The following is a 56565-nucleotide window of genomic DNA, read 5'->3' as shown; positions in this document are numbered from 1 at the left end:
GCGACGTACCGGTCGAGGCCGGTTCGGCGGATCATCGCGTCCTGCTGGCGCGCGGCACCGTTGCTGACCACCACCGGCATCCAGCCTGCCCCGTCGGCGATGCGCAGTGCACAGGCCACCAGCGGGTCCAGCCGGCTGTTGGCCAGCACCCCGTCGTGCAGCTGCTCGACCAGGTCGACCGAGGGGATGAGCAGCCCGTACCGGTCCCGGATCGCGTCCGCGACGTCCCAACGGTCGCTCAGCCCGTCGGCGTCGACGGACAGCAGCCAGTCGATGTCGGAGGCCGGGGCGCCGACACCGTCGAGAAAGCGCTCGCCCCACGCACGGAACGGGCCGGCCCGGTCGAGCAGGGTGTTGTCCAGATCCAACAGGAGCAACGGCACTCGGGCACCTTAAGGCAGCGGAGCCGCCGGCCGACAGGGTGAAGCCTGCGGCCACCTCGGTCGGCTCAGCCGCGCAGCACCGCGCGGGCCGCCCCGGCGTCGGCGGGAAGGTCGGCCAGCATGGAGTGCGCCGCCCGGGTCTCCGCGAGCACCGCCGGGTCTAGGACGGCCACCAGCACGTCCTCGCCGGTGTCCGCGCCCCGGGCCAGCGCTCGGCCCTCCGGGTCGTAGACCGCCGCGCCGCCGTTGAACCGCCACGGGTCAGCGCCGTCGACGGCGTTGGCGAACACGACGAACATGGTGTTGTCCAGGGCCCGCGCCGCGTAGTAGAGGTCCCTACGGTGCGCGGAGCCGGCGAGATAGCCGCTCGGGCAGAGGTAGCCGTGCGCGCCGTCGGCCGCGGCGGCGCGGCCGTGCTCGGGGAAGCAGCCGTCGTAGCAGATGCCCAGGCCGAACCGCCAGTCGTCGACGAGCAGGGTCGCCCCACGCCCGCCGGGCTGGAACAGCTCGCGCTCGTCGCCCCAGAGCTGCTGCTTGTCGTACGCCACGCAGGCGACGCCGCCGCGGTCGACGACCAGGGCGGAGACGGTCCGCCGGCCGTCCGGGTGCCGGGCCGCCGCGCCGACCACCACGACCGCGGCGCCGTCGCGGGCGGCGGCCCGCAGCGGGTCGAGCCGGGCGTCGTCCACCGTGCCGTCCTCGGCGACCGCGAGGTCGGTGCCGGCCGGGTCGGCGGCCAGCGTCGGCGGGTGGTACGCGGGCAGGAACAGCTCCGGCAGCACCACCACCCGCGCGCCCTCGGCAACGGCCCGGCCGGTGAGCCGGGCGGCGGTGACGGCGTTGCCGGCGACGTCCCCGGGCACCGGGTCGGCTTGGACGGCCGCCACGGTCAGCGGCGCGGCGGGGGCGGCGGGGGGCGTCATCACCGGGCGATCGTAGCCGGCAGCGTGCGGTCGATCATCGCGTGCGGCCCACCGGCACCCGGCGCCGCTGCGGTCGTCCTCCCGCCACCGCCTCCAAGCCGTACGTACGGTTTGCAGAGCGTCCGGGCACCTGACACGATCGTGTCGTGCCCAGAGTAAGTCAGGACCAGCTCGACGCCCGCCGCCAGGAGATCCTCACCGCGGCCCGGGCGTGTTTCGCCCGGCACGGGTACGAGGGCGCCACGGTGCGGCGGCTCGAGGAGGCCACCGGGCTCTCCCGCGGCGCCATCTTCCACCACTTCCGGGACAAGGACTCGCTCTTCCTGGCGGTGGCCGAGGACGACGCGGCGGTCATGGTGGAGACGGTCGCCCGCAACGGCCTGGTCCAGGTGATGCGGGACCTGCTGGCCCGGGCCGTCTCGCCCGACACCACCGGCTGGCTCGGCAGCCAGCTGGAGGTGTCCCGGCGGTTGCGCACCGACCCCGCGTTCGCCCGGCGCTGGGCCGAGCGCTCCGCCGCCATCGCCGAGGCCACCCGGGAGCGGCTGGTCCGCCAGCGGGAGGCCGGCGTGCTCCGCGAGGACGTGTCGATCGATGTCCTGGCCCAGTTCCTCGAACTCGCCTACGACGGCCTGGTGCTGCACCTGGCGATGGGGCGCCCGGCCGGCGACCTGGGCCCGGTGCTCGACCTGGTCGAGGAGGCCGTCCGTCGCCGCTGACCGGCACCCGCCCGGCCCGGTCTCGGTCCGGTAACTGCGCTCCCCGGCCGAGGCCCGACGTGGCGGGCCTGTTCCACAATGGGGCCGCGTTCCCTCGCGCGACAGGAGAGCAGCATGACCGTCATCGCGGCGCCCGGCGACACCTGGGGCATCTCCGGTCCTACCTTCCTCCGGGTCTACCTGCTGGCGGCCCTCGTAGTCGTCGTCGGCTCGATCGTGCACCGGCGTCGGATCCTCGCCGGCCCCCCGGCCGCCGACGTCAGCCAGCTCGGTCCCCAGCAGGCGGCCTTCCTCAACGGCGGCAACCAGCTCGCGATCTGGGCCTCGCTCGGCGGCCTGCGCGGCGCCGGGATCGTCGGCGTCCAACCCAACCGGCGGCTGGCGGTCGGCGGCCAACTGCCGCCCGGGTCCACCCCGCTGGACCGGGCGATCCATTACGCCGCCGGCCGCAACCTGTACGCCAGCGAGCTGGGCCGCGACAGGTCGGTGCTGCGGGCGCTCGAACAGCTGCGTGACGGCCTGCAGCGGCAGGGCCTGGCGCTGACGCAGGCGCAGCGGCTCTCCGCCCGGCGCGGGTCGTTCCTGCTGCTCTCGCTCGTGCTGCTCGGCGTTGCCCGGGTCGTCGCCGGGCTGGCCAACGACCACCCGGTCGGCTTCCTGCTCCTCGTCCTGATCCCGCTGGCCGTCGCCGCCGCGCTGATCGCCCGGGTGCCCTGGCGGACCCGGGCCGCCGACGTGGCCCTGCGCGAGCTGCGCCGGCGCAACCTGCACCTCGCCCCCGCGTCCGCCCCGGCCTACGCCACCTACGGAGCGGCCGGCGCGGCGCTGGGCGTCGCCCTGTTCGGCACCGCCTCGCTCTGGGCGATGGACCCGGGCTTCGCCGAGCAGGCCGAGATCCAGCGGCAGGCGCTCTCCTCCGGTGGCGCCTCCAGCGGCGGCACCTCGTGCAGCGGCGGGGGAAGCTCGTGCAGCGGTGGCAGTTCCTGCGGCGGCGGGGGCGGTTGCGGAGGCGGGTGCGGCGGATGACCGGTCCGGCAACCGCCACGACCGACCCGGGTGCCCGGGCGGGCCGGGACGCGGGCGGGGCGGCCGGGGGCAGCCCGGGTCCCGCCGGGGTCGGCATCGGTTGGCGGCCGGAGATCGCCGGCTTCGTCGCCGAGCTGCCGGGGCTGCGGTTCGTCGAGGTGGTGGCGGAGGCCATCGCTCCGCAGGGGCCGCCGCCGGCCGGGCTCGCCGAGCTGGTCGAGCGCGGCGTCACCGTCGTACCGCACGGGGTAAGGCTCTCCCTCGGCGGCGCGGAGCCGGTCGACCCGGCCCGGGTCGCCCACCTGGCGCGGGTGGCCGAACTGGTCGGGGCGCCGCTGGTCAGCGAGCACATCGCCTTCGTCCGGGCCGGCGGGCTGGAGGCCGGCCACCTGCTGCCGCTGCCGCGCAGCCGGGAGGCCGTCGCCGCGGTGGTGACAAACGTCCGCAGGGCGCAGGCCGAGCTGCCGGTGCCGCTGGCGCTGGAGCCGATCGCGGCGCTGTTCGACTGGCCGGACGACGAGCTGGACGAGGCGGACTTCCTCACCGAGATCCTGGACGCCACCGGCGCGATGCTGCTGCTGGACATCGCCAACGTGCACGCCAACGCCCGCAACCGGGGCACGGACCCGCTCGCCCTGCTGGACCGGTTGCCGCTGGACCGGGTCGCGTACGTGCACGTCGCCGGCGGCGCCGAGCAGGGCGGCTTCTACCACGACACGCACACCGACCCGGTGCCGCCGGTCGTGCTCGACCTGGTCGGCGCGCTGTGCGCCCGGCACCGCCCACCTGCGCTGTTGCTGGAGCGCGACGGCCACTGGCCGCCCGCGCCGGAGCTGCGCGCCGAGCTGGACGCGATCGCCGCCGCGTCCGGGTACCCGGTGGTGACGTGAGCGACGACCGGGGTCACCCCGCCTCGTCCCACCGGCCCGGCACCCTGGCCGCCCGGCAGGCCGAGCTGGTGGCGGCCCTGGTCGCGGGCGGGCCGCTGCCGCCCGGGTTCGCCCCGGGGCCGGTCGACGCCGCCCGCCGGGCCCTGCTGCGCAAGCGGGCCGGCGACGTGGCCCGGCACTGGCCACTGCTCGCCGCCGGCCTCGGCGCGGCCTGGCCGGCGGCGTTCGCCGGATGGGCCGCCGGCCGGCCCACCAACGGCTCGCTGCGCGACGGCTGGGACCTGGCCCGGGAGCTGCGCGAACGGGGGGAGCTGCCGCCGCTGGGCGCGGAGGAGCTGGCCGCCCGGGAAGCGGCCGGCCGTTACGACGGCGCGGGCGAGCCGCGCCGCCGCCGGCTGCCGGCCGTGGCCCGCACCGGCGGCGCCGTCGCGGTGCAGCTCGCCGGGCGGGTACGTCTGCTTCGCCCGGCCCGACGCTGACCTCCTCCCACCTCGTACGGCAGGATCGGTCCCATGGATCTGGGACTCACCGACCGGGTGTACGTGCTGACCGGGGCCTCGCGCGGGCTGGGCTTCGCCACCGCCGAGTGTCTCGTCGCCGACGGGGCGCGGGTGGTCGTCTCCGCCCGGGCCCCCGAGCAGGTGGCCGAGGCGGTGCGGCGGCTCGGCGGCCCGGAGCGGGCCATCGGCCTGGCCGCCGACCTGGCCGACCCGGCCACCCCCGAGCGGCTGGTCGCCGCCGCCCGGGAACACTTCGGCCGGCTCGACGGCGCGCTGGTGTCGGTCGGGGGCCCACCCACGGGCACCGCGGCCGGGGCGACCGACGCGCAGTGGCGCGAGTCCTTCGAGACCGTCTTCCTCGGCACCGTCCGCACCGCCCGGACGGTCGCCGCCGGGCTGTCCGACGGCGGCGCGATCGGGCTGGTCCTGTCCAGCTCGGTGCGCGGCCCACTGGCCGGGCTGGGCATCTCCAACGGGCTGCGGCCGGGCCTGGCCGGGGTGGCCAAGGACATGGCCGACGAGTACGGCCCCCGGGGCGTGCGGGTCGTCGGCCTGCTCCCTGGGCGGATCATGACCGACCGGAACCGGGAGCTGCTCGCCGCCTCCGGGGATCCGGGGCGGGCCCGGGCCGAGGCCGAGGCCGGCATCCCACTGCGCCGCATCGGTGAACCGGCGGAGTTCGGCCGGGTCGCCGCGTTCGTCCTCTCCCCCGCCGCCGGCTACCTGACCGGGATCACCCTCCCGGTCGACGGCGGCGCGCTGCGCGGCCTCTGATGCCCGCCCGCGCGCCCAGGCCCAGCCGGGAGCCGACGCCGACCTCCCCGGCACCGACCGGACCGAAGCCGACCGGACCGAAGCCGACCGGGGCGGCGCCAAGCGGAGCGAAGCCGACCGGGGCGAAGCCCGCCGGAGCGGTCCCGGCAAGGTACGGCGGGGCGGACCGGGGCCGGCGGCCCACGCGGGAGGATTTGGCCGCCGCGGCGGACCGGATCATCCCCGACGTCATCGCGCCGGGGCTGGCCGTGCTCTTCGTCGGGATCAACCCCGGGCTCTGGTCGGCGGCGACCGGCTGGCACTTCGCCCGGCCCGGCAACCGGTTCTGGCCGGCCCTGCACCGGGGCGGCTTCACGCCCCGGCAGTTGCACCCGAGCGAACAGGACGCGCTGCCCGGGTACGGGCTGGGCATCACCAACATGGTGGCCCGGGCCAGCGCCCGGGCCGACGAGCTGACCGCCACCGAACTGGTCGACGGGGCGGAGATCCTGGCCGACAAGGTGCGGCGGCACCGGCCTGCCTGGGTGGCGGTGGTCGGGGTGACCGCGTACCGGATCGGGTTCGGTCGACCGAAGGCGGCCTTCGGGCCGCAGCCGGAACTGCTCGGCGACGCCCGGCTGTGGGTACTGCCCAACCCGAGCGGGCTGAACGCCCACTTCACGGCGGAGACGCTGGGCGTGGCCTTCGGCGAGCTACGCGCCGCGACCGCCGCCCCGGCCTGACCCGGCCGGCAGGATAGGCCGGTCAGTTGGCGGTGGCCGGGGGCATCGCCTCGTCGGCGACGTAGTTGGCCATCGGCATGGTGATCACGGTCTCCCGCCCGGTCGCGTCGGCGTACGGCGCGGACGACTCGGCCAACGCGAACTGGGTGCGGTACAGCTCGGCGTAGAGCCCGCCGACGGCGACCAGTTCCTCGTGCCGGCCCCGCTCGATGATCCGGCCCTCGTCGAGGACCAGGATCTGGTCGGCGTCCCGGACGGTGGAGAACCGGTGCGCGATCACCAACGCGGTACGCCCGGTCAGCGCCACCGACAGGGCCCGCTGCACCGCCGCCTCGCTCTCCGAGTCCAGGTGCGCGGTCGCCTCGTCGAGGATCACGATCGACGGGGCCTTGAGCAGCAGCCGGGCGATCGCGATGCGCTGCTTCTCGCCGCCGGAGAAGCGGTACCCCCGCTCGCCGACGGTGGTCTCCAGCCCGTCGGGCAACGACCGGACCAGGTCGGCGACCTGTGCCCCCGCGAGGGCCGCCCAGATCTCGTCGTCGGTGGCGCCCGGTTTGGCGTAACGCAGGTTCTCGGCGATCGTCTCGTGGAAGAGGTGGGAGTCCTGGGTGACCACGCCGATCTCGTCGCGCAGCGAGGCGAGCGTGGCGTCCCGGACGTCGACCCCGCCGACCAGCACCTGGCCGTCGCTGACGTCGTAGATCCGGGAGATCAGCATGGACAGGGTGGACTTGCCGGCGCCGGACGGGCCGACCAGGGCCACCATCTGGCCCGGCTCGACGGCGAACGAGACGCCCTTGAGCACCGGCTCGTTGACGGTGCGGTCCAGCGTGGTGACCTCCTCGAGGGAAGCCAGCGACACCTCGGCGGCGCTCGGGTAGCGGAACCGGACGTCGTGGAACTCGACCCGGCCGTTGCCGCGCGGCACGGCCACGGCGTCCGGCTTCTCCTCGATGCCGGGGCGCAGGTCGAGCACCTCGAAGACCCGGTCGAAGGAGACCAGCGCGCTCATCACGTCCACCCGGACGTTGGACAGCGCGGTCAACGGGCCGTAGAGGCGGGTGAGCAGCAGCGCCAGTGTCACCACCGTGCCGGCGCTGACACTGCCGGTGACGGCGAGCCAGCCGCCGAGGCCGTAGGTGAGCGCCTGGGCCAGCGAGGCGACCAGCAGCATCGCCACGAAGAAGGTCCGGGAGTACATGGCGGACTGGATGCCGATGTCGCGGACCCGCTCGGCCCGGCCGGCGAACCGGCGCGCCTCCACGTCGGGCGAGCCGAACAGCTTGACCAGCAGCGCCCCGGCCACCCCGAACCGCTCGGTCATCGTGGCGCTCATCTTGGCGTTGAGGTCGTACGACTCGCGGGTGATGTCGGCCAGCCGTCGGCCGACCCGGCGGGCCGGGATGATGAAGAGCGGCAGCAGGATCAGCGACAGCACGGTGATCTGCCAGGAGAGGGTCAGCATCACCACGGCGGTGAGCACCAGCTGGATGACGTTGCTGACCACCCCGGAGAGGGTGGAGGTGAACGCCCGCTGCGCCCCCATCACGTCGTTGTTGAGCCGACTGACCAACGCGCCGGTCTGGGTGCGGGTGAAGAACTGAAGCGGCATCCGCTGGACGTGGTCGTAGACCCGGGTCCGCAGGTCGAGGATGATTCCCTCGCCGATCCGGGCCGAGTACCACCGCTGGGCCAGCGAGAAGAGCGCGTCGGCGACCGCCAGGGCGGCGATGACCAGGGCCAGCCGGACCACGGTCGACCCGGCGTCCGGGCCACTGCGGCTGATCGCGTTGATCACGTCACCGGCGAGCACCGGGGTGGCGACGCCGATCACCGCGGCGATCACCACGGTGACCAGGAAGACGACCATGTCCCGCCGGTAGGGCCGGGCGAACTCGACGATCCGCCGGGCGGTGCCGCGCTTGAGCCGGTGGGCGGAGATCTCGTCCTGGTTGCGCATCGACCGGATCATGTTCCAGCCGCCCATGCCGCCGTCGGACATCGCGCGTCACCTCCGGGTCGTGGGCGGACTCGTGCCGTCAGGTCGATTCTCCCGACGCCTACGACAACCTTGGCCGTAACCCGATTCTTCCCGGACAGTCCTTACTGTCCGGGCCCGCCCGGCGAGACCGTTCCGGCCCACCCGACAAGGCCGTTTCGCCTCGCCCGGCGAGACCGTTCCGGCCCACCCGCGCGGCTATTCGCCCCGGCCGGCGAGGTCTCGGAGGCGACGGGTCTGGGCCTCCCGCTCGGCCCGCTGCTGCTCGGCGTGGGACCGACCGTCGGCGCCCGCGAGCAGCGCCTTGATCTCCACCACGGCGTTCCGGTCGTTGGCGAGCAGACCGGCGGTGAGGTCACGCACGGCGGCATCCAGCTCGGCGTTCGGCACCACCAGGGTGGCCAGCCCGAGCCGGTCGGCCTCGGCGGCGTCCATCCGCCGGCCGGTGGCGCAGATCTCCAGGGCGCGGGCGTAGCCGACCAGCTCGACCAGCCGCTTGGTGCCGGCCAGGTCGGGGACGAGGCCCAGGGTCACCTCGGCCATGGAGACCTTGGCGTCGGTGGCCAGCACCCGCAGGTCGCAGGCGAGCGCGAGCTGGAAGCCGGCGCCGATGGCGTGCCCCTGCACGGCCGCCACCGAGATCACGTCCGGCCGGTACAGCCAGGTGAAGCCCCCCTGGAACTCCGCGATCCGGTCGGCGCACTCCTGCTCGGGCAGGGTGGCCAGCTCGGCGAAGGAGCCCGGGCCGGAGGAACCGGCCACCGACAGGTCGAGACCGGCGGAGAACGCCCGCCCCTCGCCGCGCACGACGACGATCCGCACGTCACCGGGCAGGTCGCGGGAGAAGTCGCTCATCGCGCGCCACATCGCCGGGGTCTGGGCGTTGAGCACGTCGGGCCGGCACAACGTGACCGTCGCGACCGGCCCGTCGCAGTCGAGTCGTACCCCGACCGCGCCGGGGGTCACCGGGCGGCCCGGGGGACGGTGCTGGTGGACGACGTCGGTGGGCGGGTCACGCCTTCTTGCGACGCCGGGCGCCGCCGCGCTGACGCAGCTGGACGCCGGACTCGGTGAGCACCCGGTGGATGAACCCGTAGGAACGCCCGGTGGAGGCCGCGAGCGCGCGGATGCTCTCCCCCGAGGTGTACCGCTTTACCAGGTCCTTGGCGAGCGTCTGACGCTCGGCTCCGACGATCCGGCGACCCTTCTCAGTGCTGGTGGCTGTGCCAGTGGCTGCCATGCTGATTCCTCACGTCCCAGACTGTGCGGTTCGGATACGGTCCCACCTATTAGACCGCCTCGAACGATCATGCGCCAGATATCAACTATTCGCCAACCGACACGCTATGCAGTGTCGGTTAACCGATAGGGTGACGGTGGCGGACGGCTGACTGCGTCCCCGCGGGCGTCAAACTGCGTCCCCGCGGGCGTCAAAGCGGTGGGCACGGCCGGGGCGGGCACGGCGGCCGTACCCTGCCTGGCGTGACCGACCTGATCGCGACCGCGGCCGCCGCGGCGCTGGTGTTCGCCGCCACCAACGTCGACGACGTCATCGTGCTGACCGTGCTCTTCGTGGCAGCCCGGAGCACCGGCCGGCCCCGGCCGTGGCACATCGTCGGCGGCCAGTACCTGGGCATCGGCGCGCTGGCCGCCGCCGCCGTGGTGGTCGCCGCCGGACTGCTCGTGGTGCCCGACCCGTGGACCGGCCTGCTCGGCCTGCTGCCGATCGCGCTCGGCGTGCGCGCCCTGCTGGCCCGGCGCGACGACGCCGAGCCGCCGGCCGTGGTCGGCGGGCTGCTCGGCGTGACCGGGGTGACGATCGCCAACGGCGCCGACAACATCGCCGTGTACGTGCCGGTGTTCCGCGCCCTCGACCCGGTCGACGGACTGGTCTGGCTGGTGGTGTTCGCCGCGCTGGTCGGGCTGTGGTGCGCGGTCGCCGCCGGCCTCGGCGGCCACCCGGCGGTGGTCCGGCTGGTCGGCCGGGCCGGCCACTGGCTGGTCCCGGCCGTCTTCGTCGCCATCGGCGTGGTGATCCTGGTCAGCTCCGGCGTGCTGACCCACCTGGCCGCCTGACCACCGCCCCGCCGGGGAGACCATGAAGTGCGGCGCTTCGCGAAAGGTGCGTGAAGTCGCTTTCCGCCCATCGCGGCTCCGCGATCGGCGCGGCGGGGCGGGGCGGCTCAGGCCAGCTCGACCAGTTCGAGCAGGTCGTCGCTCCAGGCGTCCTCGTCGCCGTCGGGGAGCAGGATCGCCCGGTCCGGCTTGAGCGCCAGCACCGCGCCGGGGTCGTGGGTGACCAGCACGATCGCGCCCGGGTAGTTGGCGATGGCGTCGAGCACCTGCTCCCGGCTGACCGGGTCGAGGTTGTTCGTCGGCTCGTCGAGCAGCAGCACGTTGGCGCCGGAGCAGACGAGGGTGGACAGGGCCAGCCGGGTCTTCTCCCCACCGGAGAGCACCCCGGCCGGCTTGTCCACGTCCTCGCCGGAGAACAGGAACGCGCCGAGGATCTTCCGCAGCTCGGTGTCGGTCTGCTCGATGGCGGCGGCGCGCATGTTCTCCAGCACCGTCCGGTTCACGTCCAGGGTCTCGTGCTCCTGGGCGTAGTAGCCCAGCCGCAGCCCGTGTCCGGCGTGCACCTCGCCGGTGTCCGGCTTGAGCAGGCCGCCGAGCATCCGCAGCAGGGTGGTCTTGCCGGCGCCGTTGAGGCCGAGGATGGCCACCCGGGAGCCCCGGTCAACCGCCACGTTGACGTCGGTGAAGATCTCCAGCGAGCCGTACGACTTGGACAGCCCGGACGCGGTGAGCGGCGTCTTGCCGCACGACGCGGGGTTCGGGAAGCGGACCTTGGCCACCCTGTCGGAGACCCGGACCTCCTCCAGCCCGGAGATCAGCTTCTCGGCCCGGCGTGCCATGTTCTGCGCGGCGACGGTCTTGGTGGCCTTGGCCCGCATCTTGTCGGCCTGGGCCATCAACGCGCCGGCCTTCTTCTCGGCGTTGGCCCGCTCCCGGCGGCGGCGCCGCTCGTCGGTCTCCCGCGCCTCCAGGTACGCCTTCCAGCCCAGGTTGTAGACGTCGACCACGGAACGCGTGGCGTCGAGGAACCAGACCTTGTTGACCACCGACTCCAGCAACGCGCCGTCGTGGGAGATCACGATCAGCCCGCCCTTGTGGTTGGCGAGGAAGCCGCGCAGCCAGGTGATCGAGTCGGCGTCGAGGTGGTTGGTCGGTTCGTCGAGCAGCAGGATGCCGCCGCCGTTCTCCCCGGCGTCGCGGAACAGGATCCGGGCCAGCTCGATGCGGCGGCGCTGACCGCCGGAGAGGGTGCCGATGGTCTGGGCGAGGGCCCGGTCGGGCAGGCCGAGGTTGGCGCAGATCCGGGCGGCCTCGGCCTCGGCCGCGTACCCGCCGAGGGCGGCGAACTGGTCCTCCAGGGCGCCGTAGCGGCGGACCAGCTTGTCTTCGACGCTGTCGGCGAGCCTGGCCTCGACCTCCTGCATCTGGGCCATCAACACGTCCAGGCCCCGGGCGGAGAGCACCCGGTCCCGGCCGGTGACCTCAAGGTCACCGGTGCGTGGGTCCTGCGGGAGGTAGCCGACGGCGCTGCGCCGATCGATCTGGCCGGCGTACGGCTGCCCCTCCCCCGCGAGCACCTTCAGGGTGGTGGTCTTGCCGGCACCGTTGCGGCCGACCAGGCCGATGCGGTCGCCCGGCTGCACCCGAAGGGTGGTGTCGGACAGCAGGATCCGGGCGCCGGCGCGCAGCTCCAGGCCGGTGGCAGTGATCATGTAAGGGGCTCGCTCTCGAATTCTGGAAGGGCTGACTCAGGGCACGCGAAAGCGCCGGCGGGTCGATGGTTCCCGTCGGCGCGGGGCGGTTCAGCCTTCGCAGAGCAGCACGCCGCAATTGTACCGGGCGTCCCCGGGGACGCCGCCACGGTTACCGATCAAGATCATCGGGTACCAGAAACGCCGTCCGGACCCGGTCCGGTACCGCAACCGCCAAACGTGATGAATCGGTGATCGGGGTCAACATGGAGCTGAACGAGAACGCGCGGGTCGACACCAGTCAGGTGGACGATCGGCGGGGGTCCGGGGGAGGCGGCGGCCTGGGTGGCATCCCCATCGGCGGTGGGCGCGGCGGCATCGTCGGCATCATCGTCGCGGTGCTGGTCGCCCTGGTCGGCGGCGGCTTCGGGCTCAACGCGATGACCGGGGGCGACGGCGGGGCCGGCCAGGGCGACAACACCGCGCTGGAGCAGAAGTGCTCGGCCGACGACGCGCTGAAGCAGCTCGACTGCCGCAACAACCTGTACGTCAACTCGATCCAGGCGTACTGGCGCACCGCGCTGCCGGAGGCCTTCGGCGAGCAGTACAAGGCCTCGAAGACCGTCTTCTTCAGCCAGGGCGTCAACACCGGCTGCGGCCAGGCCGACTCCGGCGTCGGGCCGTTCTACTGCCCCGCCGACGACCTGGTCTACATCGACCTGACCTTCTACCAGCAGCTCGCCGACCAGCTCGGCGCGAAGGGCGAGTTCGCCCAGCCGTACGTGCTGGCCCACGAGTACGGCCACCACGTGCAGGACCTGCTCGGCACCGAGGCGCAGATGCGCCGCCAGCAGCAGCGCGACCCGAACAACGCCAACGCGCTGTCGGTGAAGCTGGAACTCCAGGCCGACTGCTACGCCGGCGCGTGGGCCAAGAACGCCACCGGCACCGCCGACGAGAAGGGTCAGAAGATCTTCAAGAGCATCACCGAGCAGGACATCCAGGAGGCCATCGACACCGCCGAGAAGATCGGCGACGACGCCATCCAGCAGCGCTCGGGCCGCCCGGTGAACCCGGACGAGTTCACCCACGGCACGTCCGAGCAGCGCAGGCAGTGGTTCACCAAGGGGTACGACACCGGCGACCCGAAGTCCTGCGACACCTTCGGCGGCAGCCTCTGACCCGCCGCCCCGGTACACGCGGGTCGGGCCCGGTCGCCGTGGTGGCGACCGGGCCCGACCCGTTTCTCGAGAGGGCTCAGATCTGCTGCCACAGGGCGGGGACGTTCGGCGGATCCCAGCCCACCTGGGCCGTGTGCCCCTGCAGGCACCGGTACGACTGGCCGGCGTAGATCACCGTCGCCCCGGCGGCGTACGAGGTGCCCACCTGCCAGGTCGTGTCGCCCGGCGGGGTGCCGGTCGCGGTGGGCGTCGGCGTCGGGCCACCGGAGGTGATCAGGCTCAGCCCGTACGCGGCCAGGATCGGGTTCACCGGCTGGAAGTACATGGTCCCGCCGCTGGTGCAGTTGCCCGAGCCACCGGAGGTGACTCCCTGGGCCTGGCTGCCGGCCAGCCAGGAGCCGCCGGAGTCACCCGGCTCGGCGCAGGCGTTGCTGCGGGTCAACCCGGAGACGGTGCCCTCGGGGTAGGTGACGGAGGCGTTCTTCTGCTGGATGGTGCCGCAGCGCCAGCCGGTGGTGGACCCGGACCGGCAGACCGCCGCGCCGACGGCGGCCTCGGTGCTGCCGGCCACGGCGACCGTGCCGCCGGTGTAGTTGTTCACCAGCCCGCGCGGGGTGTTGCCGGCGTCCACCTGCACCCAGGCGTAGTCCCGGCCGGGGAAGGTGGAGCCCCGGAACGTGCCGCCCGGCTGGGAGGTGCGGGCGCCCGTGCTACCGCAGTGCCCGGCGGTGACGAAGCCGCCCTGCACGGAGAAGCCGATCGAGCAGCGGCTGCTGCCGATGTAGTACGCGTTGCCGCCGATCACGTCGGCGTACGGCCGGGGGTCCTCCGTGGTGGCCTGGACCCGGACCGTGCCGGCCGGCGCGCCGGCGGCGAACGCCTCGGCCTCGGCGCCGCCGCCGGGGCGGGCCAGCACCACGACGCTGTTCGTGGGCAGGTCGGCGTACCAGCCGACCACCCCGTCGGGCGCGTCGCCGGCCCGCCGGTCCAGCCGGTCCACCACCGCCGCCAGGGCCTGCTCGCCGTGGCGCACCCGCACCGGGACCGCGCCGAGGCCACGCACCGTCGCCGCGTCGGCGGCGGTGGTGATTCCGACGGTCACGGCGGCGCCGTCGGGCGTCACCCAGGCACCCCCGTAGCGACTGCCGAGGGTGGCCGTCAGCACCTGCTGGACCCGGCCGGCCCGGGCATCGGTGTCGAGCCGGGCTCGGGCCTGCGTCGGGGTCAGCCGCAGGTCCCGCTGGAGTGCGGCGAACATATCCGGCGCGATGCCGGCGGGGGCCGCCACGCCGGCCGGGCCGCCGGCGGCCGGACCGGCACCGGGGTCGGCCTGCGCGGTCAGGGTGAAGGTGAGCACCGTGGCGGCGGCACCCAGAAGGGCGACGGCCATGGTGGCGGGTCGTCGGCGCATGGGGATCTCCTCGGGGACGGGGGAGGGAGCGGGTGGGCGGTGGGCGCGGTTGACCGCCCGCCCGCCGCGCTACCGGCGAGCCAACTTTTGTTGTTAACTCTGTTGCCAGTACGGTAAGTGAGGTATCCGGATGCGTCAATACGCACCCCGATCGGCCGCATCCGGCTGCCATGACCGCCTGGAGTGGCCGTTGTCCACCTCGCCCCACCCCGCCCCGGCCCGCCGCCGGGCAGACCCCGGCCCGCCACCGGCTCTGCCCCGCCACGAGCTGGACGTCCCCGCGTCCGACGAACTCCCGCTCGCCGTCGGCTCCTTCGCCGAGCTCGGGCCGCTGTCGCGCGCCGACTTCCCGCACCGGCACACCTTCTACGAGCTGGTGTACGTGACCCACGGGCACGCCACCCACGTCGTCGACCTCGTCGCGTACGCCGTCCGGCCGCCCCAGCTCTTCCTCGTCACCCCCGGCCAGGTGCACCACTGGCGCGACGCGGACGACCTGCGGGGGGACGTCGTGCTGTGCACCCCCGAGTTCCTGCTGGCCGACCCGGGCGACCGGGACGCGCTGCACCGCTCGGGCCACCGCTCGTGGCACCCGCGCGACGCCGCACACGCGGTCCGGATCCGGTCGGTGCTGGAACGGATGGCCGGGGAGCGACGCCGGGCCGAGCCGGGCTGCCGCAGCGTGCTACGGGCGTACCTGCACATCCTCGTCGTCGAGGTGGGCCGCTCGACGCCGGCCGGACCGGCGGTTCATCCTTGCGGCGACGGCCCGGCGCACGCAGGCCGGGCCGCAGCGGTGGCCCGCCGCTTCGACGAGCTGCTCGCCGAGCCGGCCCTGCTCGGCGAACCGACCCATGCCTACGCGCGCCGCCTCGGCGTCTCGGTGCGGCACCTCAACGAGGCGGTCCCCCGGGCCACCGGCGCCACCCCGGCCCAGCTCATCCGCCAGGCCCGGGTGCTGGAGGCGAAGCGGCTGCTGGTCCAGACCGACCTCACCGTGGCCCGGATCGCCGCCCGGCTGGGCTTCGCCGACGCCGCCTACTTCTGCCGGTTCTTCCGCCGTGAGGTCGGCGACACCCCCGGCGGCTTCCGCCGGCACGGTGGAAAACACCACGACCCGGGCATCGATTACATCGACGTAGACGGATAGGCCTCCCTAGGGTCGGTGGCAGCGGCCGGCCCGACCGGGTCGGCTCGGAAGGTCACCACCGAGCGACAAGGAGCTGCCATGACCGGCGCATCCACCGGCGCGGACGAGCCCCGCGACACCACCGGTGTCACCCGCAAGACCGTGCTGAGGGCCGTGGCCCTCACCCTGCCCGCCCCGCTGCTCCTCGGCGGCGCGGCGCGGGCGCTGGCGACGGGCGGCAGCCCCGCCGGGCCGGCGCTGACGCCCACCCCGATGTGCGACGACGGCGACGACCCGACGCCGGCGCAGATGGAGGGCCCCTACTTCAAGCCCAACTCGCCGCGCCGCACCTCCCTGATCGAGGCCGGCACGGTCGGCACCCGGCTGACCGTCAGCGGCTACGTCTTCGGCCTGGGCTGCCAGGCGATCCCCAACGTGCTGCTCGACTTCTGGCAGGCCGACGCCAACGGCGGCTACGACAACGCCGGCTACCGGTTTCGCGGGCACCAGTTCACCGACGCCTCCGGCGCGTACCGGCTGACCACGATCGTGCCGGGCCTCTACCCCGGCCGGACCCGGCACATCCACGTCAAGGTCCAGGCCCCGGGTCGACCGGTGCTCACCACCCAGCTCTACTTCCCCGGCGAGCCCCGCAACAGCACCGACTCGCTGTTCGACCCGGCCCTGCTGATGACCGTGCGCGCGGTGGACGGCGGCCGGGAGGCCACCTTCGACTTCGTGCTCAACGTGGCGCAGAACCCCTCCCCCTCCCCCTCCCCCACCGCCACCCCCACCGGCACCCCGCCGCCGTCGGGTACCTGGGCGACGGGGACCACGTACCGGGCCGGCGACCGGGTGACGTTCGGCGGCGCCGGCTACCGCTGCCTCCAGGCACACACCGCCCAGGCTGGCTGGGAACCGCCGAACACCCCGGCGCTCTGGGCCCGCGACTGAGCGGCTGACCAGGCTGCCGTGCCGGGGCGGTGCCCGGCGGGCGGCCCGCCGCACCCGGCAGGGTGGCGACCGAGGACGGCTGGCGGGCGTCAGGTGGCCGGGCGCACCGCCGAGGGCGGGCGCTCGCCGAGCCGCTCCACCGCGCGCAACCCTTCACGCATCAGGTCCAACGCCTCGGCGGGCCGGCCGGCGGAGGCGAGGTGATCGGCCAGCGCCAGCACGGTGCCCGCCAGCTCGCGCCGCCGGCCGGCGGCGCGGAACCCCTCGGCCGCCGCCCGCAGGTAGCGCTCCGCCCCGGGCCGGTCGCCGGCGTCCGCGCGGAGCAGTCCGCGCACCCGCGCCGCCCGGGCGGTGCCGGGACCCTCGCCGCCCCGGTCCAGCACCTCCCCCACCAGGGCGTCCGCCGTCGCCGGCCGGCCGAGCGCCCGGTACGCCTCGGCCAGCTCGACCGCGGCGTCCCCGGCCAGCTCCGGCTGGCCGGCGGCGCGCAGCGCGTCGTACGCGGTGGTGAGATCCGCCAGCGCGCCCGGGACGTCCCCGGCGGCCCACCGGCCGCGCCCACGGGCCCGGTGGCACGACGCCAACTGCACGTCCAGCGTGGCCTGCCGGGCGGCCTGCCGGGCCTGTTCCACCGCCGTGGCAGCCTCCGCCGTGCGGCCCCCGGCCAGCAGGCTGCCCGCCACCGTCAGGTGCAGCCCGGCCACCCGGGCCGGCTCGGCCAGCACCGCCAGGGCCAGGGCCTCCGCCGCAGCCTCCGCCGCAGCCGGCTCGTCGTCGAGCTGGAGGTGGCAGACCGCGAGCTCCGCGTGCAGGGTCAGCAGCGCAGCGGGATCCGGAAAGCCGTCCCGCACCAGCCCGTCCCGGGCAGACGCCAGCAGGTACGTCGCGTACCGGAGGTCGCCACCGCGGCCCACCAGCACCGCGCGGACGACGGTCGCCTCGGCGCGCACGTGCGGCGCCGCCTCCGCCAGCAACTCCTCGGCCCGTTCGAGCTGCGCCGCCGCCTCGCCGGCGTCCCCTCGCCGCAGGGCGAGGCCGGCGAGGCCCAGCCGGGCCCGGGCGACCAGGACCGGGGCGTCCAGCGACGCGGCGGCCGAGATCACCTCCCGGTAGCCCGTGCCCGCCCCGGCGGGATCGGCCGGCCCGGCGCAGTCGGCCTCGACCAGCCGCAGGTGCAGGCACACCACCTCGGCCGGGGAGCGGCCGGTGGTCAGATCGACCGGGGTGACTCCGAGCCGCTCGGCGAAGTGGGCGACGGCGTCTGCCGAGGGGATGCGCCGGCCGCCCTCCACCGCGGAGACGTAGGCCGCGGTGTAGCGCGGCTCGGCCAGGGCTCGCTGAGTGAGCCCCCGCGCGGCGCGCAGCCGCTGGAGGCGGGCACCCACCTGGTCCCGTTTCTGCGTCACCGACGCCGCCCCGCCGCGCGACGGCCGCCCGCGTCAGCCCTCCCACCGCACCCCGCCGCGTGTCGGGCGCTCACGTCAGTCGCTCCGCCGCGCGCAGGCCCCGGCGCAGCACCTCGGCCGCCCCCGGGCGGTCCCCCTCGGCGAGCAGCGACTCGCCGAGGTGCCGGCAGGCGACGACGACCTCCCCCATCAGCCCGGCCTGCTCGTACCGGTCGGCCGCCCGGGACAGCAACCGGCGGGCGTCCGCGCCGACGCCCCGGCCCGCGTGCACCAGGCCGAGCACGAGGTCGGCCTCCGCCATCAGCTCCCGGTGCCGGCACTCGGCCGCCGTCCGGGCGGCCTCCCCGGCCAGTTCCTCCGCCTCGTCCAGCGCGCCCTCCCGGCGGCGGGACTCGGCCAGTTCCAGGGTCGCCCCCGCGTGGTCGAGCACGGCACCGACCGCGCCGAGCATCTCCCGGGCCCGGCGCAGCTCCGGACCGGCCTCGCCGGGCCGCCCGGCCCGGCGCAGCACGTACCCCCGGGCCCAGTGACACAGCGCGATCTCCCGGGTGAGTCCCAGCTCGGCGTAGCGGCGGACCGCCTCGCGCAGGTAGCGGTCGGCCTCGTCCAGCTCGCCGTCGCGCCGGAGCTGGCCCGCGACGGCGTAGAACTGGGCCACCCACTCTCCCCTGGTGGCCCGGCTCAGCAGCGGCAGCACGTCCCGCTCCAGCCGGCGGGCCCGATGCCGCCAGCTCAGCTCCAGGAACGTGTACATCAAAGCGTTGGTCAGCCGCAGCTCGGCGTCGGGGTCCACCGGCGGCGACGCCCGCAGCTCCCGCAGCCCCTCCTCCAGCACGGCCACCGCGCGGGGGGCGTCCCCGTCGACGAGCAGGCAGTAGGACTGTCGGGCGAGCACTGCCGCGCGCAGCGCGGAACAGTCCGCCGGCAGCTGCGCCGCCAGCCACGCGTAGCCCGCCGCGGCTGCCGGTGCCCTGCCCCGGTGCAGGTCCGCCTCCGCCGCGTAGTACCGCGCCCAGCCGCCCAACTCAGGCAGGTGGTAGTCGTCGGCCCGGCGACCGATGTCGGCGAGCGCGCGGTCCGCGGCGTCGAGGTCGCCGGCCGACAGTGCTCGCCGGGCCGCCGCCAACTCCCCGGACAGCCGGGCCGCCGCGTCTGCCGGCCGCCCGTAGCGCAGGTCGTCGACCGGCAGCCCGAGCCTGTCCGCGACGTGAGTCAGCGCCTCCGGGCTGGGGGTACGGGTGCCGGACTCGATCGCGCCGAGGAACGCCCGGGTGTACCGGGGCGCGGCGACCTGCTGCTGGGTCAGCCCCCGGGCGGTGCGCAGGCGGCGGATCCGGTCGCCGAGACGCTCCCCGCCCGGGCCGGCGCCACCGGAGACGCCGTCCGTCGCCTCCATCCCGACCCCCTTCGCGCGCTGCCGCCAGCCTAGTGGCCCGTACACGCGCGTCGATCGGTCAGGGGGCGGCCGGTCCGGGATCCCGGACCAGGACCCGCACGGCGCGGGCCGCGTCCACCGCGGAGACCAGCACCGCGCGCCGGGGCTCCGGCACGTCGAGCAGCCGGTCGGCGCGCAGCGCGGCCAGCGCGGCCAGCCGCCGGTCCGCCAGCACGGTGTCCACCGCCCGCCGATCGCCCCCGCCGACCAGGGCGGTGAGCGTGGCGGCCTCGGGCAGCAGCAGCCGGACGGCCAGCTCGACCGCGTCGCCCAGCGCCGCCTTCGCCTGGTTGTCCCGGCGTCGGGCGAAGCGCTGCTGGGACCAGCCGCCCGCGGCGGTGCGCCCCTGCACGTACCGGGTGTCGACCTTGGACACCACGATGTCGCCCCCCTCGGCGATCCCGACCGCCACCGCGCCCTTACGGGCGAGCAGCAGCCCGATCCGGCGCGGCGCGACGACGGCGGCCACGAACCCGGCGACGTCGAGGGTCGGGGGTACGCCCGGCGGGGCGTGCAGCTCGGCCGTCGCCCCGTCCGGGGCGGCGAGCAGCAGGCCGTACTCCTGAGGGCTGGTGGTCGGCGGGCCGTGCCGGTCGGCGAAGCCCTCGATCCAGCGGGCGACACGGGCCGGGTCGACCTCGACCCACCGGCCGCCCCCTGCGGCGGGTCGACTGGTCACCGCCCGACCGTACGGCACGACCGGGCCGCGCAGGGAGCAGCATCCGGTTCCGGTCGAGACACCCGTTCGGCCAGGGCGGCCCGTCAGCGCGTGAGCAGCATGACGACCGCGAGCGCCCCGATGATCGCGCTGGAGACCAGGGCGGTCACCAGCCTTCCCCTGGGCCCGGTCAGCGCCCGGCCGACCAGGGTGCCACCGCCGGCGATCAGCAACTGCCAGCTCGCCGAGGCGAGGAACGCTCCGGCCACGAAGAGGGCGGCGGATGGGCGGTCCGGGCCGACCGCCTCGCCGCGCCCGAGCACGAGCGCCACGAAGTAGACCACCGTCGCCGGGTTGAGCAGGGTCAGCGCCAACACCCCGGCGAAGGCCCGCCCCGGGGTGCCGAGGCCCCGGCCGCCGCCCGCACCGGCAGACGTGGGGCGCGGGCGCAGCGCCCGCCACGCGGTGTGCCCGGCGAGGGCGAACAGCACGACTGCCGCCACCAGCCGCAGCGGCCCGGCGATCGGGGTCACCAGGCCGGCGACCGCCACCCCACCGAGCACGGCGACGGCGGCGTAGAGACCGTCGGCGGTCGCCACGCCGAGCGCGGCGGCGGCGCCGACCCGGAACGACGTCCGCGCGCTGAGCCCCAGGATCAGCACGGCGATCGCGCCGACGGGCACGGCGACGCCGTAGCCGGCCACCAGGCCGGCGAGGAACGCCGCCGTCATGACGAGGTGCGGCGGGTCGAGACGCCGCCGGGCGAGGTCCGCTGTCGGGACGCGGTGTCGGCCGCGCGGACAGGGGCCTGCGTCAAGTACGCCTCGATCATGGCCTCATCGTCGGCCCTGGCCCTTCGGCTCGCGAGCGATTTCCTGGCCCTGGCGCCCCAGGCGGCACCACCCCATGCGCATGGTCACGCTGCGTCATCCCGCCGCCTCGGAACGCCGAACGACCTCGCCCCCTTTGCTCTGCTGCCGTCAGAGCAACACCGGCAGCGAGCAGCCGCTTCACGACGCAGGCCAGTACGGACGGACGGCGGGGATCGTCACGCTCCGCGAGCGTTGCATGGAGGGCAGTAGTGCAAAGGTGGCCTTGGCGGGTGTCGCCCACGGGCGGCGACGGTGGGGCGAGGTGGCGCGATCTGCGCCCCGACATGTCAGGAGCCGGCGGGCCAGGCGGCCAGGCGGGCGGCAGACCGGGAACCCCGGCGGGCGGCAAGTGGGTGTGGGGCCGCCGGGACGGCGACGCGGAGCAGGCGCTCCGGACGAAGAAAACGCCGCGAGCGTCCCCCTGGGCGGGGACACGCTCGCGGCGCGATGTGGTGCGGGCCTACTTCAGACGTTGAAACCGAGGGAACGGAGCTGGTCGCGTCCCTCGTCGGTGATCTTGTCGGGGCCCCACGGGGGCAGCCAGACCCAGTTGATCCGGATGTCGTCGACCAGCCCACCGCCGGGGCCGGTGGTCAGCGCCTGCCGGGTCTGGTCCTCGATCACGTCGGTCAGCGGGCAGGCCGCCGAGGTCAGCGTCATGTCCAGGGTCGCGACGTTGTCGTCGTCGACGTGGACGCCGTACAGCAGGCCGAGGTCGACCACGTTGATGCCCAACTCCGGGTCGACGACGTCCTTCATCGCCTCCTCGACGTCAGCGACGGCGGCCTTGCCGCCGGCCGCCGCACCGTTGGCCGCCGCACCGTTGGCCGCCGACGTGGCCGGGCCCTCGGTGGCCGGAGCCGAACCGTCGGTCGCCACGGCGCCGGCGCCCGGCGTGGTGGCAGTTTCCTCGCTGCTCATGCCGTCCCCTCGTTTCGCTCGGCACCGGCATGAGCTGTGCCGGCACTGTGCCGATGATTCGCTCGCTGACGCTCGCTCATGCCTTCACCTCCGGGCTCGCGCCCACCCCGGCGCGTGCCGCGGCGTCCTTGAACGCCATCCACGGCAGCAGCGCGCACTTGACCCGGGCGGGGTAGCGCGCGACACCCGCGAACGCCACCCCGTCACCGAGCACGTCCTCGTCCGGCGTGACCTGGCCACGGCCGGACATCAACTCGACGAACGCCTCATGCACCGCGAACGCCTCACCCGCGCCCCGACCGCGCAGCAGCTCGTGCAGCACGCTCGCCGACGCCTGGCTGATCGAGCAGCCCAGGCCGTCGTACGAGATGTCGTGCAGCACGTCGCCGTCGGTGGCGACCCGGACGGTCACCTCGTCGCCGCAGGTCGGGTTGACGTGGTGCGCCTCGGCGACCTGGTCGGCCGGGTCCTCGGCGTCGCGCAGGCCACGACCGTGCGGGCGCTTGTAGTGGTCCAGGATGATCTCCTGGTAGAGCTGGTCGAGCTGCATCAGTCGAACACCTTCCGCACCTGCTCCAGACCGCCCACCAGGGCGTCGATCTCCTCGGTGGTGGTGTACAGGTAGAACGAGGCCCGCGTCATGGCCGGCACGCCGAACCGGGTGCACACCGGCTTGGCGCAGTGATGGCCGACGCGCACCTGCACGCCGAGCGAGTCGAGCACCTGGCCCACGTCGTGCGGGTGGATGTCGCCGAGCGCGAACGAGATCGTCCCGCCCCGGCCCACCGGCACGGTCGGCCCGAATATCCGCAGGTCGGGCACGGCGGCGAGGGCGTCCAACGCGTACGCCGTCAGCTCCTTCTCGTGCCACTGGATCGCCCGCATGCCGATCCCGGTGAGGTAGTCCACCGCCGCGCCGAGCGCCACGGCCTCGGCGATCGGCGGGGTGCCCGCCTCGAACCGGGCCGGCGGGGCGGCGAACGTCGACCGGGCCATGGTGACCGTCTCGATCATCGAGCCGCCGCCGAACACCGGGGGCATCGCCGCGAGCAGCTCGCCCCGGCCCCAGAGCACGCCGATGCCGGTGGGGCCGCACATCTTGTGCCCGGTGAAGACGATGAAGTCGGCGTCGAGGTCGACCACGTCGATCGGCTGGTGCGGCACCGACTGCGAGCAGTCGAGCAGCAGCAGCGCCCCCACCTCGCGGACCCGCGCGGTGATCCGGGAGGTGGCGTTGACCGTGCCGAGGATGTTCGACATGTGCACCAGCGAAACGATCTTCGTCCGCTCGGTGACCAGGTCGTCCAGCCCCGACTCGTCCAGTCGCCCCTGGTCGGTGACCGGGAACCAGCGCAGGGTCGCGCCGGTGCGCTCGGCCAGCAACTGCCACGGGACGATGTTCGAGTGGTGCTCCATCTCGGAGATCACGATCTCGTCGCCGGGGCCGAGCCGGAAGCGTGGGTCGGCGTCGGGCCGCGGCGAGGCGTTGGAGAACGCGTACGCCACGATGTTGATCGCCTCGGTGGAGTTCTTGGTGAACACCACCTCGTCCACGCTCGGCGCGTTGACGAACGCGGCGATCTTCGCCCGCGCGCCGTCGTACGCCTCGGTCGCCTCGGTGCCCAGCGTGTGCACCGAGCGGGACACGTTGGCGTTGTGCAGCGCGTAGTGCTCGGCGAGCGCGGCGAGCACCTGGCGCGGCTTGTGCGAGGTGTTCGCGCTGTCGAGGTAGACCAGCGGGTGCCCGTTGACCTCCCGGTCGAGAATCGGGAAGTCCGCGCGCACCGCCGCCACGTCGAAGCGCGGCACGTCGTCGAACTGCGGCATCCCCTCGGGGATCGTGATGGTGGTCATCTGCGTGACCGGCCCCTTCCTCAGGCCCGCGCCGAGCCGGCCCCGGCGGCGTACCGCTCGTAGCCCTCGGCCTCGAGCTTGTCGGCCAGCTCCGGGCCGCCCTGCTCGACGATCCGACCGGCGACGAAGACGTGCACGAAGTCCGGCTTGATGTAGCGCAGGATGCGCGTGTAGTGGGTGATCAGCAGCAGGCCGGTGTCGCCGGTGTCGCGGACCCGGTTCACGCCCTCGCTGACCACCCGCAGCGCGTCGACGTCGAGGCCGGAGTCGGTCTCGTCGAGGATGGCGATCTTCGGCTTGAGCAGCTCCAGCTGCACGATCTCGTGCCGCTTCTTCTCGCCACCGGAGAAGCCCTCGTTGACGTTGCGCTGGGCGAACGCCGGGTCCATCTGGAGGCGCTCCATCGCGCCGCGCAGCTCGCCGCCCCAGGTGCGCAGCTTCGGCGCCGTGCCGTCGATCGCGGTCTTGGCGGTACGCAGGAAGTTGGCCACCGAGACGCCGGGCACCTCGACCGGGTACTGCATGGCGAGGAAGAGCCCGGCGCGGGCCCGCTCGTCGACGGACATGGCGAGCACGTCCTCGCCGTCCAGGGTCACCGAGCCGCCGGTGATCTCGTACTTCGGGTGACCGGCGATGGAGTACGCCAGGGTGGACTTGCCGGAGCCGTTCGGGCCCATGATGGCGTGGGTCTCGCCCGACCTCACGGTCAGGTCGACGCCGGCCAGGATCGGCTTGAGCTCACCCTCGGGCAGCTTGACCGACACCTTCAGGTCGCGGATCTCCAGGGTGCTCATTATCGGGTCACTCCATTACTCGGCATCGGGCGGCCGTCGGCGCCCACGGGAAGGTAGATGTCGCCGTCGCGGATCTCGACGGCGTAGACGGGAACGGGTTCGGTGGCGGGGAGCCCGGTCGGCTCACCGGTACGCAGGTCGAAGCGGGAGCCGTGCAGCCAGCATTCCAGCGTGCAGCCCTCGACCTCGCCCTCGGAGAGGGCGACCGCGGCGTGCGAGCACTCGTCGTGCACGGCGTAGAACCGGTCGTCCTCGCCGTGCACGAGGGCGACCTGTGTGCCGTCGACGTCGGCGCTGATCACCGTGCCCTTCGGCACGTCCTCGGTGGCACAGATCCGGATCATCAGGCGCCCGTCCTGGCCAGCCGGGCCTCGATCGCGTCACCGAGCCGCTCGCGCAACTCCTCGACCGGGATCTTGTTGATCATCTCGGCGAAGAAGCCGCGGACCACCAGGCGGCGGGCCTCGCCCTCCGGGATACCCCGGGCCATCAGGTAGAAAAGCTGCTCGTCATCGAAACGGCCGGTCGCGCTGGCGTGCCCGGCGCCGGCGATCTCGCCGGTCTCGATCTCCAGGTTCGGCACGGAGTCCGCCCGGGCACCGTCGCTGAGCAGCAGGTTCCGGTTGATCTCGTACGTGTCGGTGCCGGTCGCCTCGGCCCGGATCAGCACGTCACCCACCCAGACCGTGTGCGCGTCCGCGCCCTGCAACGCGCCCCGGTAGCCGACATAGCTGCGGCAGTCGGGCACGTTGTGGTCGACGAGTTGGCGGTGCTCCAGGTGCTGGCCGCCGTCGGCGAAGTAGACGCCGTACAGCTCGGCCTCGCCGCCGCGCCCGGTGTACTCCACCGAGGTGTACTGCCGGACCAGGTCGCCGCCGAGGCTGACCTGGATGTGCACCACCTTGGCGTCCCGGCCGAGCTTCACCCGCAGGTGCTGGGCCTGCACCGCGTCGGCGGCCCAGTCGGCCACGGTGACCAGGGTCAGCTTCGCCCCGTCGGCCACCGACACCTCGACGTTGTCGGCGAGGGTCGCCGAGCCGACGTGCTCCAGCACCAGGGTCGCCTCGGCGAACCGGCCCACGTCGACGAAGGTGTGCCCGAACGCCAGGTGCTCGGCGCCGGCGCCCACCACCCGCAGGACCACCGGCTCGCCGACCACCGCGTCGCGGGCCACCTCCACCAGCAGCGCCTCGCCGGCACCGCCGTACGCCAGCGCGCTGACCCGGTCGACCGGGGTGAGCACGCTGCCCACCCGTGGGTCGTCCTTGCCGATCCGGGAGACGGCGACGCCGGAGGGCAGGTCGCCGTACTCGTGCCGGACCGCGCCGGTCGAGGCCTGGGCCTCGCCGACCAGCCCGCGCAGCCGCTTGAGCGGGGTGAAGCGCCACTCCTCCTCCAGGCCGGTGAGGGCCGGGAAGTCGGCGACGTCGTACGAGCGGAGCGCCTGCGACTTGGTGCTGGGCGGCGCGGAAGCCTGGGTAGTCATCTCTTCCTTGGTCTGTTCTGCGACGACGGTGTCTGGGGCGGGGGGACGGGCCGGTGCGACCGGCCGTCCGGGGCGGGCGGGGTCAACCGACCGCGCCCTCCATCTGGAGCTCGATCAGGCGGTTCAGCTCAAGGGCGTACTCCATCGGGAGCTCCTTGGCGACCGGCTCGATGAAGCCGCGCACGATCATCGCCATGGCCTCGTCCTCGCTCAGGCCCCGGCTCATCAGGTAGAAGAGCTGGTCATCGCTGATCTTGGAGACGGTCGCCTCGTGCCCCATCGACACGTCGTCCTCACGGATGTCGACGTACGGGTAGGTGTCCGAGCGGGAGATGGTGTCGACCAGCAGCGCGTCGCACTTGACCGTGCTGCGGCTGTGGTGCGAGCCCTCCAGCACCTGCACCAGACCCCGGTACGAGGTGCGGCCGCCGCCCCGGGCGATCGACTTGGAGATGATGGTGGAGGAGGTGTGCGGCGCGGCGTGCACCATCTTGGCGCCGGCGTCCTGGTGCTGGCCCTCGCCGGCCATGGCCACCGAGAGCACCTCGCCCTTGGCGTGCTCGCCGGTCATGTAGACCGCCGGGTACTTCATGGTGACCTTGGAGCCGATGTTGCCGTCGACCCACTCCATGGTCGCGCCCTCGTGGCACACGGCCCGCTTGGTGACCAGGTTGTAGACGTTGTTCGACCAGTTCTGGATGGTCGTGTAACGGCACCGGGCGTTCTTCTTGACGATGATCTCCACGACCGCGCTGTGCAGCGAGTCGGACGAGTACAGCGGCGCGGTGCAGCCCTCGACGTAGTGCACGTACGCGCCCTCGTCGACGATGATCAGCGTCCGCTCGAACTGGCCCATGTTCTCGGTGTTGATCCGGAAGTACGCCTGCAGCGGGATCTCCACCTGCACGCCCTTGGGCACGTAGATGAACGAGCCGCCGGACCACACGGAGGTGTTCAGCGCGGCGAACTTGTTGTCGCCCACCGGGATCACCGTGCCGAAGTACTCCTTGAAGACGTCCTCGTGCTCCTTGAGCGCGGTGTCGGTGTCCAGGAACAGGACGCCCTGCTCCTCAAGGTCCTCGCGGATCTTGTGGTAGACGACCTCGGACTCGTACTGCGCCGCGACGCCGGCGACCAGCCGCTGCTTCTCCGCCTCGGGGATGCCCAGCCGGTCGTAGGTGTTCTTGATGTCCTCGGGCAGGTCCTCCCAGCTGGTGGCCTGCTTCTCCGTGGACCGGACGAAGTACTTGATGTTGTCGAAGTCGATCCCGGTGAGATCGGCGCCCCAGGCCGGCATCGGCTTGCGGCCGAACAGCCGCAGACCCTTCAGGCGCAGGTCGAGCATCCAGGCCGGCTCGCTCTTCTTCGCCGAGATGTCCCGCACCACAGCCTCGTTGAGGCCACGCTGGGCGGTGGCGCCGGCGACGTCGGAGTCGGACCAGCCGTACTCGTAGCGACCGAGGGCGGCGAGCTGCTCCTCCTGGGTCAGGGGCTGGACGATCTGCTCGGTCATCTATCTGTCCTCACAGTGGTGACGGTTCTACCGGACTGGGCACGCCCCGGCTGGGCGGGGATGTGCGTGGTGCACACCCCGTCGCCGTGCGCGATGGTGGCCAGGCGCTGCACGTGGGTGCCGACCAGGCGGGAGATCACCGCGGTCTCGGCCTCGCACAGCTGGGGGAACTCGGCGGCCACGTGCGCCACCGGGCAGTGGTGCTGACAGAGCTGGCCGCCGGAGGCGATCGTGGACGCGCTGGCGGCGTAGCCCTCGGCGGTCAGCGCCCCGGCGAGCGCCTCGGCCCGCGCGAGGGGGTCGTCGCCGGCGTCCTCCATGGCGGCCCGACAGCGGCCCTCCAGGGCGGCGACCTGGTCGGCCGCGAACGCCTCCACCGCCTTGGAACCGCTGTTGCGGGCGATCCAGCGCAGCGCGGCGGTGGCGATGTTGTCGTAGTGGTGGGTGCCGCAGCGGCCCCGGGCCGCGTCCGTGAGCACGAACACCTTCGCCGGGCGGCCCCGCCCCCGGCTGCCCCGGACGGTCTGCTCGCGGGCGGTCACGTCGCCGTCGACGAGCATCGCGTCGAGGTGCCGGCGGATCGCCGCCGGGCTGAGCCCGAGCGCCGAGCCGAGCTGCGCGGCGGTGGTCGCCCCCCGCTCCAGCAGCAGCTGGGTCACCCGGTCCCGGGTGGAGAGGTCGGTCGCGGCGGAACCGGCGGACACGGGCGTGCCGGCGACCGGACCGGTCACCGGCTGTCGCCCGGAAAGCGCCGCCGTGTTTTTCACAACGCCAACGTTACGTAATTCGCCGGAGGCCCGCAAACCGGGGTCCCGGTGATCCGAGCCACCGGCGCGGCGGAGTCACCCGATCGGGGTCCACTACGTTGCGTAGGATTTGCCCCGTGAAGCGATCCGTCCGGTTCCCGGCCTCCACCACCCTGCTGCGCCGCCTGGCGCTCGCCTCGATCATCGCGAACGTGGCCATCGTGGTCACCGGCGGGGCGGTTCGGCTGACCGCGTCCGGCCTCGGCTGCCCCACCTGGCCCAGGTGCACCGACGCGTCGTACACGACGACATCGGAGATGGGCGTGCACGGCGTCATCGAGTTCGGCAACCGGCTGCTCACCTTCGCCGTCGGCGCGATCGCGCTGGCGGTGGTAGTGGCCGTGCTGCTGCACGGGGCGCGGCGGCGGGCCCTGCTGCCGCTGGCGATCGGGGTTCTGTTCGGCATCCCCGCGCAGGCGATCCTCGGCGGGATCACCGTGCTGACCAACCTGAACCCGTGGGTGGTCGGCCTGCACTTCCTCGCCTCGATGGCGGTGATCGCGGTCGCCTACGCGCTCTGGCGGCGCATCGACGAGCCGGACGGCCCGACGGCACCCACGGTGGCGAGGCCGCTGCGGACGCTGGCGCTGGTCACCACCGTGGTGAGCGTCGCGGTGCTGGTGATCGGCACCTGGGTCACCGGCAGCGGCCCGCACGCCGGCGACCAGGGCGCGGCCCGCAACGGCCTCGACCCGCAGTCGATCTCGCAGGTGCACGCCGACGGGGTGTTCCTGCTGATCGGGCTCTCGGTGGCACTGGTCTTCGCGTTCCGCGCGGTCGGCGCCCGACGGGCCGAGCGGGCCGCCGTCGTGCTGGTCGTGGTGGAGCTGAGTCAGGGCCTGATCGGCTTCGTCCAGTACTTCACCCACCTGCCCGGGGTGCTGGTCGCAGCGCACATGCTCGGCTCCTGCCTCGTCCTGCTCGCCACCCTGGCGGTGCTCTGGTCGACCCGGGAACGCCACCCGACCCAGACCCCGGCGCCGGCCAGGATCAGCACCGTCCCGGCAACCGTCTGACCGTCCCGTCCCGCGCGGGCCCGCGCGGGACGGACGGTTGGGGTCACCGGGGGTGGGACAGGTGGGTGAGGATCGCTTCGGCCAGGCGCTCGGGGGCACCGTCGGCGTACCCGAGGAACAGGGACGGCTCGGTCAGTTCCAGCTCGACCAGCACGGGTGACCCGTCGGGGCCCGGGATGAGGTCGACCCGGGCGTAGAGCAGGCGCTCCGACCCGCCGGGAACCGCCGCCAGGCTCCGCTCGGCGACGGCGAGCTGGTCGGGGGTGGCCGTCCGGGAGCTGATGTCCTCAACTTTGTACAGCCCGTCGGGGCCCAGGTCGGGGCCGGTCAGCATCGGGCCCTTGCGGATCGCGTGGCTGAACCGGAGCCCGTCCGGCCCGGCCAGGTACAGCAGCGCGGTCTCCCCCGCCGTGTCCACCGCCGTCAGGTACGGCTGGACCATGGTCACCCGGCCGGCCCGGGACAGCCGCCGCACGTGGGCCGTGGCCAGCTCGCGGTGCCCGGGGTCGGCCAGGTCGTACCGGCCGGTGTCCTGACTGCCGGCGCTGACCGCCGGCTTGACCACGTACTCGCCGTGGGTGGTCGGCGGTTCCCAGCTCTCCCCCGGCAGGACCCAGCCGGTCGGCACGGTGGGCACGCCGGCGGCCGACAGGTCGCCGAGGTAGCGCTTGTCGGTGTTCCAGCGCACCACGTCGGCCGGGTTGACCAGCCGGGGCACGGTGTCGGCCCAGGCCACGAACTCGTCGCGACGCAGCGCGTAGTCCCAGGGCGAGCGGATCACGACCAGGTCGTACGCGGCCCAGTCGACCGCCGGGTCGTCCCAGACGGCGACCGTGACCGAAACGCCGCGCCCGGCCAGCGGGGCGAACAGGAGCCGCTCGTCCGGGTCGAGGTCGGACAGCTCGGCGCACGTCACGAGAGCGACCCGGGGTTCCCCCCGGGCCGGCTGGTGGTGGTGTTCGGTCATCCGGGCGTCAGCGGGCCATCGCGCGCCGGGCCATGGACCGCCACAGGTCGTTGCTCGGGCGCATCTGGTCCATCAGCTCCCGCTCCCAGGCGTTCTCGACGGTGACTCCCGCCCTGGCGCACGCCTCCCGCGCGACGCCGGTGTCCTCCGCGAACTGGTCGCCCCAGGCCCCGTCGGAGCCTACGAGGACGATGCGCGCGCCGCGCTTGCCGACGTACTCGATGACCGCCCTCGCCCCGCCGTGCCCGGCGGCGAAAGACTTGATGCCCGCGACCAGACCGTCGGGGGTCTGGTCGGCGACGGTCTGCTGAGCCGCCAGCGTCGTATCGGAACCTTCTGCCATGACGCGAAGCCTAAGCAGAGTTCCCTTGTGACGTGCGAGAACCATGAACTATTTGTGATGCCCATTACCCGACCGTTTAAGGAAGCCCACAGGTGCTTCGCACGTATTTATCCGACTTAAACGGCTATAACTCAGCGACAAAGTCACCCGTTGTCACCGGAGTTGAGTGAACCCGACTCAGGGTGAAAATCATTCTGATAGGTCACCAAAGGTGGACAACTCATCAACGATGATGATTTGTCGGAGCGATACGGGAGGCCGGGCGTACCGCCGGAGCCGCATACGGCGCGGGCCGGGACCCGACGGCCCCGGCCCGCGCCCTCGCGGAGACCGCGTCTAGATCAGGGCGTCCACGGCGACGGCGGCGAACAGGATGGTCAGGTAGACGTACGACCAGTGGAACAGTCGCATCGGCCGGACCGCCCCGCCCCGGGCCACCTGGCGGCACAGCTTGTGCGCTTCATACACGAAGACCCCGCCGGACACCAGCGCGGTGACGCCGTAGATGGCGCTCATCCCGAGCGGCCAGACGGCCAGCGAGGAGAGCAGGGTCAGCCAGGCGAAGCCGATGATCTCGGCGTTGACCCGGCGGGTCGAGGCGACGACCGGCAGCATCGGGATGCCGGCGCGCGCGTAGTCCGCCTTGTACTTCATGGCGAGGGGGTAGAAGTGCGGCATCTGCCAGAAGAAGACCACCGCGAACAACGCCCACGCCGCCGGGGCCAGCGAGCCGGTCACCGCGGCCCAGCCGATCAGCACCGGGGCCGCACCGCACGCGCCGCCCCAGAAGGTGTTCTGCGGCGTGGTCCGCTTCAGCCAGAGCGTGTAGACCAGGTCGTAGTAGGCGATCGCGGCCAGCGTCAGCCCGGCGGCCAGCCAGTTGGTGAACGCGGCCATCAGGGCCACCGAGACCACCGCCAGCACCAGCCCGAAGATCAGCGCGCTGCGCGGCGAGACGATGTGCGTCGGCAGCGGGCGGCGCTTGGTGCGCCGCATGAGCTGGTCGATGTCCCGGTCGATGTAGCAGTTGAGCACGCTGGCCGCGCCGGCGGCGAGCGAGCCGCCCACCAGCACCACCGCCATCAGCCACAGCGACGGCAGGCCCCCCTGGGCCAGCATCATCGCCGGGACGGTCGTGACCAGCAGCAGCTCGACGATGCGCGGCTTGGTCAGCGAGACGTATGCCGAGACCACCGCCCGGACGTCCCGCCGGGACGCCGTTGGCGTCTCGGTCACCGTGCGCACCGGCGGCTGCCCGGCAGAGTTGCTGACGGGGCGCTCGGTGATCATGCTCACGGATAGCCACCTTCCGGCGTCGGCAGGGGGGGTTGGGTCGATCGGACCCGTCCGGGTCCACACACCGATCCACACACTACGCGTCGTCGTTTTGGCTGCCCGCGCGACCCGACAACGGTGCGGGCCGTCACACCCTGGTGGAAGGGCCGACCCGGTCGGACCCGCACGGACCGGCATGCGGAGATCCCTGGGCGCAGGTTTAGGGCCGCTCGATAGGGTCACCAGTGAGGGTTCCGCCCAACTGCCGAGGAGCACAACCATCGTGGCTGCCAACCGACCCGAGCAACCCGCACTCAACTGGTCCGACCTCGACCGCCGGGCCGTCGACCTCGTCCGCGTGCTGGCCATGGACGCCGTGGAGAAATCCGGCAACGGCCACCCCGGTACGGCGATGAGCCTCGCCCCCGCGGCGTACCTCCTCTTCAACCGGGTGATCCGGCACAACCCGACCGACCCGAACTGGGCGGGCCGGGACCGGTTCGTGCTCTCCGCCGGCCACTCCAGCCTGACCCTCTACATCCAGCTCTTCCTCTCCGGGTACCCGCTGGCACTGGACGACCTCAAGGCGCTGCGGCAGTGGGGCTCGCTCACCCCGGGCCACCCCGAGCACGGGCACACCCCGGGCGTGGAGACCACCACCGGCCCGCTCGGCCAGGGCCTGGGCAACGCGGTCGGCATGGCGATGGCGGCCCGCCGCGAGCGCGGCCTGTTCGACCCGGAGTCCGAGGCCGGCGCGTCGGTCTTCGACCACGACATCTGGTGCATCGTCTCCGACGGGGACATCGAGGAGGGCATCAGCCACGAGGTCAGCGCGCTCGCCGGGCACCAGCAGCTCGGCAACCTCACGGTGATCTACGACGACAACGAGATCTCGATCGAGGACGACACCCGCATCGCCAAGAGCGAGGACGTCGCGGCCCGCTACGAGGCGTACGGCTGGCACGTGCAGACCGTCGACTGGCGCACCGGCGACGCCGACCAGGGCGACTACCACGAGGACGTCGAGGCGCTGCACCGGGCGCTGCTGGCGGCGAAGGCCGAGACCGGCCGCCCCTCGTTCGTCGCGCTGCGCACCATCATCGGGTGGCCCGCCCCGAACAAGCAGAACACCGGCAAGATCCACGGCTCGGCGCTGGGTGCCGACGAGGTGGCCGCCACCAAGCAGCTCCTCGGCTTCGACCCGGCCCAGAGCTTCGAGGTCGACGAGGAGGTCCTCGGCCACGCCCGCCGGGTGCTGGAGCGCGGTGCGCAGGCCCAGCAGGAGTGGGAGAAGGCGTACGAGGGCTGGGCGAAGGCCAACCCGGAGCGCAAGGCGCTGTGGGACCGGATGTCCCAGCGGGTGCTGCCGGAGGGCTGGACCGAGGCGCTGCCGACCTTCCCGGCCGACGCCAAGGGCGTCGCCACCCGGGCCGCGTCCGGCAAGGTGCTGGAGGCCCTCGCCCCGGTGCTGCCCGAGCTGTGGGGTGGCTCGGCCGACCTGGCGGAGAGCAACAACACCACGATGAAGGGCGAGCCGTCGTTCATCCCGGCGACGCACGCCACCAAGGACTTCCCGGGCCACGAGTACGGCCGCACGCTGCACTTCGGCATCCGCGAGCACGCCATGGGCGCCATCCTCAACGGCATCTCCCTGCACGGCGGCACCCGCCCGTACGGCGGCACGTTCCTGGTGTTCAGCGACTACATGCGCCCGTCGGTGCGGCTCGCCGCGCTGATGAAGCTGCCGGTGGTCTACGTCTGGACGCACGACTCGATCGGCCTCGGCGAGGACGGTCCGACCCACCAGCCGGTGGAGCACCTGACCGCGCTGCGGGCGATCCCCGGCCTGGACGTGGTCCGGCCGGCCGACGCCAACGAGACCGCGTGGGCGTGGCGGCAGGCGCTGGAGCACACCGACCGGCCGACCGCGCTGGCGCTGAGCCGGCAGGCCCTGCCGACCCTGGACCGTTCGACGCTGGGCGGCGCCGAGGGCGTCACCAAGGGCGGCTACGTGCTGGCCGAGGCGTCCAACGGCAAGCCGCAGGTGATCATCGTCGGGACCGGCTCCGAGGTGCAGCTCTGCCTCACCGCCCGGGAGCGGCTGGAGGCCGACGGCACCCCCACCCGGGTGGTGTCGATGCCGTGCCAGGAGTGGTTCTACGCGCAGGACGAGGCGTACCGGGAGTCGGTCCTGCCGCGCGGGGTAAAGGCACGGGTGAGCGTGGAGGCGGGTATCGGCATGTCCTGGCGCGGGATCGTCGGTGACTCCGGCGAGAGCGTGAGCCTGGAGCACTACGGCGCGAGCGCCCCGCACTCCGTGCTCTTCGAGCAGTTCGGGTTCACCCCCGACCGGATCGTGGCCGCCGCGCACGCGGCGCTGACCCGGGTGGGCGACATCACCGGTTTCACGACCGGCAACTGAGGGGAGCGTGGACGGCATGACGGACAGGATTAGCAAGCTCACCGCCGCCGGGGTGGCGGTCTGGCTCGACGATCTCTCCCGCGTGCGGCTCAGCTCCGGCGGGCTGGACCAGCTCCGCCGGGAGAAGCACGTGGTCGGCGTGACCACCAACCCGACGATCTTCGCAAAGGCGCTCGCCGCCGCCGACGAGTACGACTGGCAGCTGCGCGACCTCGCCACCCGTGGGGTGGAGGTGGAGGAGTCGGTGCGCATGCTCACCACGTACGACGTGCGGTGGGCGTGCGACGTGATGCGCCCGTCGTACGACGCCAGCAACGGCGTCGACGGCCGGGTCTCCATCGAGGTGGACCCGCGGCTGGCCCACGAGACCGACAAGACGGTCGCCGAGGCCAAGGCGCTGTGGTGGCTGGTCGACCGGCCGAACCTGTTCATCAAGATCCCGGCCACCGAGGCGGGTCTGCCGGCGATCACCGCGACCCTGGCCGAGGGGATCAGCGTCAACGTCACGCTGATCTTCGGCCTGGACCGGTACTCGCAGGTGATGGAGGCGTTCCTCGCCGGCCTGGAGCAGGCGAAGGCCAACGGCCACGACCTGTCCAAGATCGGCTCGGTGGCGTCGTTCTTCGTCTCCCGGGTCGACTCCGAGGTCGACAAGCGGCTGGAGAAGGTCGGCTCCGACGAGGCCAAGGCGCTGCGCGGCAAGGCCGCCGTCGCCAACGCCCAGCTCGCGTACGAGCGCTACGGCGAGGTCTTCTCCTCCGACCGGTGGCAGGCCCTGGCCGACGCGGGCGCCCACCCGCAGCGCCCGCTGTGGGCGTCCACCTCGACGAAGAACCCGGACTACCGGGACGTCATCTACGTCGAGGAGCTGATCGCCCCCGGCACGGTCAACACGATGCCGGAGTCGGTCATCCACGCGTACGCCGACCACGGCGAGACCACCGGCGACACCATCACCGGCGCGTACGACGCGGCCCGCGAGGTCTTCACCGACCTGGAGGCCGCCGGCGTCGACATGTCCGACGTGATCGCCGTCCTGGAGCGGGAGGGCGTGGAGAAGTTCGAGGCGAGCTGGCTGGAGCTGCTCGACGGGGTGCGCAAGTCGCTCGCCGCGGCGGGCCGGGGCACCGGGCGGCCCGGCCAGGCCGCGCAGGGCAACGCGCAGGCCGCCCAGCAGGCGGGGGGCAATGCGTGACCGACGCTCGCGGACGCGCCCCGGGGCACCACCCCGGGGCGGCCACGTGAGCGACCTGCTCGCCGGCCCGGCGGACGCGTCCGCCGGGCTCGTCGTGCACGGCGCGGGCGCGGTCGACCGGTCCGCGTCCGCGTCGACCCGGGACGCCCTGGTGACCCGGGGCGTCCCGGCGAGACTGGCCGCGCAGGACCCCACGCTGTGGGGGCCGGAGGCCGAGGCCGAGGCGAGGGCCCGGCTCGGCTGGCTGGACACCCACCGGCGCAGTTGGGAGCTGCTCCCCCAGCTCGCCGAGCTGACCGCCGAACTGGCGGACCTGGACCACGTGGTGCTCGCCGGGATGGGCGGCTCGTCGCTCGCCCCCGAGGTGATCACCCGCACCCTGGGCCGGCCGCTGACCGTGCTGGACACCACCGACCCGGGCCAGGTCCGGGCGGCGCTGGCCGACCGGCTGGAGCGCACCGTGGTCGTGCTGGCCAGCAAGTCCGGCAGCACGGTGGAGACCGACAGCCACCGGCGGGCCTACCTCCGGGCGTTCCTCGACGCCGGGCTGACCGAGGCGGAGGCCGGCCGGCACTTCGTGGTGGTCACCGACCCGGGCTCGCCGCTGGAGTCCGTCGCCGCCGAGCTCGGCGCGGTCACCGTGCTCGCCGACCCTCAGGTGGGCGGCCGGTACTCGGCGCTGACCGCGTTCGGGCTGGTACCGGCGGCGCTGGCCGGGGTCGAGGTGACGGATCTGCTCGAACAGGCCGAGGCGCTGTCGCAGTCGCTGGCCCGGGACACCGACAACCCGGGCCTGGCGCTGGGCGCCGCGCTCGGCGCGGCGGCCACCGGGGGCCGGGACAAGATCGCCCTGATCGGCGACGGCACCGGGATCGACGGGCTCGGCGACTGGATCGAGCAGTTGCTCGCCGAGTCCACCGGCAAGGCCGGCCTCGGCATCCTGCCGGTCGTGCTGGAGTCCCCCGACGCCCCCGGCGGCACCGGCCCGGACGTGCTCACCGTCAGCTACGGCGGGGCGCTGCCCCCCGGGGCCGTCCCCGGCGGCGGGTGCGCGCCGGACGTCGCGGTCAACGGTCCGCTCGGCGCCCAGTTCCTGGCCTGGGAGTACGCCACGGCGGTGGCCGGCGCGGTGCTCGGGGTGAACCCGTTCGACCAGCCGGACGTCGCCGAGAGCAAGGAGCACACCGCACGCATCCTGGCCTCGGCCGCGCCGGCGGAGCCGCCGTCGTCGACCACGGGCGCGATCGAGGTGTACGCCCCGGCGGGCAGCCCCGGCGACCTGGCCGGCGCGCTGCGCCACCTGATCGACGGCGTCGGCGGCGGCTACCTCGCCGTGCTGGCGTACCTGGACCGGCTCGCCGACGCCGACGCGGCCCGGCTGCGTCCGCTGCTCGCCGAGGCGTCCGGCCGGCCGGTCACCTTCGGCTGGGGGCCGCGCTTCCTGCATTCCACCGGCCAGTACCACAGGGGTGGTCCTCAGGTGGGCCGTTACCTCCAGGTGACCGGTACCGTCGACAATGATCTGCACGTGCCCGGGAAGCCGTACTCCTTCGGGGAACTTCAGGCTGCCCAGGCTGCTGGCGACCGGCAGACCCTGGCCGGCCGGGGGCGTCCGGTGCTGCGGCTGCACCTGACCAACCGGTCGGCGGGAGTGGCCCAGCTGCTCGACGCGGTCCGGCAACTACGAACCTGACGATGGACGATGTGACACCAGCGGAGCGAGGAGGCGGCGTGAACCCGCTGCGCGACGCGCAGGACCGGCGGCTGCCGCGGATCCCGGAGCCCTGCGCTCTGGTGATCTTCGGGGTGACCGGTGACCTGGCGCAGAAGAAGTTGCTACCGGCGGTCTACGACCTGGCGAACCGGGGGCTGCTGCCACCCGGTTTCGTGGTCCTGGGCTTCGCCCGGCGCGACTGGGGTGACGGCGACTTCGAGTCGCTGGCCCACGAGGCGGCCAAGAAGCACGCCCGGACGCCCTGGCGGGAGGAGGTCTGGGCCCGGCTGGCCGGCAACATCAAGTTCGTCGGCGGCTCGTTCGACGACGACAACGCCTTCGACCAGCTCAACCGGACACTGGACGAGCTGCGCGGTACTCACGGTATCCACGGCAACGCGGCCTTCTACTTCTCCATCCCCCCGGCGGCGTTCCCCGTGGTGCTCAAGCAGCTCGCCCGCACCGGGATGGCCGACAACGAGAAGTGCGGCGGCTGGCGCCGGGTGGTGGTGGAGAAGCCGTTCGGGCACGACCTGCCCTCGGCGAAGGAGCTCAACGACCTCGTCGACGACGTGTTCACCCGGCAGGACGTCTTCCGAATCGACCACTACCTGGGCAAGGAGACCGTCCAGAACATCCTGGCCCTGCGGTTCGCCAACAGCCTGTTCGAGCCGCTGTGGAACTCCAAGTACGTCGACTCGGTGCAGATCACGATGGCCGAGGACGTCGGCATCGGCAGCCGGGCCGGCTTCTACGACTCGGTCGGCACCGCCCGGGACGTCTTCCAGAACCACCTGCTCCAGCTCCTGGCGCTGGTGGCGATGGAGGAGCCGACCAGCTTCGACGCCGACGAGATCCGGGCCGAGAAGCTGAAGGTGCTCAAGGCGATCACCCTGCCGAAGGAGGTCTCCCGGGGCACCGTACGCGGGCAGTACCTGCCGGGCTGGGTCGCCGGGCAGCGGGCGGTCGGTTACCTGGACGAGGAGGGCGTCCCGTCGGACTCCACCACGGAGACGTACGTGGCCGTGGAGCTCGGCATCCAGAACCGCCGCTGGGCGGGGGTGCCGTTCTACATCCGGGCCGGCAAGCGGCTGCCCCGGCGGGTGACCGAGGTCGCCATCATGTTCAAGAAGGCCCCGCACCTGCCGTTCAACGCGGCCGACATGGAGATGCTCGGCAACAACCAGCTCGTCATCCGGGTGCAGCCGGACGAGGGCGTGGTGCTGAAGTTCGGCTCCAAGGTGCCGGGCACCACGATGGAGGTCCGCGACATCGCGATGGACTTCCAGTACGGCGAGGCGTTCACCGAGTCCAGCCCTGAGGCGTACGAGCGGCTGGTGCTGGACGTGCTGATCGGCGACCGTACCCTCTTCCCCGACGCCGCCGAGGTCGAGCAGAGCTGGGCGGTGGTGGACCCCCTGGAGCACGCCTGGGAGGGCACGAAGCCGGAGCCGTACCGGGCCGGCGAGTGGGGCCCCCGGGCCGCCGACGAGATGCTGGCCCGCGAGGGCCGGGCGTGGCGAAGAGCGTGAGCGGGCACAGCGAGCGAACCAGGAGGTTCCATTGATCGGGCTCTGGGACACCACCGGCAACGAGGTGGTCAAGGCGCTCGCCGCGGAGCGGCGCAGCGCGGGCGGGGTGGCCAGCGGCATGGCGCTCACCCTGATCGTGGTGGTCGACGAGAAGCGGGTCCGCGAGGCGGAGGCGGCGGCGACCATAGCCGCCGCCGCCCACCCGTGCCGGCTGCTCGTGGTGGTCCGAACCGACGTCGAGCGGGAGCGCAACCGGCTGGACGCGGAGATCGTCGTCGGCGGCCGGCTCGGCCCGTGCGAGGCGGTGGTCACCCGGATGTACGGCCGGCTGGCGCTGCACGCCGAGTCGGTGGTGATGCCGCTGCTGGTGCCGGACGTTCCGGTGGTGACGTGGTGGCACGGCGAGCCGGCGGCGGAGATCGCGACGGACTTCCTCGGCGTGGTCGCCGACCGGCGGATCACCGACACGGCGCAGGCCGCCGACCCGATCGAGGCGCTACGCCAGCGGGCCCGGGACTACGCCCCGGGGGACACCGACCTGGCGTGGACCCGGATCACCCCGTGGCGCACCCTGGTGGCCGGCGCGTTCGACACCACGGACGCGCGGGTCACCGAGGCCCGGGTGGTGGCCCCGCCGACCGACCCGACGGCCGCGCTGATGTGCGGCTGGCTCGGCAGCCGGCTCGGGATCACCCCGCGTTGGGAGCCCAGCGACGCGTCCCCCCGGATGCGGGAGGTGCAGCTGAGCTGCGCCAACGGCGAAGTGCTCACCCTGACCCGGGAGGACAGCCTGGCCACGTTCCAGCGCACCGGGCAGGACGACCGGCAGTTGCCGCTGGTCCGCCGGCCGCTCGGCGACGAGTTGGCCGAGGAACTGCGTCGGCTGGACGCCGACCAGGTCTACGCCGAGGCGCTGGGCGCGATGGCCGGTGTCTCCGGGCTGGACGAGCGGCCCGCCCAGCGGGTGCACGTCTGGAAGGACCCGGCGACCGCGAAGCGGGCCGAGGCGGGCGTCACCGCCCACGCCGGCACCAGCGCGAGGCCCTGACGACGGCGTGGGCGGGCCGGGTCCGGCCCGCCGGCCCGGTCCGCGGGCCCGCGCGACGGAGGGCCGCCGGCCCCCGGGCACGACGAACAGGGACCGCGAGGGCGGTCCGGAGACGAAGGCACAACACATGAGTGAGACGAGTGTCGCCGTCCACGCCGATGCCGAACTGCTGGCGCAGGCGGTGGCGGCCCGGTTGCTGGTGAAGCTGCTCGACGCGCAGGCGGACCGGGGCCAGGCGGCGGTGGTGCTGACCGGCGGCCGGATCGCCGCCGCCGTGTACCGGGCGGTGGACGCGCTGCCGGCACGGGACGCGGTCGACTGGTCCCGGGTCGACGTCTGGTGGGGCGACGAGCGGTTCCTGCCGGCCGGGGACCCGGAGCGCAACGAGACGCAGGCCCGGGCGGCGCTGCTGGACGCGGTGCCGCTGGACCCGGCCCGGGTGCACCCGATGCCGGCGTCCGACGGCCCTGCCGGGGCCGACCCGGAGGCCGCCGCCGCCGGGTACGCCGCCGAGCTGGCCCGGGCGGCCCGCCCCGGGCACGCCGTGCTCCCCCACTTCGACGTGCTGATGCTCGGGGTGGGCGAGGACGGGCACGTCGCCTCGGTCTTCCCGGAGCATCCCGTGCACCACGACAGCCGGCCGGTCAGCGCCGTGCGGGGCAGCCCCAAGCCGCCGCCGGTGCGCACCACGCTCACCCTCCCGGCGATCAACACCGCCGAGGAGGTCTGGCTGATCGCCAGCGGCGCGGACAAGGCTCGCGCGGTCAGCATGGCGCTGGCCGGGGCCGGCCCGATGCAACTCCCGGCCGCCGGGGCGCAGGGCGTCGGGCGCACCCTCTGGCTGCTCGACCGGGCGGCGGCGGCCGACATCCCGCCCCGGCTGCGCAGCCTGCGCTGAGCCCTACGAAAGGGCCCCCACGGGGGCCCTTTCGCGTGTCCGTCGGGTGCCCCCGGCCCCGCCGCTCAGGCCCTGCCCCGTCGGCGGCGCAGGGCCGCCAGGGCCTCGGCCAGCAGGGCCTCCCCCTCCTCCGGGGTGCGCCGTTCCTTCACGTACGCCAGGTGGGTCTTGTAGGGCTCCGGGCGCGCCCGGCCCGGCGGGTTGCCCGGGTCCTGGCCGGCCGGAACCCCGCAGCGGGGGCAGTCCCACTGCGGCGGCGGCTCGGCATCCGCCGCGATCGGGACGTCGATCCGGTGGTCGTTGCGGCACCAGTAGGTGACCGACCGGCGCGGGGCCGGCGCGTGCCGCTCGTTGAAGCGTTCCGGGCCGGATCCGGTCCGGGCACCCCGAATCAGGTTGCCACTCGCCACGGCTGCTCGCTCCTGTCATCGGAGGGGACCGCCGCTCGGGCGGGCGGCGGGCGACGCGGTGCAGCGGGAAAAACGACTGCGCGCGGCCCGTCGGTGACGGACCGCGCGCAGATTGTACGACTCGGCGGGCTCGCTCTCAGGCCCCGCTGCTGAGCTGGAGGCGCAGCCAGAGCCCCAGCCCGACGATGCAGGCGAACCAGACGATACCCACCAGGACCGTGTAGCGGTCGAGGTTCTTCTCGGCCACCGAGGAGCCGGCGAGGCTGGAGCTGACCCCACCGCCGAACATGCTCGACATCCCACCGCCCTTACCGCGGTGCAGCAGGATGAGCATGGTGAGCATGACGCTCGTGATGACCAGCAACACGATCAACGTGTATGCGAACCAGATCGGCATGGCTGGGGTCAGTCCTCTCATAGCGATCCTCGCCCGGACAGGTCGGGCACTGCGGCACCGGCCGACGGACGGGCGGAGTCAAGGATAGCGAGCCGTCAGCGGGTGATGTGCTCCGGGAACCGGCAGATCTTGGCGAATTCCTCGCCGTCCAGGCTCGCGCCGCCCACCAGGGCCCCGTCCACGTCCGGCTTGGCCATGATCGAGGCGATGTTCGAGGACTTCACCGACCCGCCGTAGAGGATCCGAACCTGGTCCGCGGTCGCCTGGTCGAAGGTCTCGACCAGCCGCTTGCGGACCTCCCCGCACACCTCCTGGGCGTCCTCGGGGGTGGCCGTCTTGCCCGTCCCGATCGCCCAGACCGGCTCGTACGCCACGACGACCTTGGTCACCTGCTCGCGGCTGAGCCCGCGCAGCGCGCCGTCGAGCTGGTCGCAGCAGTGCGGCACGTGCCGGAGCTGCTCGCGGACCTCCAGCCCCTCCCCGATGCACAGGATCGGGGTGAGCCCGTTGGCCAGCGCGGCGGACACCTTGTCGTTGACCAGCGCGTCGTCCTCGTGGTGGTACTGCCGCCGCTCGGAGTGGCCGACCAGCACGTACGTGCAGCCGAGCTTCGCCAGCATCGTCCCGGAGATGTCCCCGGTGTAGGCCCCCGACTGGTACGGCGACAGGTCCTGCCCGCCGTAGCCGATCAGCAGCTTGTCGCCGTCCACCGCGGTCTGCACGGTGCGCAGGTCGGTGAAGGGCGGCAGCACGACGCACTCGACGTCGGTGAGCTGCTTCTCGGTCAGGCTCGCGGCCAGCTTCTGCACCAGCAGGTTGGCCTCGAAGTGGTTGAGGTTCATCTTCCAGTTGCCGGCCATCAGCGGCCGGCGGTTGGTCACCGCCATCAGTCCTCCAAGGCCGCGATGCCGGGGAGGGTCTTGCCCTCCAGGTATTCCAGGGAGGCGCCGCCGCCGGTGGAGATGTGCCCGAAGGACGTCTCGTCCAGCCCGAGGGCACGGACCGCCGCGGCGGAGTCGCCGCCGCCGACCACGCTGAACGCGTCGGCGGAGGTGATCGCCTCGGCGACGCCCCGGGTGCCGTTGGCGAAGGCCGGCATCTCGAACACGCCCATCGGCCCGTTCCAGAAGATCGTCTTCGCCTGGGACAGGGCCGCCGCGAAGCCGGCCACCGTCTCCGGGCCGATGTCGAGCCCGAGCCGGTGGCTGGGGATGGCGTCGGCGCGGACCGTGTCGTGCGCCGCGTCGGGGGCGAAGGCGTCCGCCACCACCACGTCGACCGGGAGCATGATCTTGCCCTCGGACCGCTCCAGGAGGTTACGGCAGGTCTCCACCATCTCCTTCTCCAGCAGCGAGGTGCCCACCTCGTGGCCCTGGGCCTTGAGGAAGGTGAAGCACATCCCGCCGCCGATGAGCAGCCGGTCGACCTTCGGCAGCAGCGCCTCGATCACCGCGAGCTTGTCGGACACCTTGGAGCCACCGAGCACCACCACGTACGGCCGCGCCGGCTCGCCGGCGAGCTTCGCCAGCACCTCCACCTCGCGCAGCACCAGCCGGCCGGCGACGTGCGGCAGCCGGGCCGGCACGTCGAAGACGCTGGCGTGCTTGCGGTGCACCGCGCCGAACGCGTCGTCGACGTATGCCTCGCCCAATGCGGCGAGCTGGTCGGCGAACGCGCCGCGCTCGGCGTCGTCCTTGCTGGTCTCCCCCTTGTTGAAGCGGAGGTTCTCCAGCAGGGCGACCTCGCCGTCGGCGAGCGCGTCGACCGCGGACCGGGCGGAGTCGCCGACGGTGTCCTCGGCGAACCGCACCTGCGCGTCGAGCAGCTCGCCGAGGCGGGCCGCGACCGGGCGGAGGCTGAACTGCGGGTCGGGCGAGCCCTTCGGGCGCCCCAGGTGCGAGAGAACCACGACCCTCGCGCCGGCCCCGGTCAGGGCGGTCAGCGTCGGCAGCACCGCGCGGATCCGGCCGTCGTCGGTGATGGCCCCGGTCTGCTTGTCGAGTGGGACGTTCAGGTCGGCGCGCACCAGTACGCGCCGACCTGACACCCCCTCGGCGAGCAGGTCGTCGAGGTTGCGGATACTCACAGCGAGGAACCCACCAGCTTGACCAGGTCGACCAGGCGGTTGGAGTAGCCCCACTCGTTGTCGTACCAGCCGACGACCTTGACCTGGTTGCCCACGACCTTGGTCAGCGGCGCGTCGAAGATGCACGACGCCGGGTCGGTGACGATGTCCGAGGAGACGATCGGGTCCTCGTTGTAGACCAGGATGCCCTTGAGCGGGCCCTCGGCGGCGGCCTTCAGCGCGGCGTTGACCTCGTCCACCGTGGTTTCCCGGTTGACGTTGACCGTGAGGTCGGTGGCCGAGCCGGTCGGGATCGGCACCCGCAGCGCGTACCCGTCGAGCTTGCCCTTCAGCTCCGGCAGCACCAGGCCGATGGCCTTCGCGGCGCCGGTGGAGGTCGGGACGATGTTCAGCGCGGCGGCCCGGGCGCGACGCAGGTCGGAGTGCGGCGCGTCCTGGAGGTTCTGGTCCTGGGTGTAGGCGTGGATCGTCGTCATCAGACCGTGCTGGATGCCGAACGTGTCGTGCAGCACCTTCGCCATCGGGGCGAGACAGTTGGTGGTGCAGGAGGCGTTCGAGATGATCGTGTGCTTGGCCGGGTCGTACTGGTCCTGGTTCACGCCAACGACGACCGTGACGTCCTCGTTCTTCGCCGGGGCGGAGATGATGACCTTCTTGGCCCCGCCGGCGACGTGCGCCTTCGCCTTGTTGGCGTCGGTGAAGAAGCCGGTGGACTCGATGACCACGTCCACGCCGGCCTCGCCCCACGGCAGCTTCGCCGGGTCCTTCTCGGCGTACGCCTTGATGGCCTTGCCGCCCACGATGATCTCGTCGGCGGTCGCCTTGACCTCGTGCGGCAGGCGACCCAGGATGCTGTCGTACTTGAGCAGGTGGGCGAGCGTCGCGTTGTCGGTCAGGTCGTTGACGGCCACGACCTCGATGTCCGCGCCGGACGCCAGCACGGCCCGGAAGAAGTTACGGCCGATGCGGCCGAAGCCGTTGATGCCAACCCGGATGGTCACAGGTCCCGTCTCCTCGCGTTCTGATCCGCCGGCGTCAGCTTCGGCCGGCGAGGTGATGTGCGCCGGCCGTTGGAGCCGGCCGTTGACAGTTCATGTCGGCCACCCCGCCGCGGTCCGCAAGACCATGACCGCCCGAGGCGGTGAGCACGGCGGGGAGTGCCGGTGCCGGCCCCCTTGCCGTATGCAGCGACCCTATCCGAGCGCGTGGCGGCGTGCTGCGCCGGGTGGTGATCCGCTTCGCGTTCCCGGGCCGGGTCCCGGCCCGGGGACGTGCGGCGGGGCGGGCCGGCGACCGCCCCCGCTCGCGCCGCCGTCCGCCTACCGCCACCGTCCTATCAGACCACGAGCATGTCGGGCGTGACGGCCGCTTCCGTATCCGGGATGCCCAGGTCACGGGCCCGCTTGTCGGCCAGCGCCAGCAGCCGGCGGATCCGCCCGGCGATGGCGTCCTTGGTCAGCGGCGGGTCGGCGAGCGCGCCCAGTTCCTCCAGGGACGCCTGCCGGTGCTCCAGGCGCAGCTGGCCGGCGGACGTGAGGTGGTTCGGGGCGTCGTCGGCGAGGATCTCCAGGGCCCGGGTCACCCGCGCGGCGGCGGCCACCGCGGCCCGCGCCGAGCGGCGCAGGTTGGCGTCGTCGAAGTTGGCCAGCCGGTTGGCCGTCGCCCGCACCTCGCGGCGCACCCGGCGCTCCTCCCAGGCCAGCACGCTGGAGTGTGCTCCTACCCGGGTGAGCAGCGCGGCGATCGCGTCGCCGTCCTTGACCACCACCCGGTCCACGCCGCGCACCTCGCGGTTCTTCGCGGTGATGCCGAGCCGGCGGGCCGCGCCGACCAGCGCCAGCGCCGACTCCGGGCCGGGGCAGGTGATCTCCAGGGCGCTGGAACGGCCCGGCTCGGTCAGCGAGCCGTGCGCCATGAACGCCCCCCGCCACGCGGACACCGCGCAGCAGACGTTCGCGGCCACCACGTGCGGGGGCAGCCCCCGTACCGGCCGGCCCCGGACGTCGAGCAGCCCGGTCTGCCGGGCCAGGGCCTCGCCGTCCTTGACCACCCGGACGATGAAGTGGCTGCCCTTGCGCAGCCCGCCGGAGGCCAGCACGTGGATCTCGCTGGAATAGCCGTAGACCTCGGCGATCTCCCGGCGCAGCCGCCGGGCAACCGCCCCGGTGTCGAGTTCGGCCTCCACCACCACCCGACCGGAGACGATGTGCAGCCCGCCGGCGAAGCGCAGCAGCGCCGCCATCTCTGCCCGCCGGCAGCAGGGCTTGGGCACGTCGACCCGGCTCAGCTCGTCCTTGACCGCAGCCGTCATCGCCATTGTGCGCCCCCTCACGGACCGGTTCCGGCGTGTCGCCGGAGATTACGTACGTGCTTAACGATCGGCGCCCAGGACAGGCACCAGGGCTGCGCCCAGGGCTGCCGGATCGTGACGGGGCCCGCCGTCGGTGACGGCGACCGGGGCGAGGAGCAGCCGGGCACCCAGCGATTCTGCCGCACGCTCGACGGGGCCGGGATCGCCCACCGCCTTGGAGTCCGCCAGCACTGCGTCCACCGTCAACTCGGGCAGATAGTGCCGCAGGGTGGCCAGGTGGTCGGCCAGGGAGAGCCCGAGGGTCTCCTTCTCCGCCGCCAGGTTGAGGGTGACCAGCCGGCGGGCCGGGCTGGCCACGATGGCGGCGGCCAGCCCCGGCACCAGCAGGTGCGGCAGCAGGCTGGTGTACCAGCTTCCCGGCCCGAAGATCAACCAGTCCGCCTCGGCGGTGGCCGCAACGGCCTCCGCGCAGGCCGCCGGAGCGGTCGGGGTGAGCCGCAGCGACTCCACCCGCCCGGTGGTGACCGCCACCTGGTGCTGCCCGCTCACCGTGCGCGCCTCGTCCGGGCACGCCGGGTCGACGCCGCGCACCCGGGCCTCGATGCCGACCGGCTGGCGGGACATCGGCAGCACCCGGCCCACCGCGCCGAGCATCGCCCCGGCGTGCTCCAGCGCGGCGACCGGGTCGCCGAGCAGCTCGATCAGCCCGCACAGGACCAGGTTGCCGACGGCGTGCCCGGCGAGTCCGTCGTCCGTGTCCGCCGGGTCACCGGCGGTGCCGGCGAAGCGGTGCTGGAACAGCCTCGCGCTGCGCCTGGTGGCCGGGTGGTCGCCGGCGAGGGCCACCAACGCCTGGCGCAGGTCTCCCGGCGGCAGGCCGCCGCGCCGGGCACGCAGCCGACCGCTGGAGCCGCCGTCGTCGCCGACGGTGACCACGGCGGTGATGTCCAGGTCGAGCTCGGGCGCGCAGCGGCGCAGCGCCCGCAGGGACACCGACAGGCCGTGCCCGCCGCCGAACGCGACCACCCGCGTCGGCGTCATTCCCGCCCCAGGTCGCGGTGCTGGGCCTTGGCGGCGAGGCCTGCGTGACGCAGCCGGGCGGCCAGCTCCTCGGCGATGGCGACGCTGCGGTGCTTGCCGCCGGTGCAGCCGACCGCCACCGTGAGGTAGCGCTTGCCCTCCCGCTCGAAGCCGACGGTGGTGGCGTTGACCAGGTCCGCGTACGTGCCGACGAAGGCGTCCGCGCCCTCCTGGCCGAGCACGTACGCGCTGACGGCCTCCTCCCGGCCGGTGTGCTCGCGCAGCTCGGGCACCCAGTACGGGTTCGGGAGGAACCGGGCGTCGAGGACGAAGTCGGCGTCGGGCGGGAGGCCGTACTTGAAGCCGAAGGAGAGCACGGTGACCCGCAGCCGGCGGCTGTCCTCGCCGCCGAACAACTCCTCGATCCGGCGGCGGAGCTGGTTGACGTTCAGGTGGCTGGTGTCGATGATCACGTCGGCCTGGTCCCGGGCCTCCTCCAGCAGGCCCCGCTCCACGGCGATGCCGTCGGCGAGCCGCCCGTCGCCCTGCAACGGGTGCGACCGCCGGACGCTCTCGAACCGGCGGATCAGCACCTCGTCGTCGGCGTCGACGAAGACCACCCGGGGGGAGAAGCCCCGCTCCTTCAGCTCCCGGATCGCCCCGACCAGGTCGGTGGAGAAGGCGCGCGAGCGAACGTCCAGCACCATCGCGGTACGCCGGGCCGCGCCGCCGGCCTTGACGGCCAGCTCGGCCATGTCGAGCATCAGCGCCTGGGGCAGGTTGTCGACCACGTAGTAGCCGACGTTCTCCAGCGCCCGCGCCACGGTGCTGCGACCACCGCCGGACACGCCGGTCACCACCACCAGGGTGGTCTCCGCCTCCGATGTCGGATCGCTGGTCACCGGAACCTCGGGCGTCCGCGCCTCGTTCACTGCCTACTCCCCCACGGATGACGCCACGGTCGAGATGACCGCGCACAGCCAATCTGCGACTCTATCCCGCCGAGCCCCACCCCCCGGCGCAGCCCACACCCAACGCCCCAACCCACCCTCCCCACCCCACCCACCCCCCTCGCTCCACCCCCCAAGCCCCGCTCCACGCCGATCTTGCACTTGCGGCCCAGACATAGGGCGCGTGAGCGACATATCGAGGGCCGCAAGTGCAAGATCGCGGCTGTGGGGGTGTTGGGGTGGCGGGATTGGGCACGATGGAAGAAGTCAGTCGACGAAAGCCCCGCCACACTGCGGTTGGACATTGATCCGTGTCAATCAACTGCGTTTCGGTGGTTGGGCGGGCGCGTCCACGCGGCCGGCGGTCACCGGCCTCCCGGTCCGGGCATCGTCGCCAGCGTCGCCGTCGCGCCCGCGCCCGGGTCTCGTCCCCCCAGCGTGAGGAGCGCAGCGTGACGCAGACCCACAATTCCCCCCGACGGCCCGAGGCCCCGGCAGGGCTCCGGCCGGACACCGGGCAGGAGGGGACGTCCGCCTTCGTCAACGGGCACTTCCCCCGACGGCGGGCGCTGATCGTCCTGCTCAGCGTGCTCGGCGGGTTCCTGCTGACCGTGGTCTGGTCGGCGGAGTTCGTGGACCAGACCATCGGCGACAACGTCGCCAACACCCTCCTCGGCCACGACGCCAAGGAGACACCGATCCAGGGGATCGCGGCGGGCATCGTGTTCGCCTTCGTCTCCGGGATCGCCGGCACGTTCACCGCCTGCAACATCGCCGCCTTCGGCGCTCTCGCCCCGCTGACCGGCACCACCACCGGGAGCAGGTTCAGCAGGTTCGTCCAGCCGCTGAAGCCGCTGGGCTGGATGGCGGTGGGCATGATCGCCGTGTCGGCCGTCTACGGCGCGATCGTCGGCATCGTCGGCACCTCGATGCCGCAGTTCTCCACCGCCCCCACCACGCCCGGCGGCCTGTCGCCGAGAAGCATCCAGTCGATGGTCGTCTTCGGCGTGATCGGGCTGGTGATGGTCTATCTCGGACTGGCCTCGATCGGCGTGGTACGGGACCCGTTCGCCCGGCTCGCCCGCCGGTACCCCAACGCCCCGATGATCTTCATGGGCGCGCTGATCGCCGGCTTCCTGATCGGTCGGCCGTTCGGACTGTTCCGGCAGATGTTCCGCGACGCCGCGGAGAGCGGCAACCCGCTGTACGGTGCGGCGGCGTTCACGCTCCAGTCCATCGGCAACATCGTCATCATGGCGGTGCTGTTCCTGCTGCTGGCCTGGCTCGCCGGCTCCCGACTGCAACGGTGGTTCACCGAGCGGCCGACCCGACTGGCGGTGCTGACCGCGGTCGCGTTCATCGTCGCCGGCGCGTTCACGTTCCTCTACTGGGACGTACGGCTGCTCGCCCGCCGCGAGATCATCCCCTGGTATCCCCTGGCTCCCTGGGCCTGACCCGGCACGCCGCCGCTGGTGACCGGAGCCTCGGCCACCAGCGGCGAGACCGGCCGGGACAGAGCCGGGTTGAGGTCGCGACGCGCATCGTGACGGCCGTCAGCGGCGACTCCGCAGCGTCTTGACGCGGTCGCGGCCGAGCACGCCGAGGTAGTCCCACGGCTCGTCGAGGCAGGAGTCGACCTCGGCTGATCCGATGATGTCGGCCAGCCGGGCGGCCAGTGCATCGGGGTCCAGCTGCACCTGCTCACAAAGCTGGACGGGGCCGCTCGCAGCGCGCCGCCGATCTCGCCCGGCTCATCCTCGTACGTCTCCCAGGCGTCGTAGAGGTAGCCCGCGAGGCCGTCCCGGGCACGGGCGGCCCGCTGCCGTCGCCCCAGCAGATCGGGCCGGCCAAGATCGCGCTCGAACACGGAAAGAGTGGCCTTCCCGCGCGAAGGAGGCCACTCTTGCCCGGATCGAGCGCGATCTTGCGACAGCGACCGTGCCGGCGCGGCGGGGGCGTAGGCGGGTCAAGGTGCTAATACGGATTAGGCGTCACCCGGCGTGTCTGGGTCGGGGGGCGCGGGGGGCGTCGCGTCCGGGGTCGGGTTGAGGGCGGCGGTGATCGCCTCGGCGGTGCGTCGGCCGACGCCGGGGACCTCGATGATCTCATCCACCGACGCGGCGGCGAGCCGCTTGAGCGAGCCGAAGTGGCGCAGCAGCGCCTTGCGCCGTACCTCGCCGAGGCCGGGGACGTTGTCCAGCGCCGACTCGGTCATCCGCTTCGAGCGGCGCTGCCGGTGGAACGTGATGGCGAAGCGGTGCGCCTCGTCGCGGACCCGTTGCAGCAGGTAGAGCCCCTCGGAGGTGCGCGGCAGGATGACCGGGAACTCGTCGTCGGGCAGCCACACCTCCTCCAGCCGCTTGGCCAGGCCGCACAGTGCCACGTCGTCGATGCCCAGCTCCGCGAGGGCCTGGGCCGCCGCCGCGACCTGCGGCGCGCCGCCGTCGACCACCACCAACTGCGGCGGGTACGCGAACTTGCGGGGCCGCCCGGTCGTCGGGTCGATGCCAGGCCGGTCCGGGTCGGAGGCGGTCTCCTCCCCCAGCTCGCCGGTCTCGGCGCGGGCGTCGAGGTAGCGGGCGAAGCGGCGGCGCAGCACCTCCGACATGGCGGACAGGTCGTCGGTGGCGCCCCGGACGATGAACCGGCGGTACTCGCCCTTGCGGGGCAGGCCGTCCTCGAAGACGACCATGCTGGCCACCACGTCGGTGCCCTGGATCTGGGAGACGTCGAAGCACTCGATGCGCAGCGGCGCGGTGCGCATGCCGAGCGCGTCGCTGATCTCGTCGAGCGCCTGGCCGCGGGTGGTCAGGTCGCCGGCGCGCTTGAGCTTGTGCCGGGCCAGGCCGTCCTTGGCGTTGCGTTCCACCGTCTCCAGCAGGGACCGCTTGTCGCCGCGCTGCGGCACCCGCAGGGACACCCGGCTGCCCCGGCGGCCCGACAGCCAGTCGGCCAGCGCGTCGGCGTCGGCGGGCAGGGCGGGCACCAGCAGCTCACGGGGCACGTCGGCCTCGCCCTGCTCCCCGCCGTACACCTGGGTGCAGAAGTGGTGCACCAGGTCGCCGGGGGTCAGGTCCTCCGTCTTCTCCACCACCCAGCCGCGCTGGCCCCGGACCCGGCCGTCGCGGACGTGGAAGACCTGGACGGCGGCCTCCAGGGGGTCGTCGGCGAACGCGACCACGTCGGCGTCGGTGCCGTCGCCGAGCACCATGGTCTGCTTCTCCATCGCCCGGCGCAGGGCCGCGACGTCGTCGCGCAGCCGGGCGGCCTTCTCGAACTCCAGCGCCTCGCTGGCCTCGGTCATCTCGCGTTCGAGCCGGCGGACCATGGTGTCCGTGCGCCCGCCCATGAAGTCGCAGAAGCCGTCGACGATGCGCCGGTGCTCCTCGGCGGAGACGCTGCCCACGCAGGGCGCGGAGCACTTGCCGATGTAGCCCAGCAGGCAGGGGCGGCCCACCTGGCCGGCGCGCTTGAACACGCCGGCCGAGCAGGTGCGCGCCGGGAAGACCCGCAGCAGCAGGTCGAGGGTCTCGCGGATGGCCCAGGCGTGCGAGTACGGCCCGAAGTAGCGCACCCCCTTGCGCTTGGCGCCGCGCATCACCTGGAACCGGGGGAACTCCTCGTCGACCGTGACGGCGAGGTACGGGTACGACTTGTCGTCGCGGTAGCGGACGTTGAACCGGGGGTCGTACTGCTTGATCCAGGTGTATTCGAGCTGGAGGGCCTCGACCTCGGTGCCGACGGTGACCCAGTCGACCGACTCGGCGGTGGTGACCATCTGCTGGGTGCGCTGGTGCAGCCCCCACAGGTCGGCGAAGTAGGAGCTGAGCCGGCTGCGCAGGCTCTTCGCCTTGCCGACGTAGATCACCCGGCCGGTGCCGTCGCGGAACCGGTAGACCCCCGGTGAGTCGGGGATCGTGCCGGGCGCGGGACGGTAGGTGGAGGGATCAGCCACGCCTGGAAGACTAGCCGCCGGCCCCGACAGCCCAGATCACGCCGAGCTGGTCGACCTCGCTGCCGGCCCGGCCGAAGAACCCGGCGAGCCGCCCGCCGGGCGGGGCGGTGAAGGTCACCGCGTCCGAGGTCGGCGTGCCACCGGACAGGGTGCGTCCCAGGTTGGTGGTGAACCGGGCGGAGAAGATCCGGGTCCGGTTGTCCTTCTTCCCCTGGGTGAGGGTGACCTGGGTGACGTGCTCGCCCTCGGCCAGCGCGAGGCTGGCCGGGGTGCCGCCCCCGCCGCCGTGGGTGCGGGTGACGCCGCCGGCGAGGCCGACGCCGACCTGGTCGAGCCGGGCGCCGGCGCGCAGCGAGACGGTGGCGACCCGGGGCCCGGCGGCGTCCGCGTCGGTGAACGGGGTGCCGTGCGGGCCGCCCCAGGTGTCGCTGGCCCGCAGGCCGGGGTCGAGGGCCCAGGTGAACCAGGCGGCGTGCGGGTAGTGGTCGGACAGCGGCTCGCCGGCCGGGTCCAGGAACCGGGCGTGCTCGTTGTGGTAGCGGGTCAGGTCCAGCCGGACCAGCCGGTTGCCCCGGTAGAGGATCTTGTCGACCACCTCGCAGGCGTCGGTGACGTTCGCCGGGTCGCAGGTCAACGCCGGGCTGCCGAGCACCGGGGGCACCCCGCCGCGCTCCTGGCGCACCCAGGCGTCGGTGAGGCCGTTGGCGGACACCAGGTCGCGGACGTTGTCGCCGACGCGGGTGTAGCGGGAGTTCAGGTCGCCCATCACGATCACCGCGTTGCCGGCGGAGTTGGCCGTGACGTAGGCGGAGAGCTGGCTGACGTTGGACCGGCGGGCGGCGAGGTCGGCCTCGGTCGTGCCGGCGTTGGTGTGCACGTCGTAGAGGTCCACGAAGGCGCCCTCGGCGAGCCGGACCCGGGACCGGCTGAAACCCTTCGGGGTGAGGCAGTCGAAGCCGTTGCAGTCGTCCCACTTGACCCGGACGAAGTCCGACAGCGGGTAGTTGGACATCGTGTTGAGGCCGTCGCCGATGGGCACCCCGCCGCTGGTCGGCGTGCGGTGCGGGTGCCGGTCGGTGGCGTACAGGTCGGCGTGGTAGTTGAAGTCCTCCTGGACGTGCACGATGTCGTACGCGTTGACCCGCTCGCCGATGGGCCGGGTGTTGACCGCCGGCTTGCTGCCGGACAGCGGTTCGGGCAGGCCGGCGACGTTGTAGGTGAGCACCGAGAAGGCGCCGGACGTGACGGCGGCCGGCGCCGGCGCGGATGCCCCGGCGGGCGCGGCGACGGCGGGCGCGGACGGGGGCAGCAGAACGGCGAGCAGCGCCACGGGGGTGAGCAGGCGGGCGGGTCTCATCCGACGTCCCTTCTCGACAGCGGGACCGGGTCCGGCCGGCGCCGCCCAGGGGATCGAAGGGTATCGAATGAATCCGGCCGGCTCAACACTCGCGGTGACCGGCAGCTGATCCACGGATTGCCATCTTCCAATATCGGGGCGCGGAGATTACCATCCGGTAACTGAATGTTCTTCACGTAATGATCGGCACCCGTCCCCCGCCATGATCCCCATCCCCCCGGAGGATCACCATGCCCCGTCCCACCACCACGCGCCGCCTGCTGGCCGGCGCGACCGCCGCCGTCGGCGTCGCGGCCCTGCTCGTCGCCTCCCCCCCCCCGACCCCCGCCGTGGGCGCGCCGGCCACCACCGCCGCCACCGCCACCACCAGCGCGTTCGCCGCCGACGACTACTGCCTGGGCGAGTGCGGCGACATCGTGCCGCCCGGCCAGAACGGCAACGCCACCCTCGTCGAGATCCTCGCCAACCAGAGCCTCGGCACCCTGCCCCGGCACTCCGCCGACCAGCTCGGCAAGTACGCCGACCTGGTCTACGGCTACGCCGGGCTGCGCGAGGAGCAGATCGGCAACTTCTTCAACGACGCCTCCTTCGGCGTCCCGGCCGGACAGGTCGAACGCGACTACTCGCCCCGCTCCGACGTACGCATCCTGCGGGACAGGGCGACCGGCGTCCCGCACGTCACCGGCACCACCCGCGGCGGCACCATGTACGGCGCCGGGTACGCCGGCGCCGAGGACCGGCTGTTCACCATGGACCTGCTGCGCCACGTGGGCCGGGGAACCCTCACCCCGTTCGCCGGCGGGTCGCCGGGCAACCGGGCCCTGGAGCAGAGCGTCTGGCGCAACTCGCCCTACACCGACGCGGACCTCCAGACGCAGGTCGACGCGCTGCGCACCAAGGGCCCGCGCGGCGCGCAGCTCTACGCCGACGTGCAGGAGTACATCGCCGGCATCAACGCCTACATCGGCGTCTGCATGGCCAACCGCAACTGCCCCGGCGAGTACGTGCTGACCGGGCACCTCGACGCGATCACCAACAAGGGTGGCCCCGAGCCGTTCCGGATGACCGACCTGATCGCCATCGCCGGCGTGGTCGGCGGCCTGTTCGGCGGCGGGGGCGGCAACGAGATGCAGTCCGCGCTGGTCCGCATCGCCGCCCGGGCCAAGTACGGCCCCGTCGAGGGCGACAAGGTGTGGGCGGCCTTCCGCAACCAGAACGACCCCGAGACCGTGCTGACCCTGCACAACGGGCAGAGCTTCCCGTACGGCAACGCCTCCCCGGACGCGGCCAGCGTGGCGCTGCCCGACGCCGGCTCCGCGAAGGTCGAACCGGTCTTCACCGACCCCACCGGCTCCGCCACCACCACCGCCGGCAAGGGCTCCGAGCTGGCCGCCGCGCTGTCCGGGCTGACCATCGACCCGGCGCACCGGGGCATGTCCAACGCGGCCCTGGTCTCCGCCGCCAACTCCTCGACCGGTCACCCGGTCGCCGTGTTCGGCCCGCAGACCGGCTACTTCTCCCCCCAGCTACTGATGATCCAGGAGTTGCAGGGCCCGGGGATCAGCGCCCGGGGCGCCGCGTTCGCCGGCCTGAACCTCTACGTGCTGCTCGGCCGGGGCCAGGACTACGCCTGGAGCGCCACCTCGTCGACCCACGACATCACCGACACGTACGCGGTGCCGCTGTGCACCACCGACGGCAGCGCGCCCACCCTGACCAGCGCCCACTACCTCTACCGTGGCCAGTGCCTGGCGATGGAGCAGCTCGCGCACACCAACAAGTGGAACCCGACCGCGGCGGACAGCACGCCCGCCGGGTCGTACAAGCTCACCGCCTGGCGGACGAAGCTCGGCCTGGTCGCCTGGCGCGGGACCGTCGGCGGTAAGCCGCACGCCTTCACCCAGCTCCGCTCCACCTACCGGCACGAGGCCGACTCCGCGATCGGCTTCCAGATGTTCAACGACCCGTCCCAGATGGGCTCCGCCGACGCCTTCACCGCCTCGGCGAACAACGTCGAGTACGCGTTCAACTGGTTCTACGTCAACTCCACCCAGTCGGCCTACTTCAACTCCGGGCTCAACCCGATGCGCGCCGCCGGGTCGAACCCGAACCTGCCGATGAAGGCCGAGGCCGCGTACGAGTGGCAGGGCTACCAGCCGGCGACGAACACCGCGACGTACGCCCCGCTGGCCGCCCACCCCCGCTCGGTCGACCAGGACTACTACGTGAGCTGGAACAACAAGCAGGCCAAGGACTTCGGCGGGGCCGACGGCAACTTCAGCTTCGGCGCCGTGCACCGGGGCAACCTGCTCGACCGGCCGCTCAAGGCGGCCCTCGCGACGGGGAAGAAGTTCGACCGGGCGTCACTGACGAGCCTCGTGGAGCAGGCCGGGCTGACCGACCTGCGCGGGGTCGAGGTGCTCGACGAGCTGATCCGGGTGCTGGAGAGCCAGCCCGTCGGCGACGCCGCCCTGGCCGCCGAGATCGGCCGGCTGAAGGCGTGGCGGCAGGCCGGCGCGCTGCGGGTGGAGACGACCAAGGGCTCGAAGGTGTACCAGCACGCCGACGCGATCCGCACCTTCGACGCCTGGTGGCCGCTGCTGGTCCGGGGGATGTTCTCCGCCCCGCTCGGCCCGGACCTCTACCAGGCGCTGGTCAACACCCTCCAGATCAACGAGTCCCCCTCCGAGGCCCAGTCGCACAAGGGCTCGTCGTTCCAGTACGGCTGGTGGGGGTACGTCGACAAGGACCTGCGCGCGGTGCTCGGCGACCCGGTCGCCGGCGGCCTCGGCCGCACGTACTGCGGCGGCGGGACCCTCGCCGGCTGCCGGCAGGTCCTGCTCGACACGCTGCGCGGCGCGGCGGCCACCCCGGCCGCCCAGGTCTACCCCGGCGACGGCACCTGCTCGGCCGGCGACCAGTGGTGCGCCGACGCGATCGTCCAGTCGCCGCTGGGCGGGATCAAGCACGCCACGATCGCCTGGCAGAACCGGCCCACCTACCAGCAGGTGGTCTCGTTCCCCGCGAAGCGCGGCGACGACGTGACCAACCTCGCCGCCGGGAAGGCGGTGACCGCGTCGAGCACCCAGTTCCTCTACCCCGCGGGCAAGGCGGTCGACGGGGACCTCGGCACCCGGTGGGCCAGTTCCCGCAACGACGACCAGACGCTCACCGTCGACCTGGGCTCCGCCCGGGCCGTGGGCCGGGTGGTGCTGGACTGGGAGGCGGCGTACGCCCGGTCGTACCGGATCGAGGTGTCCGCCGACGGGACGACCTGGCGCACGGCCTGGTCGACCACGGCCGGCGACGGCGGCACCGACGTGGCGGCGTTCCCGGCCGGGAACGCCCGGTACGTGCGGATGCGCGGCCTGACCCGGGGCACCGAGTACGGCTTCTCGCTGTGGGAGATGTCGGTGTACGCCCGCTGACCCCCCGCGTGGCGGGCGGCCCCGTATATCCCGGGCCGCCCCCCCCCGCACGCGGGGGTGGTCAGGTCCGCCGAGACCCTTATAAACAAGGCCGCCCCCCGGGGCGGCGCCGGGCCCG

The 56565-nt window shown here is 73.4% G+C and carries 52 protein-coding genes (1 of these 52 only partly in view); 19 read left to right on the top strand and 33 right to left on the bottom strand.

What is annotated here, in order from left to right; all coding sequences use genetic code 11:
- Positions 1-383, bottom strand: partial view of an HAD family hydrolase gene (locus ABT023_RS21410; RefSeq protein ID WP_350888147.1) — the 5' portion only. Its footprint begins 262 nt before the window's first position; only the first 383 of its 645 coding nucleotides appear in the window; its start codon is at positions 381-383; the stop codon falls past the left edge of the window.
- A 65-nt stretch (positions 384-448) separates the two neighbouring features.
- Positions 449-1306 carry a carbon-nitrogen hydrolase family protein gene (locus ABT023_RS21405; protein WP_350888160.1) on the bottom strand — a complete coding sequence of 286 codons (858 nt, stop codon included), beginning with the start codon at positions 1304-1306 and terminating at the stop codon, positions 449-451.
- A gap of 146 nt (positions 1307-1452) precedes the next feature.
- On the opposite strand from ABT023_RS21405, the gene ABT023_RS21400 reads away from it, so the two are divergent.
- From ABT023_RS21400 to mug, 6 genes are all read left to right on the top strand, one after another.
- Positions 1453-2025: a TetR/AcrR family transcriptional regulator gene (locus tag ABT023_RS21400; protein ID WP_350888146.1), complete on the top strand. Its 573-nt coding sequence runs from the start codon at positions 1453-1455 to the stop codon at positions 2023-2025.
- A gap of 114 nt (positions 2026-2139) precedes the next feature.
- On the top strand, positions 2140-3051 hold the full coding sequence (locus tag ABT023_RS21395) for a TIGR04222 domain-containing membrane protein (RefSeq protein ID WP_350888145.1): 912 nt from the start codon (positions 2140-2142) through the stop codon (positions 3049-3051).
- Entirely contained in the window at positions 3048-3941 is an 894-nt protein-coding gene (locus ABT023_RS21390) for an MbnB/TglH/ChrH family RiPP precursor modification enzyme (protein WP_350888144.1), read from the top strand. Before ABT023_RS21395 ends, ABT023_RS21390 begins: the two co-directional genes overlap by 4 nt.
- Complete coding sequence (locus tag ABT023_RS21385; RefSeq protein ID WP_350888143.1) at positions 3938-4420, top strand: SCO6045 C-terminal-like domain-containing protein; 483 nt, start codon at positions 3938-3940, stop codon at positions 4418-4420. Before ABT023_RS21390 ends, ABT023_RS21385 begins: the two co-directional genes overlap by 4 nt.
- Before the next feature lie 33 nt (positions 4421-4453).
- A complete protein-coding gene (locus tag ABT023_RS21380; RefSeq protein ID WP_350888142.1) occupies positions 4454-5215 on the top strand; it encodes an SDR family oxidoreductase in 762 nt (253 codons plus the stop codon).
- A complete protein-coding gene (gene mug, locus ABT023_RS21375) occupies positions 5215-5937 on the top strand; it encodes a G/U mismatch-specific DNA glycosylase (RefSeq protein WP_350888141.1) in 723 nt (240 codons plus the stop codon). Before ABT023_RS21380 ends, mug begins: the two co-directional genes overlap by 1 nt.
- A gap of 22 nt (positions 5938-5959) precedes the next feature.
- Here the strand turns inward: mug and ABT023_RS21370 are convergent, their stop codons facing one another.
- From ABT023_RS21370 to ABT023_RS21360, 3 genes are all read right to left on the bottom strand, one after another.
- The gene (locus tag ABT023_RS21370; RefSeq protein ID WP_350888140.1) at positions 5960-7939 is read right to left on the bottom strand and encodes an ABC transporter ATP-binding protein; all 1980 of its coding nucleotides are present in this window, start codon (positions 7937-7939) and stop codon (positions 5960-5962) included.
- A 195-nt stretch (positions 7940-8134) separates the two neighbouring features.
- A complete protein-coding gene (locus ABT023_RS21365; protein ID WP_350888139.1) occupies positions 8135-8902 on the bottom strand; it encodes an enoyl-CoA hydratase/isomerase family protein in 768 nt (255 codons plus the stop codon).
- Positions 8903-8948: 46 nt separating this feature from the next.
- Positions 8949-9176 carry a helix-turn-helix domain-containing protein gene (locus ABT023_RS21360; protein ID WP_007462679.1) on the bottom strand — a complete coding sequence of 76 codons (228 nt, stop codon included), beginning with the start codon at positions 9174-9176 and terminating at the stop codon, positions 8949-8951.
- A 242-nt stretch (positions 9177-9418) separates the two neighbouring features.
- On the opposite strand from ABT023_RS21360, the gene ABT023_RS21355 reads away from it, so the two are divergent.
- Entirely contained in the window at positions 9419-10012 is a 594-nt protein-coding gene (locus tag ABT023_RS21355) for a cadmium resistance transporter (RefSeq protein WP_350888138.1), read from the top strand.
- A 107-nt stretch (positions 10013-10119) separates the two neighbouring features.
- Here ABT023_RS21355 and ABT023_RS21350 read toward each other — a convergent pair whose 3' ends face one another.
- On the bottom strand, positions 10120-11724 hold the full coding sequence (locus ABT023_RS21350; protein WP_350888137.1) for an ABC-F family ATP-binding cassette domain-containing protein: 1605 nt from the start codon (positions 11722-11724) through the stop codon (positions 10120-10122).
- Between the two features lie 245 nt (positions 11725-11969).
- On the opposite strand from ABT023_RS21350, the gene ypfJ reads away from it, so the two are divergent.
- On the top strand, positions 11970-12884 hold the full coding sequence (ypfJ, locus tag ABT023_RS21345) for a KPN_02809 family neutral zinc metallopeptidase (protein ID WP_350888159.1): 915 nt from the start codon (positions 11970-11972) through the stop codon (positions 12882-12884).
- A gap of 76 nt (positions 12885-12960) precedes the next feature.
- Here ypfJ and ABT023_RS21340 read toward each other — a convergent pair whose 3' ends face one another.
- Complete coding sequence (locus ABT023_RS21340; RefSeq protein WP_350888136.1) at positions 12961-14295, bottom strand: carbohydrate-binding protein; 1335 nt, start codon at positions 14293-14295, stop codon at positions 12961-12963.
- Between the two features lie 190 nt (positions 14296-14485).
- Between ABT023_RS21340 and ABT023_RS21335 the strand changes: the two genes are divergently transcribed.
- Positions 14486-15445 (top strand): AraC family transcriptional regulator, encoded by a 960-nt coding sequence (locus tag ABT023_RS21335; RefSeq protein ID WP_350888135.1) that lies wholly within the window; start codon positions 14486-14488, stop codon positions 15443-15445.
- Between the two features lie 78 nt (positions 15446-15523).
- Complete coding sequence (locus ABT023_RS21330) at positions 15524-16378, top strand: dioxygenase family protein (RefSeq protein ID WP_350888134.1); 855 nt, start codon at positions 15524-15526, stop codon at positions 16376-16378.
- Positions 16379-16467: 89 nt separating this feature from the next.
- Here ABT023_RS21330 and ABT023_RS21325 read toward each other — a convergent pair whose 3' ends face one another.
- The 12 genes from ABT023_RS21325 to ABT023_RS21270 all read right to left on the bottom strand — a co-directional run bounded on the left by ABT023_RS21325 (position 16468) and on the right by ABT023_RS21270 (position 28084).
- Positions 16468-17784 carry a helix-turn-helix domain-containing protein gene (locus tag ABT023_RS21325; RefSeq protein WP_350888133.1) on the bottom strand — a complete coding sequence of 439 codons (1317 nt, stop codon included), beginning with the start codon at positions 17782-17784 and terminating at the stop codon, positions 16468-16470.
- Positions 17785-17854: 70 nt separating this feature from the next.
- Complete coding sequence (locus ABT023_RS21320) at positions 17855-19180, bottom strand: helix-turn-helix domain-containing protein (protein ID WP_350888132.1); 1326 nt, start codon at positions 19178-19180, stop codon at positions 17855-17857.
- Positions 19181-19238: 58 nt separating this feature from the next.
- The gene (locus tag ABT023_RS21315; RefSeq protein WP_350888131.1) at positions 19239-19898 is read right to left on the bottom strand and encodes an acVLRF1 family peptidyl-tRNA hydrolase; all 660 of its coding nucleotides are present in this window, start codon (positions 19896-19898) and stop codon (positions 19239-19241) included.
- 83 nt (positions 19899-19981) lie between these two features.
- Positions 19982-20608, bottom strand: a complete 627-nt coding sequence (locus tag ABT023_RS21310; protein WP_350888130.1) for a LysE/ArgO family amino acid transporter — start codon at positions 20606-20608, stop codon at positions 19982-19984.
- A gap of 606 nt (positions 20609-21214) precedes the next feature.
- Complete coding sequence (locus ABT023_RS21305) at positions 21215-21670, bottom strand: metal-sulfur cluster assembly factor (RefSeq protein ID WP_350888129.1); 456 nt, start codon at positions 21668-21670, stop codon at positions 21215-21217.
- 76 nt (positions 21671-21746) lie between these two features.
- Positions 21747-22220 carry a Fe-S cluster assembly sulfur transfer protein SufU gene (gene sufU / locus ABT023_RS21300; protein ID WP_350888128.1) on the bottom strand — a complete coding sequence of 158 codons (474 nt, stop codon included), beginning with the start codon at positions 22218-22220 and terminating at the stop codon, positions 21747-21749.
- Complete coding sequence (locus ABT023_RS21295; RefSeq protein ID WP_350888127.1) at positions 22220-23524, bottom strand: cysteine desulfurase; 1305 nt, start codon at positions 23522-23524, stop codon at positions 22220-22222. Before ABT023_RS21295 ends, sufU begins: the two co-directional genes overlap by 1 nt.
- Positions 23525-23544: 20 nt before the next feature.
- A complete protein-coding gene (gene sufC / locus ABT023_RS21290; protein ID WP_350888126.1) occupies positions 23545-24318 on the bottom strand; it encodes a Fe-S cluster assembly ATPase SufC in 774 nt (257 codons plus the stop codon).
- Positions 24318-24662 carry a non-heme iron oxygenase ferredoxin subunit gene (locus ABT023_RS21285; protein ID WP_350888125.1) on the bottom strand — a complete coding sequence of 115 codons (345 nt, stop codon included), beginning with the start codon at positions 24660-24662 and terminating at the stop codon, positions 24318-24320. The genes sufC and ABT023_RS21285 overlap by 1 nt, the downstream gene beginning before the upstream one ends.
- Positions 24662-25804: a Fe-S cluster assembly protein SufD gene (gene sufD, locus ABT023_RS21280; RefSeq protein WP_350888124.1), complete on the bottom strand. Its 1143-nt coding sequence runs from the start codon at positions 25802-25804 to the stop codon at positions 24662-24664. The genes ABT023_RS21285 and sufD overlap by 1 nt, the downstream gene beginning before the upstream one ends.
- A gap of 82 nt (positions 25805-25886) precedes the next feature.
- Positions 25887-27317: a Fe-S cluster assembly protein SufB gene (sufB, locus tag ABT023_RS21275; RefSeq protein ID WP_350888123.1), complete on the bottom strand. Its 1431-nt coding sequence runs from the start codon at positions 27315-27317 to the stop codon at positions 25887-25889.
- Positions 27314-28084, bottom strand: a complete 771-nt coding sequence (locus ABT023_RS21270; RefSeq protein ID WP_350888122.1) for a helix-turn-helix transcriptional regulator — start codon at positions 28082-28084, stop codon at positions 27314-27316. Before ABT023_RS21270 ends, sufB begins: the two co-directional genes overlap by 4 nt.
- A gap of 98 nt (positions 28085-28182) precedes the next feature.
- On the opposite strand from ABT023_RS21270, the gene ABT023_RS21265 reads away from it, so the two are divergent.
- The gene (locus ABT023_RS21265; RefSeq protein ID WP_350888121.1) at positions 28183-29139 is read left to right on the top strand and encodes a COX15/CtaA family protein; all 957 of its coding nucleotides are present in this window, start codon (positions 28183-28185) and stop codon (positions 29137-29139) included.
- 43 nt (positions 29140-29182) lie between these two features.
- Here the strand turns inward: ABT023_RS21265 and ABT023_RS21260 are convergent, their stop codons facing one another.
- The 3 genes from ABT023_RS21260 to ABT023_RS21250 all read right to left on the bottom strand — a co-directional run bounded on the left by ABT023_RS21260 (position 29183) and on the right by ABT023_RS21250 (position 31745).
- Positions 29183-30106, bottom strand: a complete 924-nt coding sequence (locus tag ABT023_RS21260; RefSeq protein ID WP_350888120.1) for an ATP-grasp domain-containing protein — start codon at positions 30104-30106, stop codon at positions 29183-29185.
- 7 nt (positions 30107-30113) lie between these two features.
- On the bottom strand, positions 30114-30449 hold the full coding sequence (locus tag ABT023_RS21255) for a hypothetical protein (RefSeq protein WP_350888119.1): 336 nt from the start codon (positions 30447-30449) through the stop codon (positions 30114-30116).
- Positions 30450-30785: 336 nt separating this feature from the next.
- Positions 30786-31745: a heme o synthase gene (locus tag ABT023_RS21250; protein ID WP_350888118.1), complete on the bottom strand. Its 960-nt coding sequence runs from the start codon at positions 31743-31745 to the stop codon at positions 30786-30788.
- A 262-nt stretch (positions 31746-32007) separates the two neighbouring features.
- Here ABT023_RS21250 and tkt point away from each other — a divergent pair, with 262 nt between their 5' ends.
- From tkt to pgl, 6 genes are all read left to right on the top strand, one after another.
- Positions 32008-34146: a transketolase gene (gene tkt, locus ABT023_RS21245; RefSeq protein WP_350888117.1), complete on the top strand. Its 2139-nt coding sequence runs from the start codon at positions 32008-32010 to the stop codon at positions 34144-34146.
- Positions 34147-34162: 16 nt separating this feature from the next.
- Positions 34163-35341, top strand: a complete 1179-nt coding sequence (gene tal, locus ABT023_RS21240; protein WP_350888116.1) for a transaldolase — start codon at positions 34163-34165, stop codon at positions 35339-35341.
- 46 nt (positions 35342-35387) lie between these two features.
- On the top strand, positions 35388-37034 hold the full coding sequence (locus ABT023_RS21235) for a phosphoglucose isomerase-related protein (protein WP_350888115.1): 1647 nt from the start codon (positions 35388-35390) through the stop codon (positions 37032-37034).
- Positions 37035-37036: 2 nt separating this feature from the next.
- The gene (zwf, locus tag ABT023_RS21230) at positions 37037-38587 is read left to right on the top strand and encodes a glucose-6-phosphate dehydrogenase (RefSeq protein WP_350888114.1); all 1551 of its coding nucleotides are present in this window, start codon (positions 37037-37039) and stop codon (positions 38585-38587) included.
- Between the two features lie 31 nt (positions 38588-38618).
- Positions 38619-39635 carry a glucose-6-phosphate dehydrogenase assembly protein OpcA gene (locus ABT023_RS21225; protein ID WP_350888113.1) on the top strand — a complete coding sequence of 339 codons (1017 nt, stop codon included), beginning with the start codon at positions 38619-38621 and terminating at the stop codon, positions 39633-39635.
- Between the two features lie 127 nt (positions 39636-39762).
- A complete protein-coding gene (gene pgl, locus ABT023_RS21220) occupies positions 39763-40533 on the top strand; it encodes a 6-phosphogluconolactonase (protein WP_350888112.1) in 771 nt (256 codons plus the stop codon).
- 65 nt (positions 40534-40598) lie between these two features.
- On the opposite strand, the gene ABT023_RS21215 is transcribed toward pgl, so the two are convergent.
- The 8 genes from ABT023_RS21215 to rapZ form a co-directional block, all read right to left on the bottom strand.
- Positions 40599-40943, bottom strand: a complete 345-nt coding sequence (locus tag ABT023_RS21215) for an RNA polymerase-binding protein RbpA (protein WP_350888111.1) — start codon at positions 40941-40943, stop codon at positions 40599-40601.
- A gap of 136 nt (positions 40944-41079) precedes the next feature.
- Complete coding sequence (gene secG / locus ABT023_RS21210; protein ID WP_350888110.1) at positions 41080-41340, bottom strand: preprotein translocase subunit SecG; 261 nt, start codon at positions 41338-41340, stop codon at positions 41080-41082.
- A 95-nt stretch (positions 41341-41435) separates the two neighbouring features.
- A complete protein-coding gene (tpiA, locus tag ABT023_RS21205) occupies positions 41436-42227 on the bottom strand; it encodes a triose-phosphate isomerase (protein WP_350888109.1) in 792 nt (263 codons plus the stop codon).
- The gene (locus ABT023_RS21200; protein ID WP_350888108.1) at positions 42227-43426 is read right to left on the bottom strand and encodes a phosphoglycerate kinase; all 1200 of its coding nucleotides are present in this window, start codon (positions 43424-43426) and stop codon (positions 42227-42229) included. The genes tpiA and ABT023_RS21200 overlap by 1 nt, the downstream gene beginning before the upstream one ends.
- On the bottom strand, positions 43423-44427 hold the full coding sequence (gene gap / locus ABT023_RS21195) for a type I glyceraldehyde-3-phosphate dehydrogenase (protein ID WP_350888107.1): 1005 nt from the start codon (positions 44425-44427) through the stop codon (positions 43423-43425). The genes ABT023_RS21200 and gap overlap by 4 nt, the downstream gene beginning before the upstream one ends.
- Positions 44428-44762: 335 nt before the next feature.
- A complete protein-coding gene (gene whiA / locus ABT023_RS21190; protein ID WP_350888106.1) occupies positions 44763-45743 on the bottom strand; it encodes a DNA-binding protein WhiA in 981 nt (326 codons plus the stop codon).
- Positions 45744-45797: 54 nt separating this feature from the next.
- On the bottom strand, positions 45798-46778 hold the full coding sequence (locus ABT023_RS21185) for a gluconeogenesis factor YvcK family protein (protein ID WP_350888105.1): 981 nt from the start codon (positions 46776-46778) through the stop codon (positions 45798-45800).
- Positions 46775-47689, bottom strand: coding sequence for an RNase adapter RapZ (rapZ, locus tag ABT023_RS21180; RefSeq protein WP_350888104.1), 915 nt, complete (start codon positions 47687-47689; stop codon positions 46775-46777). The genes ABT023_RS21185 and rapZ overlap by 4 nt, the downstream gene beginning before the upstream one ends.
- 470 nt (positions 47690-48159) lie before the next feature.
- Here rapZ and ABT023_RS21175 point away from each other — a divergent pair, with 470 nt between their 5' ends.
- Entirely contained in the window at positions 48160-49161 is a 1002-nt protein-coding gene (locus ABT023_RS21175; protein WP_350888103.1) for a hypothetical protein, read from the top strand.
- 99 nt (positions 49162-49260) lie between these two features.
- Here the strand turns inward: ABT023_RS21175 and ABT023_RS21170 are convergent, their stop codons facing one another.
- The 3 genes from ABT023_RS21170 to ABT023_RS21160 all read right to left on the bottom strand — a co-directional run bounded on the left by ABT023_RS21170 (position 49261) and on the right by ABT023_RS21160 (position 53019).
- Complete coding sequence (locus ABT023_RS21170; RefSeq protein WP_350888102.1) at positions 49261-49404, bottom strand: hypothetical protein; 144 nt, start codon at positions 49402-49404, stop codon at positions 49261-49263.
- Positions 49405-49691: 287 nt separating this feature from the next.
- Positions 49692-51662, bottom strand: a complete 1971-nt coding sequence (gene uvrC, locus ABT023_RS21165; RefSeq protein WP_350888101.1) for an excinuclease ABC subunit UvrC — start codon at positions 51660-51662, stop codon at positions 49692-49694.
- Positions 51663-51672: 10 nt separating this feature from the next.
- Positions 51673-53019 carry a jacalin-like lectin gene (locus ABT023_RS21160; protein WP_350888100.1) on the bottom strand — a complete coding sequence of 449 codons (1347 nt, stop codon included), beginning with the start codon at positions 53017-53019 and terminating at the stop codon, positions 51673-51675.
- Positions 53020-53249: 230 nt separating this feature from the next.
- On the opposite strand from ABT023_RS21160, the gene ABT023_RS21155 reads away from it, so the two are divergent.
- Complete coding sequence (locus tag ABT023_RS21155) at positions 53250-56447, top strand: penicillin acylase family protein (RefSeq protein WP_350888099.1); 3198 nt, start codon at positions 53250-53252, stop codon at positions 56445-56447.
- Positions 56448-56565: the final 118 nt, after the last annotated feature.

The organism is Micromonospora sp. NPDC002296 (assembly GCF_040296145.1).
GTDB lineage: Bacteria > Actinomycetota > Actinomycetes > Mycobacteriales > Micromonosporaceae > Micromonospora.
Note: the sequence above shows the minus strand (reverse complement) of the source record. Positions and strands in the feature narration are given on the sequence as shown.

Coding starts and splice junctions, on each gene's coding strand:
- sufB (WP_350888123.1), bottom strand. CDS start 27,317: ATGACCGAGCAGATCGTCCAGCCCCTGACCCAGGAGGAGCAGCTCGCC.
- ABT023_RS21330 (WP_350888134.1), top strand. CDS start 15,524: ATGACCGGCGCATCCACCGGCGCGGACGAGCCCCGCGACACCACCGGT.
- ypfJ (WP_350888159.1), top strand. CDS start 11,970: ATGGAGCTGAACGAGAACGCGCGGGTCGACACCAGTCAGGTGGACGAT.
- sufD (WP_350888124.1), bottom strand. CDS start 25,804: ATGACTACCCAGGCTTCCGCGCCGCCCAGCACCAAGTCGCAGGCGCTC.
- ABT023_RS21320 (WP_350888132.1), bottom strand. CDS start 19,180: ATGGAGGCGACGGACGGCGTCTCCGGTGGCGCCGGCCCGGGCGGGGAG.
- ABT023_RS21350 (WP_350888137.1), bottom strand. CDS start 11,724: ATGATCACTGCCACCGGCCTGGAGCTGCGCGCCGGCGCCCGGATCCTG.
- ABT023_RS21310 (WP_350888130.1), bottom strand. CDS start 20,608: ATGACGGCGGCGTTCCTCGCCGGCCTGGTGGCCGGCTACGGCGTCGCC.
- ABT023_RS21255 (WP_350888119.1), bottom strand. CDS start 30,449: ATGGCAGAAGGTTCCGATACGACGCTGGCGGCTCAGCAGACCGTCGCC.
- whiA (WP_350888106.1), bottom strand. CDS start 45,743: ATGGCGATGACGGCTGCGGTCAAGGACGAGCTGAGCCGGGTCGACGTG.
- secG (WP_350888110.1), bottom strand. CDS start 41,340: ATGCCGATCTGGTTCGCATACACGTTGATCGTGTTGCTGGTCATCACG.
- ABT023_RS21305 (WP_350888129.1), bottom strand. CDS start 21,670: ATGAGCAGCGAGGAAACTGCCACCACGCCGGGCGCCGGCGCCGTGGCG.
- zwf (WP_350888114.1), top strand. CDS start 37,037: ATGGACGATGTGACACCAGCGGAGCGAGGAGGCGGCGTGAACCCGCTG.
- ABT023_RS21390 (WP_350888144.1), top strand. CDS start 3,048: ATGACCGGTCCGGCAACCGCCACGACCGACCCGGGTGCCCGGGCGGGC.
- sufU (WP_350888128.1), bottom strand. CDS start 22,220: ATGCAGCTCGACCAGCTCTACCAGGAGATCATCCTGGACCACTACAAG.
- ABT023_RS21370 (WP_350888140.1), bottom strand. CDS start 7,939: ATGTCCGACGGCGGCATGGGCGGCTGGAACATGATCCGGTCGATGCGC.
- ABT023_RS21155 (WP_350888099.1), top strand. CDS start 53,250: ATGCCCCGTCCCACCACCACGCGCCGCCTGCTGGCCGGCGCGACCGCC.
- ABT023_RS21160 (WP_350888100.1), bottom strand. CDS start 53,019: ATGAGACCCGCCCGCCTGCTCACCCCCGTGGCGCTGCTCGCCGTTCTG.
- sufC (WP_350888126.1), bottom strand. CDS start 24,318: ATGAGCACCCTGGAGATCCGCGACCTGAAGGTGTCGGTCAAGCTGCCC.
- ABT023_RS21395 (WP_350888145.1), top strand. CDS start 2,140: ATGACCGTCATCGCGGCGCCCGGCGACACCTGGGGCATCTCCGGTCCT.
- ABT023_RS21380 (WP_350888142.1), top strand. CDS start 4,454: ATGGATCTGGGACTCACCGACCGGGTGTACGTGCTGACCGGGGCCTCG.
- mug (WP_350888141.1), top strand. CDS start 5,215: ATGCCCGCCCGCGCGCCCAGGCCCAGCCGGGAGCCGACGCCGACCTCC.
- ABT023_RS21360 (WP_007462679.1), bottom strand. CDS start 9,176: ATGGCAGCCACTGGCACAGCCACCAGCACTGAGAAGGGTCGCCGGATC.
- ABT023_RS21185 (WP_350888105.1), bottom strand. CDS start 46,778: ATGACGCCGACGCGGGTGGTCGCGTTCGGCGGCGGGCACGGCCTGTCG.
- ABT023_RS21405 (WP_350888160.1), bottom strand. CDS start 1,306: ATGACGCCCCCCGCCGCCCCCGCCGCGCCGCTGACCGTGGCGGCCGTC.
- pgl (WP_350888112.1), top strand. CDS start 39,763: ATGAGTGAGACGAGTGTCGCCGTCCACGCCGATGCCGAACTGCTGGCG.
- tal (WP_350888116.1), top strand. CDS start 34,163: ATGACGGACAGGATTAGCAAGCTCACCGCCGCCGGGGTGGCGGTCTGG.
- ABT023_RS21295 (WP_350888127.1), bottom strand. CDS start 23,524: ATGACCACCATCACGATCCCCGAGGGGATGCCGCAGTTCGACGACGTG.
- tpiA (WP_350888109.1), bottom strand. CDS start 42,227: ATGGCGGTGACCAACCGCCGGCCGCTGATGGCCGGCAACTGGAAGATG.
- ABT023_RS21285 (WP_350888125.1), bottom strand. CDS start 24,662: ATGATCCGGATCTGTGCCACCGAGGACGTGCCGAAGGGCACGGTGATC.
- ABT023_RS21260 (WP_350888120.1), bottom strand. CDS start 30,106: ATGACCGAACACCACCACCAGCCGGCCCGGGGGGAACCCCGGGTCGCT.
- ABT023_RS21340 (WP_350888136.1), bottom strand. CDS start 14,295: ATGCGCCGACGACCCGCCACCATGGCCGTCGCCCTTCTGGGTGCCGCC.